35 protein-coding genes, 1 tRNA gene and 1 pseudogene (1 of these 37 running past the window's edge) are annotated in these 41,795 nt (G+C 62.5%); 24 read left to right on the top strand and 13 right to left on the bottom strand.

Going from position 1 to position 41,795, the window contains the following annotated elements:
• The 4 genes and pseudogenes from C8K18_RS29840 to eutC form a co-directional block, all read left to right on the top strand.
• Nucleotides 1-216: pseudogene (locus C8K18_RS29840) on the top strand (hypothetical protein); the annotation flags it as partial.
• A gap of 558 nt (nt 217-774) precedes the next feature.
• Nucleotides 775-2,178: an ethanolamine permease gene (gene eat, locus C8K18_RS29835; protein WP_029971158.1), complete on the top strand. Its 1,404-nt coding sequence runs from the start codon at nt 775-777 to the stop codon at nt 2,176-2,178.
• Between the two features lie 56 nt (nt 2,179-2,234).
• The gene (locus tag C8K18_RS29830; RefSeq protein ID WP_107709106.1) at nt 2,235-3,629 is read left to right on the top strand and encodes an ethanolamine ammonia-lyase subunit EutB; all 1,395 of its coding nucleotides are present in this window, start codon (nt 2,235-2,237) and stop codon (nt 3,627-3,629) included.
• Nucleotides 3,626-4,441, top strand: coding sequence for an ethanolamine ammonia-lyase subunit EutC (gene eutC, locus C8K18_RS29825; protein WP_006050577.1), 816 nt, complete (start codon nt 3,626-3,628; stop codon nt 4,439-4,441). The genes C8K18_RS29830 and eutC overlap by 4 nt, the downstream gene beginning before the upstream one ends.
• Before the next feature lie 8 nt (nt 4,442-4,449).
• Here eutC and C8K18_RS29820 read toward each other — a convergent pair whose 3' ends face one another.
• On the bottom strand, nt 4,450-4,845 hold the full coding sequence (locus C8K18_RS29820; RefSeq protein WP_029971155.1) for a DUF779 domain-containing protein: 396 nt from the start codon (nt 4,843-4,845) through the stop codon (nt 4,450-4,452).
• 73 nt (nt 4,846-4,918) lie between these two features.
• Nucleotides 4,919-6,439, bottom strand: coding sequence for an aldehyde dehydrogenase (gene adh / locus C8K18_RS29815; RefSeq protein ID WP_053857327.1), 1,521 nt, complete (start codon nt 6,437-6,439; stop codon nt 4,919-4,921).
• 345 nt (nt 6,440-6,784) lie between these two features.
• On the opposite strand from adh, the gene C8K18_RS29810 reads away from it, so the two are divergent.
• Nucleotides 6,785-7,849 (top strand): helix-turn-helix domain-containing protein, encoded by a 1,065-nt coding sequence (locus C8K18_RS29810; protein ID WP_107709108.1) that lies wholly within the window; start codon nt 6,785-6,787, stop codon nt 7,847-7,849.
• Between the two features lie 48 nt (nt 7,850-7,897).
• Here C8K18_RS29810 and C8K18_RS29805 read toward each other — a convergent pair whose 3' ends face one another.
• Nucleotides 7,898-10,009, bottom strand: a complete 2,112-nt coding sequence (locus C8K18_RS29805) for a heavy metal translocating P-type ATPase (protein ID WP_258196156.1) — start codon at nt 10,007-10,009, stop codon at nt 7,898-7,900.
• On the opposite strand from C8K18_RS29805, the gene C8K18_RS33900 reads away from it, so the two are divergent.
• The 7 genes from C8K18_RS33900 to C8K18_RS29775 all read left to right on the top strand — a co-directional run bounded on the left by C8K18_RS33900 (nt 10,004) and on the right by C8K18_RS29775 (nt 15,753).
• Entirely contained in the window at nt 10,004-10,270 is a 267-nt protein-coding gene (locus tag C8K18_RS33900; protein WP_258196157.1) for a hypothetical protein, read from the top strand. The genes C8K18_RS29805 and C8K18_RS33900 overlap by 6 nt on opposite strands.
• A 48-nt stretch (nt 10,271-10,318) precedes the next feature.
• Entirely contained in the window at nt 10,319-10,750 is a 432-nt protein-coding gene (gene cadR / locus C8K18_RS29800; protein WP_029971152.1) for a Cd(II)/Pb(II)-responsive transcriptional regulator, read from the top strand.
• A 44-nt stretch (nt 10,751-10,794) separates the two neighbouring features.
• Nucleotides 10,795-10,995, top strand: a complete 201-nt coding sequence (locus C8K18_RS29795; RefSeq protein ID WP_006050570.1) for a hypothetical protein — start codon at nt 10,795-10,797, stop codon at nt 10,993-10,995.
• Nucleotides 10,996-11,030: 35 nt separating this feature from the next.
• Nucleotides 11,031-12,434: an ATP-dependent RNA helicase DbpA gene (gene dbpA, locus C8K18_RS29790; RefSeq protein WP_107709112.1), complete on the top strand. Its 1,404-nt coding sequence runs from the start codon at nt 11,031-11,033 to the stop codon at nt 12,432-12,434.
• Nucleotides 12,435-12,677: 243 nt separating this feature from the next.
• Nucleotides 12,678-13,832 (top strand): pyridoxal phosphate-dependent aminotransferase, encoded by a 1,155-nt coding sequence (locus C8K18_RS29785; protein ID WP_107709114.1) that lies wholly within the window; start codon nt 12,678-12,680, stop codon nt 13,830-13,832.
• Nucleotides 13,833-13,962: 130 nt separating this feature from the next.
• Nucleotides 13,963-14,757: an ABC transporter substrate-binding protein gene (locus C8K18_RS29780; RefSeq protein WP_053857332.1), complete on the top strand. Its 795-nt coding sequence runs from the start codon at nt 13,963-13,965 to the stop codon at nt 14,755-14,757.
• 150 nt (nt 14,758-14,907) lie between these two features.
• On the top strand, nt 14,908-15,753 hold the full coding sequence (locus C8K18_RS29775) for an AraC family transcriptional regulator (RefSeq protein ID WP_107709116.1): 846 nt from the start codon (nt 14,908-14,910) through the stop codon (nt 15,751-15,753).
• Nucleotides 15,754-15,781: 28 nt separating this feature from the next.
• Here C8K18_RS29775 and C8K18_RS29770 read toward each other — a convergent pair whose 3' ends face one another.
• The 5 genes from C8K18_RS29770 to C8K18_RS29750 form a co-directional block, all read right to left on the bottom strand.
• Nucleotides 15,782-16,369 carry a LysE family translocator gene (locus C8K18_RS29770; protein ID WP_006050565.1) on the bottom strand — a complete coding sequence of 196 codons (588 nt, stop codon included), beginning with the start codon at nt 16,367-16,369 and terminating at the stop codon, nt 15,782-15,784.
• Between the two features lie 90 nt (nt 16,370-16,459).
• A complete protein-coding gene (locus C8K18_RS29765; RefSeq protein ID WP_107709340.1) occupies nt 16,460-17,530 on the bottom strand; it encodes an MBL fold metallo-hydrolase in 1,071 nt (356 codons plus the stop codon).
• Between the two features lie 78 nt (nt 17,531-17,608).
• Nucleotides 17,609-18,262: a peroxiredoxin gene (locus C8K18_RS29760; protein WP_006050563.1), complete on the bottom strand. Its 654-nt coding sequence runs from the start codon at nt 18,260-18,262 to the stop codon at nt 17,609-17,611.
• Nucleotides 18,263-18,548: 286 nt separating this feature from the next.
• Nucleotides 18,549-19,235 (bottom strand): Fe2+-dependent dioxygenase, encoded by a 687-nt coding sequence (locus C8K18_RS29755; RefSeq protein WP_006050561.1) that lies wholly within the window; start codon nt 19,233-19,235, stop codon nt 18,549-18,551.
• Between the two features lie 54 nt (nt 19,236-19,289).
• Nucleotides 19,290-21,515: a TonB-dependent siderophore receptor gene (locus tag C8K18_RS29750; protein ID WP_029971145.1), complete on the bottom strand. Its 2,226-nt coding sequence runs from the start codon at nt 21,513-21,515 to the stop codon at nt 19,290-19,292.
• Nucleotides 21,516-21,920: 405 nt separating this feature from the next.
• Between C8K18_RS29750 and C8K18_RS29745 the strand changes: the two genes are divergently transcribed.
• The gene (locus tag C8K18_RS29745) at nt 21,921-22,406 is read left to right on the top strand and encodes a hypothetical protein (protein WP_132384593.1); all 486 of its coding nucleotides are present in this window, start codon (nt 21,921-21,923) and stop codon (nt 22,404-22,406) included.
• Between the two features lie 72 nt (nt 22,407-22,478).
• Here C8K18_RS29745 and C8K18_RS29740 read toward each other — a convergent pair.
• A tRNA-Lys gene (locus C8K18_RS29740) sits at nt 22,479-22,554 on the bottom strand.
• Nucleotides 22,555-22,757: 203 nt separating this feature from the next.
• On the opposite strand from C8K18_RS29740, the gene C8K18_RS29735 reads away from it, so the two are divergent.
• Together C8K18_RS29735 and C8K18_RS29730 are read left to right on the top strand one after the other, a co-directional pair.
• Nucleotides 22,758-23,162 (top strand): PaaI family thioesterase, encoded by a 405-nt coding sequence (locus C8K18_RS29735; protein ID WP_029969424.1) that lies wholly within the window; start codon nt 22,758-22,760, stop codon nt 23,160-23,162.
• 42 nt (nt 23,163-23,204) lie between these two features.
• Nucleotides 23,205-24,068 (top strand): patatin-like phospholipase family protein, encoded by an 864-nt coding sequence (locus C8K18_RS29730; RefSeq protein WP_107709121.1) that lies wholly within the window; start codon nt 23,205-23,207, stop codon nt 24,066-24,068.
• Nucleotides 24,069-24,098: 30 nt separating this feature from the next.
• Here C8K18_RS29730 and C8K18_RS29725 read toward each other — a convergent pair whose 3' ends face one another.
• Nucleotides 24,099-25,112, bottom strand: a complete 1,014-nt coding sequence (locus tag C8K18_RS29725) for a D-2-hydroxyacid dehydrogenase family protein (RefSeq protein WP_044021454.1) — start codon at nt 25,110-25,112, stop codon at nt 24,099-24,101.
• 374 nt (nt 25,113-25,486) lie between these two features.
• Here C8K18_RS29725 and C8K18_RS29720 point away from each other — a divergent pair, with 374 nt between their 5' ends.
• Nucleotides 25,487-27,355, top strand: a complete 1,869-nt coding sequence (locus tag C8K18_RS29720) for a phosphoenolpyruvate carboxykinase (GTP) (protein ID WP_107709122.1) — start codon at nt 25,487-25,489, stop codon at nt 27,353-27,355.
• Between the two features lie 343 nt (nt 27,356-27,698).
• On the top strand, nt 27,699-28,799 hold the full coding sequence (locus tag C8K18_RS29715) for a LysR family transcriptional regulator (protein WP_006050554.1): 1,101 nt from the start codon (nt 27,699-27,701) through the stop codon (nt 28,797-28,799).
• A gap of 147 nt (nt 28,800-28,946) precedes the next feature.
• Here the strand turns inward: C8K18_RS29715 and C8K18_RS29710 are convergent, their stop codons facing one another.
• From C8K18_RS29710 to dprA, 3 genes are all read right to left on the bottom strand, one after another.
• Nucleotides 28,947-31,619, bottom strand: coding sequence for a DNA topoisomerase III (locus C8K18_RS29710; RefSeq protein WP_029969429.1), 2,673 nt, complete (start codon nt 31,617-31,619; stop codon nt 28,947-28,949).
• Between the two features lie 298 nt (nt 31,620-31,917).
• The gene (locus C8K18_RS29705; protein WP_006050552.1) at nt 31,918-32,295 is read right to left on the bottom strand and encodes a thioredoxin family protein; all 378 of its coding nucleotides are present in this window, start codon (nt 32,293-32,295) and stop codon (nt 31,918-31,920) included.
• A 99-nt stretch (nt 32,296-32,394) separates the two neighbouring features.
• On the bottom strand, nt 32,395-33,693 hold the full coding sequence (dprA, locus tag C8K18_RS29700; protein WP_107709342.1) for a DNA-processing protein DprA: 1,299 nt from the start codon (nt 33,691-33,693) through the stop codon (nt 32,395-32,397).
• A 245-nt stretch (nt 33,694-33,938) separates the two neighbouring features.
• On the opposite strand from dprA, the gene def reads away from it, so the two are divergent.
• The 7 genes from def to C8K18_RS29665 all read left to right on the top strand — a co-directional run.
• A complete protein-coding gene (gene def / locus C8K18_RS29695; protein ID WP_006050550.1) occupies nt 33,939-34,442 on the top strand; it encodes a peptide deformylase in 504 nt (167 codons plus the stop codon).
• 37 nt (nt 34,443-34,479) lie between these two features.
• Nucleotides 34,480-35,466 (top strand): methionyl-tRNA formyltransferase, encoded by a 987-nt coding sequence (gene fmt, locus C8K18_RS29690; protein WP_107709124.1) that lies wholly within the window; start codon nt 34,480-34,482, stop codon nt 35,464-35,466.
• 113 nt (nt 35,467-35,579) lie between these two features.
• Nucleotides 35,580-36,221 (top strand): LysE family translocator, encoded by a 642-nt coding sequence (locus C8K18_RS29685; protein ID WP_053857366.1) that lies wholly within the window; start codon nt 35,580-35,582, stop codon nt 36,219-36,221.
• Between the two features lie 114 nt (nt 36,222-36,335).
• On the top strand, nt 36,336-37,193 hold the full coding sequence (gene htpX, locus C8K18_RS29680; protein WP_006050547.1) for a zinc metalloprotease HtpX: 858 nt from the start codon (nt 36,336-36,338) through the stop codon (nt 37,191-37,193).
• 179 nt (nt 37,194-37,372) lie between these two features.
• Complete coding sequence (gene rsmB / locus C8K18_RS29675; protein ID WP_107709126.1) at nt 37,373-38,812, top strand: 16S rRNA (cytosine(967)-C(5))-methyltransferase RsmB; 1,440 nt, start codon at nt 37,373-37,375, stop codon at nt 38,810-38,812.
• On the top strand, nt 38,809-39,408 hold the full coding sequence (locus tag C8K18_RS29670) for a DUF4390 domain-containing protein (protein WP_006050545.1): 600 nt from the start codon (nt 38,809-38,811) through the stop codon (nt 39,406-39,408). Before rsmB ends, C8K18_RS29670 begins: the two co-directional genes overlap by 4 nt.
• Nucleotides 39,398-41,795 carry the 5' portion of a PAS domain-containing sensor histidine kinase gene (locus C8K18_RS29665; protein ID WP_107709128.1) on the top strand. Its footprint extends 17 nt past the window's final position, so 2,398 of the gene's 2,415 nt are visible here — the first part of the coding sequence; its start codon is at nt 39,398-39,400; its stop codon lies beyond the right edge, outside the window. Before C8K18_RS29670 ends, C8K18_RS29665 begins: the two co-directional genes overlap by 11 nt.

The raw sequence follows: 41,795 nt of genomic DNA, 5'->3' as shown, positions 1-41,795 counted from the left end.
ATGTGGGCCTTCGGTGGGCTGGGTATCCTGGCAATCCTTGGCGCGATTGCCTACCGGATGTCACGCAAATTCATGGGCTTTGTTGGCCTCGCCGAGGGCATTTTCCAAGCGTTTGGCTGGAAGAACGTTAGGGACATTGATCTGCCAGCGATCACCAAAAAGAGCAAAACATCAGGTGAACCGGGTGCGCTTGGGGTTCTCTATTTTAGATATTGATGGTGCGAGACATCGCTGGCGGGTCAAATGGCGGCTTTAATAGACGAATGTGGCCCAGCAGTGACTCCCCGCCACACCTGACCTCACCCAACTTATCAACAACCCCCTCTGCACAACCGCTGTAAAAACCTGCTGACATCCTGTGGGACAAACCTTGATAAAAACCACAGCCGCCGAAACGCACCAAGACTTTTCCCCAACTCAACCGCACTATCCACGCTTACTCCGCAAGCTTATCGCCCGCGCAACCTCTTGATCCCAAACGAAGGTTCGCACTTATCCACAATCGCCAACGCCGCTTGTTAACTATTACTACGTGTACATATACAAAGACTATAAAAACCAGAAGAACGACAGCCACCCTCGCCAGCCGGATACACACCCTAGCCAAAACGAGTGCCCCCCGAATTAAGCACTCCCCCCACAAACCACCCCCCAACTTTGCCGAATTTCGATAACACCTCGAATATTGGCTCACTACCATCGGCGAAAGCCTGCCCGCCCACGCACCGCAAAACCTTGCGGCGCCGAGCAAGCGGCAAACTCCGGGAGCGTCCGATGAAATCAGAGTCAACCAGTCAGCACGTCGGCAAAGTCACGCATCACGAGTTGAAGCAGACGCTCGGCACGTGGCAACTTTGGGGAATCGCGGTCGGCCTCGTGATTTCCGGTGAATACTTCGGCTGGAGTTACGGCTGGGCAAGCGCGGGCACGCTCGGCTTCGTGGTCACCGCGGTCTTTATCGCCGCGATGTACACCACGTTCATCTTCAGCTTCACCGAACTCACCACGTCGATCCCGCATGCCGGCGGTCCGTTCGCTTACGCGCGTCACGCATTCGGCCCGACGGGCGGCTATCTCGCGGGCGCTGCGACGCTCGTCGAATTCGTCTTTGCACCGCCGGCCATTGCGCTCGCCATCGGCGCCTATCTGCACGTGCAGTTCCCAGGTCTCGAACCGAAGCACGCGGCAATGGGCGCGTACCTCGTCTTCATGGCCTTGAACATCGTCGGTGTGCAGATCGCTGCGGCATTCGAATTGTGCGTGACGTTGCTCGCGATTTTCGAATTGCTCGTCTTCATGGGCGTCGTGTCGCCGGGCTTTCAATGGTCGAACTTTACGAAGGGCGGCTGGGCCGGCGCGGACACGTTCAGCATGGGCTCATTCAACGGCATGTTCGCAGCGATCCCGTTCGCGATCTGGTTCTTCCTCGCGATCGAAGGCGTCGCGATGGCCGCGGAAGAAGCGAAAAACCCGAAGCGCTCGATTCCGATCGCCTACGTCGCGGGCATCCTCACGCTCGTGGTGCTCGCCATCGGCGTGATGGTGTTTGCGGGCGCGGCCGGCGACTGGACCAAGCTGTCGAATATCAACGACCCGCTGCCGCAAGCGATGAAGTACATCGTCGGCGAACATAGCGGCTGGATGCATATGCTCGTGTGGCTCGGACTGTTCGGGCTCGTCGCGTCGTTTCACGGCATCATCCTCGGCTATTCGCGGCAGATCTTCGCGCTGGCTCGCGCTGGCTATTTGCCGGAGTGGCTCTCGAGTGTGCATCCGCGCTTCAAGACGCCGCATCGCGCGATTCTCGCCGGCGGTGTGATCGGCATCGCCGCGATCTATAGCGACGAACTGATTCAGTTCGGCGGCCAGACGCTCACGGCGAACATCGTGACGATGTCCGTGTTTGGCGCTATCGTGATGTATATCATCAGCATGTTGTCGCTGTTCAAGCTGCGCCGCACCGAGCCGAATATGGAGCGTCCGTTTCGCGCGCCGCTTTTTCCGTTCTTTCCGGCGTTCGCGCTGGTGGCCGCGGTAATCTGTCTGGCGACCATGGTGTACTTTAACTTTCTGGTGGCAGTGGTGTTCGCCATCTTCCTCGCACTCGGCTATGTCTATTTCCTCATGACGCGCCATCAACGCGAGGCCGCACCGGCCGACGCATTGCTCGAAGAATGACGGCCAAAGCCGCTGCGCCCGCAGCGGCGTTTGAGTCGTAAGCTGGAGTCGTAAAGATGAGCTATACGGAGACAATCGGCAGCCGCACGTATCGGTTTGCCGATCTGAAGACACTCATGGCGAAGGCGAGCCCGCAACGTTCCGGCGATCAACTCGCGGGCGTCGCGGCAGCAAGCGAAGAGGAGCGCGTCGCCGCAAAAATGGCGTTGGCGCAAGTACCGTTGCGCACGTTCCTGAACGAAGCGCTGATCCCGTACGAAAGCGACGAAGTCACGCGTCTCGTGATCGACGATCATTCGCCGCAGGCATTCGCCGAGATTTCACATCTTACGGTAGGCGACTTTCGCAATTGGCTGCTGAGCACGTCGACCGATGCGGACGCGCTCACACGTATCGCGGCGGGCCTCACGCCGGAAATGGTGGCGGCCGTTTCGAAGCTGATGCGCAATCAGGATCTGATCGCAGCGGCGCGCAAGCGTCCGGTGATCACGCGCTTTCGCAACACGGTGGGTTTGCCGGGCCACATGTCGGTGCGCCTGCAACCAAATCATCCGACAGATGACGTCAAAGGCATTGCAGCCTCGATGCTCGATGGCCTGATGTACGGTTGCGGCGATGCGATGATCGGCATCAATCCGGCCAGCGACAACCTCGCCGCGATCACGCGACTGCTTCTGATGATCGACGACTTCCGTCAACGCTATCAGGTGCCCACGCAATCCTGTGTGCTGACGCACGTCACCAACACGATTGCCGCGATCGAAAAAGGCGCACCCGTCGACCTCGTGTTTCAATCGATTGCGGGCACCGAAAAAGCCAACGCCGGCTTCGGCATTTCGCTCGCGCTACTGCAAGAAGCGTATGAAGCGGGACTGTCGCTCAAACGCGGCACGGTCGGCAGCAATCTGATGTACTTCGAAACGGGGCAGGGCAGCGCATTGTCGGCGGACGCGCATTTCGGCGTCGATCAACAAACTTGCGAAGTGCGCGCGTATGCGGTCGCGCGCAAGTTCAATCCGTTTCTCGTCAATACCGTGGTCGGCTTTATCGGCCCCGAGTATCTGTACGACGGCAAGCAGATCACGCGCGCCGGCCTTGAAGATCATTTCTGCGGCAAGCTGCTCGGCGTGCCGATGGGTTGCGACATCTGCTACACGAATCACGCGGAAGCCGATCAGGACGACATGGATAACCTGCTCACACTGCTTGGCGTGGCGGGCATCAATTTCATCATGGGCATTCCGGGCGCGGACGACGTCATGCTCAATTATCAAAGCACGTCCTTCCACGACGCACTTTATGTGCGCGACGTACTCGGCTTGCGTCGCGCGCCGGAATTCGAGGAATGGCTGGAGTCGATGCAGATTACCGACGCGCGCGGCGCATTGTTGAGCGCGTCGACACATCAACCGCTGCTCGAGGGCGCGCGCGACTGGATGGGCATCGCATGAGCGACTTTGTCGAAAAGAACTCGTGGAATGCGCTGCGTCAGTTCACCAATGCGCGCATTGCGTTGGGTCGCGCGGGCAACAGCGTGCCCACTGAGCCTTTACTTGCGTTCAATCTCTCGCATGCGCAAGCGCGGGACGCGGTGCATCATCCGTTGGACACCGAAGCATTGCATCAGCAGTTGCATGTGCTGAACTTCAAGACGCTGGACGTGCATAGCGCTGCGCCCGATCGCGAGCACTACTTGCGCCGCCCCGATCTTGGCCGGCGCTTGTCGGAAGAGAGCCGCGTCGCGCTCGCGCAATTGGCGGACGAAGCGCCGGACGTCGTGTTCGTGATCGGCGACGGTTTGTCGGCGTTCGCTGCATCGAAGCAAGCAGTGCCGCTATTGCAAGCCGTCGCTCCGCAACTCGCGGACTGGAAGATCGCGCCTGTCGTCGTCGCACGGCAGGCACGCGTTGCACTCGGCGACGAGATCGGCGAGTTGCTGCATGCGAAGATCGTCGTGATGCTGATCGGCGAGCGGCCTGGACTTAGTTCGCCCGATAGCCTCGGCATCTACCTCACGTACGCGCCGAAAGTGGGTTGCAGCGACGCGCAGCGCAATTGCATTTCGAACGTGCGTCCCGAAGGACTCGACTATCCGTTGGCCGCGCACAAGCTGCATTATCTGCTGACGCATGCGCGGCGCCTCGGCCTCACCGGCGTTGGTTTGAAAGACGACAGCGACGCGCTGCTCGCCGCTGCGCCGATAGCGCCCGCAATCGGCGGCGAAGCGAATGCAAAACCAGACTCAAACTCCGACGTAAAGTAAAAGCACCTTCACGCATCGGCGCGTTGCACAGGATGCACTGCGAGCCACGCATTCTCATCGTCGTCGAAGAGTCGCGAGCGCGTGAGAAAGCGCAGACCGCTCGGCCGCTCGAGAGAGAACATACCGCCGTTGCCTGGCACGACGTCGATAATCAACTGCGTGTGCTGCCAGTACTCGAATTGCGATTCGCTCATGTAGAACGGCACGCCCGCAAGCGTGCCGAGTTTCACGTCGGAAGAACCGACCATGAATTCGCTTTGCGGAAACATCATCGGCGCGCTGCCGTCGCAGCATCCGCCGGATTGATGGAACAGTACATCGCCATGTTCCGCGCGCAATTTGTCGATCAGCTCTTTTGCGGCGGGCGTTGCGATCACGCGAGCCACTTCTTTTTCGTCGGCCATCAATAGGTCCTCGCAGAAATAAAGCGAGCCGCGCAAAGCGGCCCGCTTCAATAGGATCGCTACGGTTGAATGCTTAGAAGAAGCCGAGCGGTTTCTCGCTATAGCTGACGAGCAGGTTCTTCGTCTGCTGATAATGGTCGAGCATCATCTTGTGGTTCTCGCGGCCAATGCCCGATTGCTTGTAGCCGCCAAACGCCGCGTGAGCGGGATATGCGTGATAGCAATTGGTCCACACGCGGCCCGCCTGAATTTGCCGGCCAAAGCGATAGGCGCGCGTGCCGTCGCGTGTCCATACGCCGGCGCCGAGACCGTAAAGCGTGTCGTTGGCGATTTCGAGTGCTTCTTCTTCGGTCTTGAACGTCGTGACCGAAACCACCGGCCCGAAGATCTCTTCCTGGAAGATGCGCATTTTGTTATTGCCGCGAAACACGGTCGGCTTCACGTAATAGCCTTTGCTCAATTCACCGCTCAATGTATTGCGTTCGCCGCCGATCAGACACTCGGCGCCTTCCTGCTTGCCGAGATCGACATACGACAGGATCTTCTCCAATTGTTCCTGCGAAGCCTGCGCACCGATCATCGTTTTCGTATCCAGCGGATGACCCTGCGTGATCGCCGCGACGCGCTTCAACGCACGTTCCATAAAGCGGTCATAGATCTTTTCATCGATCAACACGCGCGACGGACACGTGCACACCTCGCCCTGATTCAGCGCGAACATCGCGAAGCCTTCGAGTGCTTTGTCGAAATAGCTGTCGTCCTGATTCATCACGTCGGCGAAGAAAATATTCGGGCTCTTGCCGCCGAGTTCCAGCGTGACCGGAATGATGTTCTGGCTCGCGTACTGCATGATCAGACGGCCTGTCGTCGTCTCGCCGGTAAACGCGATCTTCGCGATGCGCTTGCTCGACGCTAGCGGTTTGCCGGCTTCGAGACCGAAACCGTTCACCACATTCAGCACGCCTGCGGGCAGCAAGTCCTGAATCAGTTCAGCGAGTACGAGAATGGACGCGGGCGTCTGCTCCGCCGGTTTGAGCACGACGCAATTGCCGGCGGCGAGTGCGGGCGCGAGCTTCCACACGGCCATCAGAATGGGGAAATTCCACGGAATGATCTGACCGACTACGCCGAGCGGCTCATGAAAATGATAGGCCACCGTGTCGTCGTCGATCTCGGAGATCGAACCTTCCTGCGCACGCACGGCGCCGGCGAAATAGCGGAAATGATCGATGGCAAGCGGAATATCGGCGGCCATCGTTTCGCGCAGCGGCTTGCCGTTGTCGATCGTTTCAGCCACTGCAAGGCGCTGCAGGTTCGCTTCCATACGATCGGCAATGCGGTTCAGAATGTTCGCGCGATCCGTCGTCGACGTCTTGCCCCACGCAGCTTTGGCTCGGTGCGCGGCATCGAGCGCCAACTCGACATCCGCTTCGCGCGAGCGCGGAATGGAGGTGAACGGTTCGCCCGTAATCGGCGACACATTGTCGAAGTACTCGCCACCCACGGGCTTCACCCATTCGCCGCCGATAAAGTTCGCATACTGCTTTTTGAACGGGAATTCGGTCGTCAGAAACTGCATCTCCGCGTGATTCATCTGTGTGCTCCTCACATGTTTGAATGGGCTATAGTCGGCGCGATGTCGCGACCGGTTTGCAATCCGTTGAAGCGGGCGCGTGACCCATAGAGCCAGAACCATGCCAATGCACCTGGCTGGTGAGGCGTGCACGCACGGCAAGCACGCGCGCACCGCAGCCTGTGTTTCAAGGTCGAATCGGCGGCCGGTGCGCGCGTCGTTTGTGAGCAGTGCAGTTGTTGCTGTTCATCAATTGAACAGCGCGCTGACACGGGTTGGAGCAATCGGCGTGTTGAATGGGCGCTCGCAATCGGCATGGGACTTGCCTTGTTTTTTCTCTTCGATACTCCATCGCGCGGATTGGCCATGACGATCGAAACCCTCAGCGACAGCGCGACCACCTCGGCCATCTGTGCGGCTTCGACGCTTGCGCCGCAGCCGAGCTTTCGCGTACAGACCCGCGTCGCTCACGACGCCGACGAGCAGGCGCGCAATCTTCACGGCTGGCATCAGACCTACGACCAATTGACCGCGGGCAGCTTTGTCGGCGGTCTCACGGAGTTGTGCCTCGACCATATGCAGGTGTTCGTCGAAACGACGAGCCACACGCTGCGGCAGACCTGCGAGGTTCAGAAAGACGCGTACTGGTTCGGCATTCCGACATGCCGCGCCGGATCGGGCCGCATCGACGCGCAGATCATTACCGGCGATGCACTCGCGTTTCGTCCGGGTGGCGTCGAATTCGAATTGCTGACGTCGGCGGGCTACGAGATTTTCGGTGTAGTCGTGAAGGGCGAAGTGTTGCGCCGCTATGCAGCGCAAGTGGAGCGCGTCGGGCTGGCCGAGCAGTGGGCAGACACTGAGGTCGTGAAGATCGGCATGGCGCGCAAAGAGCGTTTATGTGCATCGTTGCGCGAGTTGCTTCAGCAGAGCGCCGCAAGTGCCGCGCCGTTGTCGTCGTCTGCGCGCGAGAACTTGCAGGCCGCCGTGCTTGCTTCCCTGTTCGACGTGGGCGCGTTGCCCGCGTGCTCCGAACCGATTGCGATGCCGGCGCGTGCACGTCGTCAGTCGATCGTATCGGAGGCGCGCGATTATGTGCTCGCGAATCGCGATCGCGCGGTCAGCGTGCCGGAGTTGTGCGAGCGTCTGCATGTGAGCCGGCGCACATTGCAATACTGCTTTCAGGACGTGCTCGGCATGGCGCCCGCTACTTATGTGCGGGCAATCCGATTGAACGGCGCGCGGCGCGATCTGTGCAACGCATCGCGCGATTCGCGCTCGGTGCAAGATGTGGCGGCGGCCTGGGGTTTCTGGCACATGAGCCAGTTCGCAACCGATTATCGCAAGCTCTTCGGCATGCGGCCTTCGGATACGTTGAAGGCCGCAATCGGCACGCATTCCGCAACGAATACCCGCTCGTTCGCGCACTAGCGGCTTTGAATGTGCATCGCTGTGCAGCGCATTGCATTGGATGACTAACTATTTGCGCAGCAGCCGCAAACCGTTCGCGACCACGAGCAGGCTCGCGCCGACATCGGCGAACACGGCCATCCACATGGTGCCGAGACCCATCACGGTCAACACGAGAAAGACGCCCTTGATGCCGAGCGCGAGCGCAATGTTTTGCACCAGCACCGAATGCGTCGCTTTCGACAGGTGGATGAACAGCGGGATCTTGCGCAAGTCGTCGTCCATCAACGCGACGTCGGCGGTTTCGATCGCGGTGCCCGTGCCCATCGCGCCCATCGCAAAGCCGATGTCGGCACGGGCCAGCGCGGGCGCGTCGTTGATGCCGTCGCCGACCATGCCGACGGTCGCGCCCTCGGCCGACCACTGCGCGACCGCGTCGACTTTGTCTTGCGGCAAAAGATTACCGCGCGCTTCGTCGATGCCAACCTGTTGCGCGATGGCCGCCGCCGTGTGCGGGTTGTCGCCGGTGAGCATTGCGGTGCGCACGCCCGCGCGATGCAACTCGGCGATAGCCATGCGGCTCGTCTCTTTCACGGTATCGGCGACGGCGAATAGCGCAATCACGCGTTGCGCGTCGCTCAGCAGCACGACGGTCTTTCCTTGACGCTCGAGCGCGTCGAGCCGCGCTTCGAGGGACGGTGAACAACGCCCGAGTTCTTCCGCGAGCCGATGATTGCCGAGCCAGTACGTCGCGCCGTTAATCTCGCCGCGCACGCCGCGTCCGGCGAGTGCTTCGAATGAATCGACCAGGAGACTCGTCACGCCGTCTTTTTGCGCCGCGCTTGCAATCGCCATCGAAACGGGATGGTCCGAGCGCGCCGCAAGACTCGCGGCGAGCGTACGGCAACGCGCCGCGTCGGCATCCGCATCCGCGAGCATTTCGGCGAGCATCGCGAAATCGGTTTGTACAGGTTTGCCGTGCGTGATCGTGCCGGTTTTATCGAGCGCGAGACGGCTCAGCTTGCGACCCTGTTCAAGGTACACGCCGCCCTTGATGAGTATCCCTTTACGCGCAGCCGCCGCGAGCCCGCTGACGATCGTCACCGGCGTCGAAATCACGAGCGCGCACGGGCACGCAATCACGAGCATCACGAGCGCCTTGTAGATCCACGCGTGCCACATGCCGCCGAAAAAGAGCGGCGGCACGAGCGCCACCGCCAACGCGACGGCGAACACGAGCGGCGTATAGACGCGCGCGAACTGATCGACGAAACGTTGCGTGGGCGCTTTGGTGCCTTGCGCCTCTTCGACTGCATGGATGATGCGCGCGAGCGTCGTGTTGCTCGCCGCCGCCGTCACGCGATAGTCGAACGAACCGGCCTGGTTGATGGTGCCCGCGAACACGGCGTCGCCCACGGTTTTGTCGACTGGCAGGCTTTCTCCTGTGATCGGCGCCTGATCGACGCTGGAGCGTCCCGCGATGATTTCTCCATCGAGCGCGATCCGCTCGCCCGGCTTCACGCGGACCAGCGCGCCCGGCGCGATTGCCTTGAGATCGGTGAGCCGCCAGTCGCCGTCGGGCTGCTGCACGCTCGCCTGTTCGGGCGTCAGTTGCATCAGTCCCTGAATCGCATTGCGGGCGCGGTCGAGCGACTTCGCCTCGATCAGTTCGGCGACGGTGAAAAGCACCATCACCATCGCCGCTTCCGGCCATTGCCCGAGGATCAGCGCGCCCGTCACGGCAATGCTCATCAACGCGTTGATGTTGAGGTTGCCGTGACGAATCGCGAGCCAGCCCTTGCGGTAGGTCGTGAGCCCGCAGGAGACGATCGCGAGGATCGCGAGACTCGCTGCCATCCAAACCGGCGCACCGAGCCAGCCAGCGGCCTCTGAAGCGACCGCAGCGACGCCTGCGAAGGCGAGCGGCCACCATGACACGCGCTTTCGCTGATCTTGCGCAGCGTTCCGCGTCGTTGCCGATGCATTCGGCGCGTCGGCATCCGCGAGTTCCGGCGTGAAGTCCAGCGAACGCAGCGCGTCGAGAATGGAGTCCAGCGCATTCGGTGCATGCACAACGGTCAGCACGCGCTGCATCAGATTGAACTGCATGCTGCGCACGTCCGCCATGCGGCTGAATTTTTTGCGGATCAACGCTTCTTCGGTCGGACAATCCATTTGCATGATGCGGATCGCCGTGCGCACATCGCCGCCTTGCACTCGTTCGGATTGCGGCAAATCTGCGGCTGGCAATGGCAAGGAAGCATCGGCGGCAGCAGAACAGCAGCCTCCGCCCGCATGGTCATGTGCGTGCTTTTCGTGCCGATGCCCATGCTCATGTTCATGCCCTTGCTCACAGGAGCTTGCTTCCGCTTCTTCCAGACGGTCGTCTTTCGCGTCGTGCGCGTGCTGCATGGTGGCTTCCTCGTTCGATTTGTGGTCTAGTAAACACCTTGAAGCCACTACAAGGTCAAGGCCGGTATCGGAGGGCCCATGAAAATCGGCGAATTGGCGAAAATCGCCCATTGCACGACCGAAACCATCCGCTTTTACGAGAAAGAAGGGCTGCTGCCCGAAGCGGAGCGCACTGAGGCCAATTACCGCAGCTATACGGCGAAGCACGTCGAGCGGCTGCGCTTCATCCGCAATTGCCGCGCGCTCGACATGACGCACGACGAAATTCGCGCGCTGCTGCGTCTGACCGACGCGCCGGCCAACGGCTGCGGCGGCATCAATAATCTGATCGACGAGCATATTGCGCACGTCGATACGCGTATCGACGAACTGCAACAGCTCAAGGCGCAATTGCACGTGCTGCGCGAGCAATGCCACGGCGAACAGGCGGTCGAAGACTGCGGCATCGTGCAGGGTCTCAGCGAAATGGACGTCAGCGCGCCGCGCACACGGCACACGCATCTCGGTTGATGCGGCCAGTCGAATCAACAATCGAATCCAGTCGGAGAAGCAACGTGTTTACATGTAGAAACCAGTCCTGCGGCGCGCAGTGGGAGCAGTCGGACGTCATCATCAAAAACGAAGGGCAAGGGCTTCTGTTCCGCTGCCCGCTGTGTGGCGCGCGCAATTACGTCGAGCGTTTCGAAGGCGACGACGGCGCGGTGCTGTACGAGCAGATGGACGGCCGTCCGTCGCCCGGACCCATCGCCGAATAGTCCCTAGCCTTTAGCCGATCACGAGCCAACCATTTATGAACAGTCCCACTACGGCCGGCGCGCCGTTCAGCCAACTGCCGCTGCCGGCCGCCACGCTCGCGAATCTCACGCAACTCGGCTATGTCGAGATGACGCCGATTCAGGCCGCGAGTTTGCCTATCGCACTCGCCGGCCACGATCTCATCGCGCAGGCAAAAACCGGCAGCGGCAAGACCGCGGCGTTTTCTCTCGCGCTGCTCGCGCGTCTCGACACACGCAACTTCGCCGTGCAGGCGATGGTGCTGTGTCCCACGCGCGAACTCGCCGATCAGGTCACGCAGGAAATCCGCCGGCTCGCGCGCGCCGAAGAAAACGTCAAGGTGCTGACCTTGTGCGGCGGCACGCCGATGCGTCCGCAAACCGCGAGTCTCGAACACGGCGCGCATATCGTGGTCGGCACGCCGGGCCGCATCATGGATCACCTCGAGCGCGGCAGTTTGCCGCTGCAATCGCTCAATACGCTCGTGCTCGATGAAGCCGACCGCATGCTCGACATGGGTTTCTTCGACGACATCGCGACGGTGGTCAGGCAATGCCCGAAGGAACGGCAAACGCTGCTTTTCTCGGCGACGTATCCCGAGGGCATCGTCAAGCTGAGTCAGCAATTTCTCCGGAATCCGAAGGAAGTGAAGCTGGCCGAGCGGCACGACAATACGAAGATCCGCCAACGCTTCTATGAAGTGACCGAAGACGAGCGTCTGCATGCCGTCGGTCTGTTGCTCAACCACTATCGTCCGGTCAGCACGCTCGCGTTTTGCAACACCAAGCAGCAATGCCGCGATTTGCTCGACGTGCTGCGCGCGCAGGGTTTTCATGCGCTTGCGCTGCACGGCGAGCTCGATCAGCGCGAGCGCGATCAGGTGCTGATCCAGTTCGCGAATCGCAGTTGCTCGGTGCTGGTCGCCACCGACGTCGCCGCCCGCGGCCTCGACATCGCGCAACTCGAGGCGGTAATCAACGTCGACGTGACGCCTGATCCCGAAGTGCATGTGCACCGTATCGGCCGCACCGGTCGCGCCGATCAGGAAGGCTGGGCATTGAGCCTCGCGAGCATGAATGAAATGGGGCGCGTCGGCGGTCTGGAGCAGGCGCACAAGCGCGACGTCGAATGGCACAAGCTGTCCGAGCTCACGCCAAAGAGTAATGAGCCGCTGTTGCCGCCCATGGAAACACTGCAGATTCTCGGCGGCCGCAAGGAAAAAATCCGTCCCGGCGACGTGCTCGGCGCGCTCACCGGCGACGCCGGTTTCGCCGGCTCGCAGATCGGCAAGATCAACGTGACGGAGATGTCGACCTATGTGGCCGTCGAGCGCAGCATTGCGCGCGAAGCGGTGCGCAAGCTCAGTGCGGGCAAGGTGAAGGGCAAGAAGGTCAAGGTCCGGCTGATGGAAGACGCCTGATCTCGTGGCGTGGGCGGCGGCGCGCGTGCGAAAAGCGGCGCGTGCTGTTTTCCAGGCCGCGTCGCCGTCACGATTGCGCCTGCGTTTAAGCCATGAAATAAACGCATGCGCCGCATGACAAAGTTTCGATTGTGATGGTTCTTTGGCTGATGCCTAATCATTCAACCGGCGCTCGAGCGCAATGGACGGCTGCATACTTCGCCGCCGTCAGTCCGCCGCCGGATGAAGATAGGGAGAAGCCATATGCAGAGCGCCATGCAAGCCCGCTCGAAATTGCCTGATGTCGGCACGACGATTTTTACCGTGATCGGCCAACTGGCCGCGCAACACGATGCGCTGAATCTGTCGCAAGGCGCGCCGAATTTCGCGCCGGACGCGAAGCTCATCGACGGTGTGGCGAACGCAATGCGCGCGGGTCACAACCAGTACGCACCCATGTCCGGCATCGCGGCGTTGCGCGAAGCGCTCGCCGACAAAGTAGAGACGCTATACGGCGTGCGCTATGACCCCGCGAGCGAAGTAACGGTGATCGCGAGCGCCAGCGAGGGCCTTTATTCGACGATCAGCGCATTGGTGCATCCGGGCGATGAAGTGATTTACTTCGAGCCTTCGTTCGACAGCTATGGACCGATCGTCCGGCTGCAAGGCGCGACACCCGTGCCGATCAAATTGTCGCTCGCCGATTTCCGCGTGAACTGGGACGAGGTCGCCGCCGCGATCACGCCGAAGACGCGCATGATCATCATCAACACGCCGCACAATCCGACCGCGACCGTGTTCGACGAAGCCGACATCACGCGCCTGAAGGCGCTCACGCGAAACACCGACATCGTGATTCTCGCCGACGAGGTCTACGAGCATGTCGTGTTCGACGGCGCGAAACATCAGAGCATGGCGTGCCACAGCGAGCTCGCCGAGCGTAGCGTGATTGTGTCGTCGTTCGGCAAGTCGTATCACGTGACGGGTTGGCGCGTCGGCTATTGCCTCGCGCCCGCCGAGTTGATGAACGAGATCCGCAAGGTGCATCAGTTCATGGTGTTTTCCGCCGATACACCGATGCAGTACGCGTTCGTCGATGCATTGGCGAATCGCGAAAGCTATCTCGGCTTGTCTGCGTTCTATCAGCAAAAACGCGATCTGCTTGCACACGGGCTTCGCGAATCACGCTTTGAGTTGCTGCCGAGTGCAGGCAGCTTTTTCATGCTCGCGCGCTTTCGCGGCTTCTCCGATGAAACGGACAGCGACTTCGTGTTGCGCCTGATTCGCGATGCGCGCGTCGCGACGATTCCGCTCTCGGCGTTCTACAGCGACGGTACGGATTCCGGCCTGATTCGCCTGAGTTTTTCGAAAGACGACGCGACGCTGATCGAAGGCGCGCGCCGTTTGTGCGAGATCTGAAACTGCGTGCGCGTGAGCGCGGCGCTGTCATTTTTGAACGCAGTATGATCGTCGCGCCATTGCATATTCACACGCTACGCATTCGTACTACAACGCGTACTACAACGAAACCGAAGGAAAGGGACCTGCTATGAAACTGCTCAAGTCTTTGTTGGCGCTCGCTTGCGCGTTCGCATCGGTGGCGGCATCGTCCGCTGCCGTTGCCGCCGACACATCGACGCTGCGTTTCGGGCTCGAAGCGCAGTATCCGCCGTTCGAATCGAAGGGACCGGGCGGCGAGCTGCAAGGTCTCGACATCGACGTCGGCAATGCAGTGTGCGCCGCCGCGAAGATGACCTGCAAATGGGTGGAGACATCGTTCGACGGTTTGATTCCGGCGCTGCAAGGCCGCAAATTCGACGCGATCAACTCGGCGATGAATGCGACCGAACAGCGTCGCCAGGCGATCGACTTCACGACGGTCGTCTATCGCGTGCCGACGCAGTTGATCGCAAAGCGCGACAGCGGTCTGCTGCCGACTGCCGAAGCATTGAAGGGCAAACGCGTGGGCGTGTTGCAGGCGTCAATTCAGGAGACGTTTGCGAAGACGCATTGGGAACCCGCGGGCGTCACCGTCGTGCCGTATCAGGATCAGAATCAGGTGTACACGGACCTGGTCGCGGGGCGTGTCGATGCAACGCTCGTGCTCGCGCCCGCGGGACAAACCGGTTTTCTGTCGAAGCCGAACGGCAAGGACTACGCATTCGTCGGACAACCGGTGCGCGACGACAAGATTCTCGGCAGCGGTATCGCCTATGGCATCCGCAAGGGCGATACGGCATTGCGCGAGCGCTTGAACGCGGCGATTGCGAAGGTGCAGGCGGACGGCACCGTGAAGACGCTCGCAGCGAAATACCTCGGCAATATCGACGTTTCCGCGAAGTAACCGCTTGCGGTGCGCAACATCCGCAGCGCACGCATAAGCCCGCTTGTTGGCCGCGCGTTTGACGGCTACGATAAGTGGCCTCGCCGAACTTGCGGCTTTTGACAGCCGCGCATTTCCGCGAGGCCCACGTACACCGGAGGAGGCGCGCGAATGAGCGGAACGACAGCGGCGGCAATTCATGCGAAGCGCGCAAGGGAGCCGCAATTCTGGCGTAGCGAGGCGTTGCCGTTCATCGAGGCGCGCTCCATCGAAGACGGCCGCGAAATCTGCTACGCGAAGCACTCTCACGAAACCTTCTCCATCGGCGCGGTCACTGGCGGACGCAGCGTGTACGTGAACCGCCACGCGCGCGAATGGACCGGCGCGGGCGCGGTTGTTCTGATGAATCCCGACGACGTTCATGCATGCAATCCCATCGCCGACGAGCGCTGGTCGTATCGCATGCTTCACGTCGACGTCGCGTGGCTCACATCGTTGCAACACGAACTCGGCTTCAGCGAGAACCACGCGTTTCGCGCGTTCTCGCAGACCATGACGACAGACGCCGAACTCTTCGACGGCCTCAATCGGCTGCATGGAATTCTGGTCGACAACGATGCGGATTTGCTGCGCAAACAAAGCGCCGCCGTGGCATTTTTCACTGAGGTGCAGCAGCGCCTGAACCCCGCGCCGCTTTCACACGACGACGCCAGCCGTCAACTCGCGCGAGCGGCCGAATTCATCGCCGACAATTGCACGCACCCGCTGAAGCTCGAGGACATATGCGAGGCCGCGGGCCTGTCCGCGTCGCATCTGATTCGCGCATTTAAGGAGCGCTACGGCATGACGCCGCACGCGTATCTGATCAATCGGCGCATTCAGTACAGCCGCGCTCAACTGAGGCGCGGCCGATTGATCGCCGACGTCGCGCTCGACGCCGGCTTCGCCGATCAGGCGCATTTGCAGCGCACGTTCAAGCGGCTCGTCGCCGCGACGCCGGGGCAATATCGCAGTTGACTGCGGGGTTGCCGCAGTTTTCGGCGCCTCACGTCACAAGCAAATACAGCGCGCTCGCCGCAAGCAACGCCGCCATGATCCGATTGAACAACCTAACGCGCTGCGGCGCCTGCAAGTACTTGCGCAGAAACGTCCCGGCGTAGGCCCAGCTTGCAATCGACACATAGCAGATCACAAAGTAGATCACAGTGAATTGCCAGACGAGTTTGCCGTCGCCATCGGCGGCATACGCGCCCATGCCAGCCAGCGACGCGAGCCATGCTTTCGGGTTGAGCCATTGCATCGCCGCGCCATAGGCGAACGACGGGCCGCGCGATGGTTTATCGGCGCCGAGTTGGCCGTCATCGACGGCGAGCTTGTAGGCCATGACCAGCAGAAACGCGACGCCGGCCCATTTGACGATGCTCACGAGTGCGGGGACATGCACAAGCAGTTCATGCAGTCCGAGGCCGATCAGCAGAAGCAGCACGGTAAAACCGACGGTCGCGCCGCTCACATGCCGCATGCTCGCGGCGAAGCCATGCTGTGCGCCGGCGCTCAGCGCGACGACGTTGACGGGACCTGGCGAAATCGACGAAGCCAGCGCGAACGCGGCCATGGAAAGCAAAGCGGACATCGGTGCCTCGATACGTGAATGCGCGGGATTGACGCGGTTCAACGGTATCGGCGGCTGAGCAGAGTGTATTGAAGGAAATTGCTATATGCGCTACATGCCTGCATTTTCGACGACGCGGCCTTCCGCGCGCCAGCGCAGCATGCCGCCCGCAAGGTTCGCGACTTCGTCGAAGCCTGCCTGGTGCAGGATCACCGTCGCTTGTGCGGAGCGGCCGCCGGCACGGCACACGGTCACGATCGGCTGCTCTTTCGTGAGCTCGGCGGCGCGCGTGGCAAGCTCGCCGAGCGAGATGAGCCGCGCTGCCGGAATGCGGCCGAGCGGGCCGTTGAACTCGTCCGGCTCACGCACGTCGACTATCTGCACGGAACGCAGATTGTCTTCGAGCCATTGCGGGCCGATTTCCCAGATGCCCGCGAACGTGTAGACGAGCGGCGCCCAATCCGGTTCGGCCGCCTGCGTGGGATCGCTCGCCGCAACGCCGCACTTGAGATTCGCGGGCACCGCAATGTCGATCTGCTTCGGATGCGGCAGCCGCAGATTCGTCACATAGCCGACGAAGTCGTCTTCGCACAGTTCGCCGCCGAGGCGCGGATTGAAGCGCCGCTCTTCGCCGACGCTCGTCACCGTCAAGCCGCGATAATCGTGTGCCGGATAAAGCAGGCAGCTTTCGGGCCGGCTGAAAATCTCGCCGTGGATCGCGCGGAACATCGCGCGTGCGTCGCCCTTCTGAAAGTCGGTGCGGCCCGTGCCGCGGATCAGCAGGCAGTCGCCGGTGAACATCATCGTGCCGTCGTCGAGCGCGAGGCTGATGCAGCCGTTCGTGTGGCCTGGCGTCGCGCGCACTTCGAGCCAGCGCGTGCCGAACTCGCATCGGTCGCCGTGGTTCAGATAGCGGTCCGCACCTTCCGCGCCGCTTGCCGCCGCTATGGCGATCGCGCTGCCGGTGCGGCGTTTGAGCATCCAGGCGCCCGTCACATGATCGGCGTGGACGTGCGTGTCGATTGTATAGAGGAGGCGCAGCCCGAGTTCCTGGATCAGCGCCGTATCCCGTCGCACCTGCTCGAATACCGGATCGATCAGAATGGCCTCTCGTGTCGTGCTATCGGCGAGAAGATACGTGTACGTGGACGATTGCGGGTCGATTAGTTGGCGGAAAATCAGCAAGGTTGTTTTCTCCGTGGCGCGCATCGTCGAGACAACCGGGCGCGTGGCGGCGCCCGGTTTTACTGCGCCGCAATCTCACCGTGGCTGTGCAACGTACCGCAGATACGGCTTCAAGGTCTTGAAGCCCTCAGGGTATTTCTTCGCCGCATCATCGTTCGAGACGGATGTCGGAATGATGACATCATCCCCCGGTTTCCAGTTCACGGGTGTGGCCACCGTATGCTTCGCGTTCAACTGCAACGAGTCGAGCAGACGCAGCACTTCGTCGAAATTGCGCCCGGAACTCATCGGATACACGAGCATGGCTTTGACCTTCTTGTCCGGGCCGATGATGAACACCGAACGCACCGTCGCGTTGTCCGCCGCGGTGCGCGTGCCGCCGCCCGCATTCGGGTGAATCATGTCGTAGAGCTTCGCGACGTTCAGATCCGCGTCGCCGATGAGCGGATAGTTGACCGCGTGGCCCTGCGTCTCTTCAATGTCCTTCACCCACCTCTCGTGATCGCTGACGGGGTCCACACTCAGGCCGATAATCTTCGTGTTGCGCTTTTCGAATTCGGGCTTGAGGCCGGCCATGTAGCCGAGCTCGGTCGTGCAGACGGGCGTGAAATCCTTCGGATGCGAAAACAGGATCACCCAATGGTCGCCGATCCATTCGTGGAAACGGATTGTGCCTTCGGTGGTTTCCGCGGTGAAATCGGGCGCTTCTTCTCCAAGTCGAATCGACATCGTCATCCTCCATGAGAATGCGCCGGGGAGCTGCACCGGTTCTCGGAGCGGCAATCCCCGGGCTGCCTGAATCTTCGATCAGGCGATTGCTTGACTCACGATCAGCCTCCAGCCACCTGGACTGTGATTGTGCGGGAGGACCTTGCGCACGCGTGAAGGCGGAGTGCTCGCCGGATTGCTGTGGTGCGCAAACATACGGATGCGCCACGCGTCGCGCTTAAAGCGTAGGACAAAAATGCGCATCGCTCTAGCCAGCTTGCAGGGCAAATCCGCCGCTATTGCCGATTTACGTTTCGCTCCACATGCGCAGGAGGTTGTGATAACAGCCGACTAGCGTGCGGCGCGCGGCATCGTCCGCGTTCGAGGCGTTCAAACGCTGGATCGCGCCGTCGATGTCGAACAGCATCGCGCGCTGCGTGTCGTCGCGCACGAGGCTCTGTACCCAGAAGAAGCTCGATACGCGCGCGCCGCGCGTCACGGGCCGCACCTGGTGCAGACTCGTGCCGGGATAAAGGATCGCATGGCCCGCGGGCAGCTTCACTTCCTGCACGCCGAAGGTGTCTTCGATCAGCAGTTCGCCGCCGTCGTACTCGTCGGGCGGCGTGAGGAACAGCGTGACCGATAGATCGGTGCGCACGCGTACGCCGCTGCCGGGCACGAGGCGAATCGCGCCGTCGACATGGCTGCCGAAATGCATGCCGCCTTCGTAGCGGTTAAAGAGCGGCGGATAAACCTTGTTCGGCAGCGCGGCGCTGATGAAAAGCGGATGCCGTTCGAGCGCCGCGATGATTCTGTCGCCCATTTCGAGCGCGATGGATGAGCCTTCCGCGATCTGCTGGTTGCGCTTGACGGGCGCGCCCTGATAGCCCGCGGTCGCGCGGCCGTCGACCCATGCGTCCGTGGCCGCTTCGAGTTGCGCACGCATCGCGGCGGTGTCGGCGGGACTGAATACATCGGGGATCGAGACAATCATCGTTGGACTTTCCTGCGAAACCGCGCGTTGTGCTGCTGATCGCCGCCTCGGCGATCAGAAGAACCGATAGTTTAGCGTCGCGAGGAACGTGCGGCCGTTGCCCGGCACCGCGCGTCCGCCGTCCGATGGAATCAGCGCGTCGTAGTAGTTCTTGTCCGTCAGGTTGAGCACGTTGAACTGGACGTCGTACTTTTTCGCGTGATACGCGGCCATCGCGTCCCAGCGCGTATAGCCGCCGACCTTCACGAAGTTGTTGTTCGCGGCGTAGCGCGACGACGTGTAGATCGGCCCGCCGCCGATTTCCCAGTGCGGCGTGAATGCGTAGGTCGTCCACAGCGTCAGCATGTTGCGCGGCGTGTTCGCGGGCGTCTTGCCGGCGGTGCCGTCGAGCGCCTTCAGAATCGTCGCGTCCATGTACGTGTAGCCGCCGAACACTTGCCACTTGTTCGTGATGTGGCCGGCCACGCCGAGCTGGTAGCCGCGCACGCGCACGTCGCCGTCGAGCGTGTAGCTGCCGTCCGAGTTCAACGTCCGCGCGTTCGTCTTTTCGATGTTGAAGAGCGATTGCGTGACCGACAGACCGCCGCCGAGCAGGTCCCACTTCGCGCCGACTTCATACGACTTGTTATGCTCCGGCGGCAGATTCTGCTGCTGGTTCGTGAGCGTCAGCGCTTCGAGCGACGGATTGAACGACGTGCCGTACGACACGTAGTAGGACTGCCAGTCGGTCGGCTGCCAGATCACGCCGCCGCGCACGCTCGTGAAGTAGTTCGTCTGCGTCGCATACGAAGGCACATTGATCGAGTTGTGAATCGACGCTTCGTAGCGGTCCCAGCGCAGGCCGCCCACGACCTTCCAGTGTTCGCCGATCGACACCGTATCGTTCGCATAAATGCCGACGCCGTTCGCGCTCGACTCCGCGAGATTCGTCGCAACGGTTTTCGCATTCGACGGACGCTTCGTGTACGACGGATCGACGAGCGGCACGATGGCGATCGTATTCGACGGCAAGCCCGGCGTCGTCGTCGTGAAGCTCTGGTTGCTGTACGTCTCGTGGCTCAGATCGACGCCCGCAACCACTTCATGCTTGATGAAGCCGGTGTTGAATTTTGCCTCGACGTCCGTCGAGTTGTAGACCGAGTGGTCATTGATGTTGCGGTCCTTGCCTTGCAGCTTCACGAACAGTTTCGACGGATCGATGCTCGTGAAATTGCCGTTGGTCAGCGCCGTCGATGTCGGCAGCGGACCCGTGAGCACCGAAGCCGCATTCGTCGCGCGGGCTTCCGTGCTGTAGTGGCTGAACTGCGTCTGATTGCGCACCTTCAGGTTGTCGTTGAAGCGGTGTTCGATGCGTGCGTTGAGCGTTTGCACGTCCTGCATCGTGCGGTCGTCGGTGAAGCCGTAGAACGTGCCGCGATTGACCGGCGCTGGGTGCCCATTAAGCGCCGGAATGCCGTAGTCGGGCTGATCGCGGTTGTGCTGGATCAGCGCGGACAGCGTGATTTCGGTCGGCGTGCCGATGCCGAATTTGACTTCGGGCGCGACGCCGTAATCCTTGCTCTTCATCACGTCGCGCGACGAACCCAGGTCCTGGCCGAACGCGTTGATGCGGAACGCGGACGTCGACGTGATCGGCGTATTCAGGTCGACGGTCGTGCGATAGCGGTCGTGCGTGCCCGCTTGCACGGACACGTCCGCGCGCGGCTTAAGCGTGGGCTGCTTGCTGACCTGATTGATGACGCCGCCCGTCGAGCCGCGTCCGAAGTACAGCGACGACGGGCCGTACAGCACGTCGATCGATTCGAGGTTGAAGGTGTCGCGATAGTACTGGCCGCGATCGCGGAAACCGTCGAGATAGATGTCGGTGCGCGCCGAGAAGCCGCGCAGGTTGATGTTGTTGCCGATCTGTCCGCCTTCCGCGGCGCCGATGGTGATGCCCGGCACATTGCGCAGAGCGTCGGTAAACGAGCTGGCGGCTTGCGATTGCAGCACCGACTTCGGCACCACGACGGCGGCTTGCGGAATGTCGCGCAGCGCGGTCGGCACTTTTGCGCCGACGCTCGAGACGTCAGCCGCGAATTCCGCGGACGGGCCGCTTTGACCGGTCACCTTGACGGCGGGCAGCGTGGCGCTGTCGGCGGTCTGGGTGGGCGTGGAAGTCGAAGTCGAACTGGATGACGCGGGCTGGGCGCCGGTCGCGGGCGTTGTCGTCGTTTGAGCGTAAAGCGGCGTCGCGAACGCGACCAGAACGGCCGCCGCGAGAGGCGTGTTTCGGAACATCTCAATACCCTGTCGTTGTCGCTATTGTTCTGATTCGACGGACGCCAGCGCCCGTTGCAGCACCGACAGCCGGACTGTCTGCGTCAAAGGGCTGGACCCATCGTCTTGTTCTCAAATGAGAATCAGTATCATTACACGGATGATAATAGTTCGCAATAATTCGTTACGCATCGGTAACACGGCGGCGCGGGGAACGTGCGGGGGTTTGGCGGGATGTGGGAATGACGGCGCATGACGCGCTCAACCTTGGGCGCCGCCGGAGAATGGTGAAAAGATCCACCGTCTTACGATTTGCCTACTATATTTCGTCATATTCAAGACAGATTCGTGACATGCCGTAAACAAGGCTTGATGCACTGGATCCGCCGCAAGGCGGCACAGAGGATTGCCCGCCCGGAGGTCGTGATGAAAGCGAAGAGTCGGCGAATTGGGCGGTTGGCCCGCGTGGCTGCATGGGGTACGGTGGCGTTCCTGGCGGTTCCGGGAGTGGCATCCGCAGCGAATGGCGGCACGATACATTTCTCCGGCGCGCTCGTCGGTCCGCAGTTCAATATCACGACCGTGCGACAAACACCTGCGCCGCGGTCGGATACGCTCTGGACTGGACACGACGGGTCCGCGGTCACTGTGACGTTCGCGGCGCCACCCGGCGGCGCGCCAAGCGCTGATGTGACGTTGCGGATCAACGACGGTGCAGCGTCACGCATCGGCGCAGCCACGCTGGATACCGTCGCGACGTCTTTCATCGACGGCACTGGCCGTACGGCCCGGCCAGGAGCGGACGGTCAGTATCACGTGGGCGGCGCGGGTGGCGTACTGTCGCTCGGCGCGAAAAGCGGCAATGTGCCTTCGGCGAACAAACCGGTGACGGTCGTGGTCAGCTACGACTGACGGGTTTGCTTGGGACGCAGATCCAATGCAAAAAGGGTTACAAGCGATCGCTTGTAACCCTTCGAAATTCTTTGGTGGGGCGTGAGTGACTCGAACACTCGACCTACGGATTAAGAGTCCGCTGCTCTACCAACTGAGCTAACGCCCCAACAGAAGCGAAATTATGCAGGATGTTTTTGGGCTTGCCAAGCCCCCTTAGCAGATTTCTTAAAAAAACCGTCCCCCGTTCGAGTCATCCCTCAACGAAAGCGCTGCCTCCGAAAAGGCGCTGCGTCGGGCATCCCGGTATCATGTCGCGGACTCGCGGACACTTGCCGCTCACGCTCCGCGCGGCCTTCGACGGGAATCGCCATGGACGACAAAGAGACTATCGAGCTGCTCGACCGCATCCTCGCGCCGTGGGTCCGCGAACTGGCGCTCACGCCCGTCAAAGCCGATGCGGAAGGCGCCACGCTGCGCCTGCCTTTCGCCGGCGCGCTGCGTCATTCAGGCGGCGTGATTTGCGGCCAGGTGTTCATGGCCGCCGCCGATACCGCGATGATCGTGGCGATTTCGGCGGCGCTAGGCGGCTTTAAGCCGATGACCACCGTGTCGCTCAACATCAGCTTCATGCGCGCCGTGCGCAAGGGCGACGTGCTCGTCACCGCGCGCGTGCTGCGCCTCGGTCGCAACCTCGTTTTCGGCGAAGTCGAGCTGTTCGACGAGACCGGCAACATGGCCGTCCACGCGACCACGACGTACGCGCTGCTCGAATAAGCAAAGCGGCGCGCATCATAAGACAAGGCACCAGGAAATAAGATGTTCGATCAGGTCGTATTCGCCGGCGGCGGCAATCGCTGCTGGTGGCAGGCGGGTTTCTGGGACGTCGTGCAACCGGAACTGCGCATCCGTCCACGCGTCATCACGGGCATTTCGGCGGGCGCGGCCACCGCTTGCATGCTCTACACGCGCGATTCCGAGTGGGTCATGCGCTATTACGAAGACGCGCTGCGCCACAATTCGCGCAACGCCTATTGGGGCAACCTGCTGCGCGGTCAGTCGGTGTTTCCGCATTACCGCATCTATCGTCAGGCATTGCTCGACATCTACGGTGAGAAGTTTTCGTCGCTTGCCGATGCGCCCGAGATTCGCATCGGCGTTTCACATTTGCCGCGCTGGCTTGGCGCGCGCAGCGCAGTCGCCGCCGGACTCATCGCGTACAACATCGAAAAATATGTGCGCAAGACCTTGCACCCGACGCTTGGTCAGACGCTCGGTTTTCATCCGGAATTCGTGCGTGCGCAGGATTGTGCGACCGTCGAAGATCTCGCCGATCTGATTCTGCAATCGTCGAGCACGCCGCCTTTCACGCCGGTCTTGCGGCGCAACGGCCGCCCGGTGCTCGACGGCGGCATGGTCGACAACGTGCCGGTCGGCGCGCTTGACGCCGATGCGCCCGGCAACGTGCTCGTCATGGTGACGCGCCTTTATCCGCGGCCGCAGATGTTCGTGGTGCCGCACGGCGTGCAGCAGCGCCTGTATGTGCAGCCGTCGCGCAAAGTGCCGATCTCGAGCTGGGACTACACGAGCCCCTCGCAGATGGTGCATGCGTACAACCTCGGCCGCGCGGACGGCGAGACCTTCCTCGAACGCATGCCCGACCTGCTGGAGTTTGCCGCCTGACGCAGGACGCCTGACGCCCGCGGCTATCGCTTAGCGCCGACGTCCACCCTGCAACGCTTCGGGATTCGCCACGCTGGCCGTGTCGCCGGCATCGAAAGCCAGAATGTTTTTGAACGCCGCGCTGAAGTACAACTCGTAGCTCTCGCGCTCGACATAGCCGATGTGCGGCGTGCAAATCACATTCTCCATACGCAGCAGGCTGTAGCCCTGGAGGATCGGCTCGCTTTCATACACGTCGATCGCGACCATCCCCGGGCGATTGTGCGACAGCGCGCCGAGGAGCGCGTTGTCGTCGAGCAGCTCGGCGCGGCTCGTGTTCACGAGCAGTGCGGTCGGCTTCATGCGCATCAGATCTTCCTGCTTGACGATGCCGCGCGTGTCGTCGTGCAGCCGCAAATGCAGCGACAGCACATCGCTCTGCTCGAACAAGGCTTCGCGGCTCTCGGCCACGCCATAACCGTCTTCGCGAGCGGCTTCGCGTGAATGCTCGCGGCCCCAGATCAGCACATTCATGCCGAAGGCCTTGCCGTAACCGGCGACAAGCCGCCCGATCTTGCCATAGCCCCAGATACCCAGCGTCTGACCGCGCAACACCTGACCCAAACCGAAGTTTGGCGGCAGCGCCGAAGTCTTGAGCCCCGACTGCTGCCAGGCGCCCTGCTTCAGGTTCGCTACGTATTGCGGAATGCGCCGCTGCGCCGCCATGATGAGAGCCCACGTCAGCTCGGCCGGCGCGATCGGTGAGCCGCTGCCTTCGAGCACGGCGATGCCGCGCTCGGTACAGGCCGGGAGATCGATGTGGCTGGACACTTTGCCCGTCTGGCTGATCATGCGCAAACGCGGCAGTTTGTCGAGAAGTTGCGAGCTGATGCGGGTACGTTCCCGAATCAGGACTAGCGCGTCGACTTCCGAAAGACGGCTCGCGAGTTGCCCGAGTCCGCGGACGGTGTTGTTGAAAACTTTGACTTCGTGATCGGCGAGCAATTGAAAGCAGTCGAGCTTGCGAACGGCGTCCTGATAGTCGTCGAGGATGGCAATCTTCATGGTATGTGTCTTGCGGCGCACCATGGCGGTGCGGAACGGAGTGTTATGCTGACTGTCCCATCATGTGACCCAAGTCACATGCCGGTTTAGCTGAATGCCTTACCGTAGCAACTACCGCGTAGAACGATAGCGCTACAGCAAGGCCAATTGACATCGTTTTTAACAGTTTGTTGAGTGTACAGGCAAGCCGCTTTACAGACGGTTGCAGACGCCCGTCCCATGCGCCCTGGCCCAACAAGCTGCGTTGAAGCCCGTGATGACCTGTGCAGTTGCGCGTCGGTTTGTAGAAACTGGCGCAACGAACAAAATGCCTCTCGCATGCAGCGTCGCCGGGCTTGTACCGTTTTCCAATCCCTACAAACGGAGACAAGTCGATGAATCTTCCATCATTCGAGGCACAGCCCGCAGTGAAGGCGGCAGTAGAAGCGCCAGCGTGGGTGAAACATCGGAAACTGATCGACTGGGTCCAGCGCGTTGCCGCTATGACCCGTCCGGACAACATCGTGTGGTGCGACGGTTCGCAGGAAGAGTACGACCGCCTGTGCGCGCAGATGGTCGAAGCCGGCACACTCAGGAAGCTCAATCCGGCGAAACGTCCGAACTCGTATCTCGCATGGTCCGATCCTTCCGACGTCGCGCGCGTCGAGGACCGCACTTTCATTTGCGCGCAACGTCGTGAGGACGCCGGTCCGACCAACAACTGGGTCGCGCCGGACGAAATGCGCACGACACTCGACGGCCTCTTCGAAGGATCGATGCGCGGCCGCACCATGTACGTGGTGCCGTTCTCGATGGGCCCGCTCGGCTCGCCGATCGCGCATATCGGCGTCGAACTGAGCGACAGCCCGTACGTGGTCACCAACATGCGCATCATGACGCGCATGGGCCGCAAGGTGTACGACGTGCTCGGCGAAGATGGCGAGTTCGTGCCGTGCGTGCACTCGGTCGGCGCGCCGCTCGAAGCGGGCGCCAAAGACGTGCCGTGGCCGTGCAATCCGACCAAGTACATCGTTCATTTCCCGGAGACGCGCGAAATCTGGAGCTATGGCTCGGGCTATGGCGGCAACGCGTTGCTCGGCAAGAAATGCTTTGCGCTGCGCATTGCATCGACGATGGGCCGCGACGAAGGCTGGCTTGCCGAGCACATGCTGATTCTCGGCGTGACTTCGCCCGAAGGACGCAAGCACCATGTGGCGGCCGCGTTTCCGTCGGCGTGCGGCAAGACGAACTTCGCGATGCTGATTCCGCCCGAAGGGCTGAACGGCTGGAAAATCTCGACCATCGGCGACGACATCGCGTGGATCAAACCAGGCAAGGACGGCCGCCTGTACGCGATCAACCCCGAGGCCGGCTACTTCGGCGTCGCGCCCGGCACGAGCGAAAAAACCAACTTCAACGCAATGGCCACGCTGAAGGAAAACGTGATCTTCACGAACGTCGCGCTGACCGACGACGGCGACGTCTGGTGGGAAGGCATGACCGACGAACCGCCCGCGCACCTGATCGACTGGCAAGGCAAGGACTGGACGCCCGCGAGCGCGAAGGAAAGCGGTCGCAAGGCGGCGCATCCGAATGCACGCTTCACGGCGCCGGCGTCGCAATGTCCGTCCATCGACGCCGATTGGGAAAACCCGGCGGGTGTGCCGATCGACGCGTTTATCTTCGGCGGCCGCCGCTCGACGACCGTGCCGCTCGTCACCGAGGCCCGCAACTGGGTCGAGGGCGTCTACATGGCCGCGACCATGGGTTCGGAGACGACCGCCGCCGCGGCGGGCCAGCAAGGCGTCGTACGGCGCGACCCGTTCGCGATGCTGCCGTTCTGCGGCTACAACATGAGCGACTACTTCGGCCATTGGCTGAAGACGGGCGAGCGGTTGCAGCAACTGAACGCGAAGCTGCCGAAAATCTTCTGCGTCAACTGGTTCCGCAAGGGCGCGGACGGCAAGTTCGTGTGGCCGGGCTTCGGCGAAAATATGCGTGTGCTCGGCTGGATGGTTGGCCGCATCGAGGGCACGGCGCAGGGCGAGGAGCACGCGTTCGGCGTGTCGCCGCATTACGAGGACATCGACTGGAGCGGTCTGGACTTCAGCCGCGAGCAGTTCGAGCAGGTCATTTCCGTCGACGACGCAGCCTGGCGCGCCGAACTCGCGTTGCATACGGAGCTCTTTGACACGCTGCAGCACGGCCTTCCGCCCGCGCTGGCGAAAGCCAAGACGCAGTTGGAGAGCAAGCTCGCAGCTTGACGACGTGAGCGTTCGCTAACTCGCAGAAGCCGCCTTCGGGCGGCTTTTTTCATTTTCAGCGCCGCCAAGCCGGGCGCGAGCCGCGTTCAGCGCTCGACACAGTGATCTTTCATCTGTTCGAAAGCCGCGCGTGGGCAAGCTGCGCCGCAGCACATTGTTTCTAATGACGGAACAATCGCCCCCGATGCCCCACATTCGGGCATACAGTCGCACGAAAATTGACGAAATTTCCGCTTTTGCGGGCAACTTCTGCACGATTGCGCGAGTCGTAGGAGAATCCCTAATTCGCTTCCACTGGTTATCACCAATTGTCAGGGAGCCGTAACACGGCAGGAGTTGTGATATGGATCATTTGCAGTCGATGCGAGTTTTCGTCAAAGTGGCGGATCTCGGCAGTTTTGCCCGCGCTGCGAGCGCGATGGATATTTCCAACGCAGTTGCCACCCGTCACGTTGCCGACCTCGAAGGGCGTCTTGGCACGCGGCTGCTCAACCGTACGACCCGCAGTCTGTCCCTGACCGAATCGGGTCAGGTTTATCTGGAACGCGCGCGCCAGATTCTCGACGAGCTTGAAGACGTCGAGCAGATGGTGGTCGCGCGAAATCACGAGCCGGTCGGCACGTTGCGCATCGTCGCGCCGGTCGTGTTCGGCTTGCACAATCTCGCTCCGGTGCTGCAAACGTACGCGGAGCGCTATCCGAAGGTCATTCCCGACGTCACGCTCGTCGATCGTCAGGTCGATCTGGTTGAAGAAGGTTTCGACGTGGGCGTGGTGATCGCGCGGCAGATGCGCAGCGCGAGCATCGTCACGCGGCGTCTGACCACGGGCTGCATGACCGTGTGTGCCACTCCGGCGTATCTGGAGAAGCACGGCACGCCCACGCGTCCCGAGCATCTGCTCGAGCATCCGTGTTTGAGCCTGCCCTCCGAGTATTGGGGCGACGAGCGGGTGTTTACCGGTCCCGAAGGCGAAGTGCGCGTGCGTCCGTCGAATGTGATCGTCGCGAACAACACGGAGATGCTGCGTCAGTTCGCGCTGCTCGGCATGGGCATCGCGATTCTGCCGAGCTATCTGATCGGGCGCGACATGACGCGCGGCAGGCTGGTGCGCCTCCTTGGTGATTACCGTTTGCCGCAAGTCGAGATCAACATCGCCTATCCGAGCCGTCGTCATTTGCCGGCCAAGGTGCGCACGTTCATCGATCATCTGGTCGAGCATTTCAGCCAGACGCCGAATAGCCTGCTCGGCGAGCAATGGATCAAGGACGGCGTTGGACGCCCGGCGTCGGCGTCGTTTGAACCGGCGGATGCGTCGATGCCGCCGGAAGCATTCGACGGCGCCGAGCCGCTGTCGCGTCTGCTGGACAGCGAGTTATCGCCGGTGCCGAAGACGTTGGCGAAGCCCGGAAGTCGTACGCGGCCGGCGGCGTTGACGCCGCTGTAGAGGCGGTTCAGGCGCCGATGTAGGATGTCGGCGCGTCGAGCGCGGCTGCTGAACGCATAAAAAAAGCGCGGTCACCTTGCAGGTGATCGCGCTTTTTGTCATCGGCTTCGATATGCACCGCAGGCGCCCATCGCGCCTACCGAAGAATCACGAGCCGGTCTTGCGAGCTACAGTCTTCCTGGCCGGCGCCTTCTTCGCCGCTGCAGTTTTAGCCGCGGGCGCTTTCTTCGCCGCAGCCTTTTTCGCCGCCGGCGCTGCCTTCACCGCGACCGCCGCATCGCCGTCATCCGACTCGAACTCCGAACCGCCTGCCTTCGCAGCCGATTTCGCCGCCGCCGTCTTCGCTGCGGTCTTGGCCGACGGCTCCTTCTTCTCGAACTCGAAGCCGATCTTGCCGTCGTTCTGCTTGACGAGGAACGCCTTGAAGTTACGGCCCGTGCGCGACGACTTGAAGTTCGTCAGCAGATCCGTGCGTCCTTCTTCAAGCAGCTTAGCCATTTGCTCACGCGCGATCTCCTGCTGCAAGATCACTTTGCCCGAGCGGAAGTCGCAAGTCTTCGGGTTCGCAACCGAGTTCTCGCAGACATAGCTCATGCCGTGCTCGAACACGCGGCCCTTGCACTTCGGGCACGCGCCGACCGGTTCCTGATCGGAGAAGTCGGGCGGTTCGCCGTCTTCGCCGCCCGCGTCCTGGCCGAAGTCGAACTCGAGCTTGTAGTTCTTGATCTCGTCGTCGAGCGACAGCTTGAGAATCGCCGAAAACGGACGGCCCATCTTGCTGCGAAAACCGGAGAGCGGCCCGATGGTCTTGTTCTTCAGCAGTTCTTCGACTTCCTCGATCTCGAACTGGCGGCCGCCCGGAATCTTCGAAATGGAGAACTCACACTTCGAACACGCGAAGCGGCGATAGTTTTCCTTCACCTGGCCGCCGCAATTCGGACACGGCGTCTGCAACGTCGCGTAATCGCCCGGGATCGTGTCGGAATCGTATTCCTTCGCGCGCTTGACGATGGTCTGCGTCATGCGGGCGATTTCCTGCATGAACGCGTCGCGCGGCAGGTTGCCGCGTTCCATTTGCGACAGCTTGTATTCCCATTCGCCCGTCAGTTCGGGCGCGGTCAATTCCTTCACGCCGAGCCCGCGCAGGAGCGTCATCAACTGGAATGCCTTGGCGGTCGGAATCAGATCGCGGCCTTCGCGGACCAGATACTTTTCGCCCAGCAACCCTTCGATGATGGCGGCGCGCGTGGCCGGCGTACCGAGCCCCTTCGCGGCCATCGCCTCACGCAGTTCATCGTCTTCGACGAGCTTGCCCGCGCCTTCCATCGCCGACAACAACGTGGCTTCGTTGTAGCGTGCCGGCGGTTTGGTGACGAGCTGCTGCGCGGCGATCTTGTCGGTCTTGACCTTCTCGTCCTTCTGCACCGGCACGAGGTTGGCATCTTCACCGCTGATTTCGCGGCCGTAGATTTGCAACCAGCCCGGCTCCACCAGAACCTTGCCTTCGGTCTTGAAGTGATGACCGACGACTTCGGTGATACGCGTGGTCACGCGGTATTCGGCAGCCGGGAAAAACACCGACAGAAAACGCTTCACCACGAGGTCGTAAAGCTTCTGTTCCGGCTCGGACAGGTTCTTCGGCGCCTGCAGCGTCGGGATGATTGCGAAGTGGTCGCTGATCTTCGAGTTATCGAAGATGCGCTTGTTCGGCTTCACCCAGCCCTTGTCGAGCACTTGCTTGGCAAACGGCAAGTAGTTGTTGCTCTCCTTGAGCATGCCGAGCGTCTGCTTGACCGTGTCCATATAGTCTTCGGGCAGCGCGCGCGCGTCAGTCCGCGGATAGGTCAGCACCTTGTGCTTTTCGTACAGCGCCTGAGCGAGACCCAGCGTGTTCTTCGCCGAGAAGCCGAAGCGGCCGTTGGCCTCGCGCTGCAAGCTCGTCAAGTCGAACAGTGCCGGCGACAGTTGCGTGGACGGCTTCGACTCTTCCCTGACGACACCGATCTGACCGCGGCAAGCGGCGACGATCGTCTCCGCCGCGGGCAACGCCCACAGACGCGAGTCGCGCTTCTCCGGGTCGAACTCGTCGCGCTTGAACTTCGGATCGAACCAGCGGCCCTCGTAGAAGCCGGCCGCGCAAACAAACTCGGCCTTCACTTCCCAATAGTCGCGCGGCACGAAGCGGCGAATCTTTTCCTCGCGCTCGACGACAATGGAGAGCGTCGGCGTCTGCACGCGTCCGACCGTGGTCAGGAAGAAGCCGCCGCCCTTGCTGTTGAACGCGGTCATCGCGCGTGTGCCGTTGATGCCGACGAGCCAGTCCGCTTCCGAGCGGCAACGAGCGGCGTCGGCAAGCGGTTGCATCTCTTCGTCGCTGCGCAGACGCGCGAAGCCGTCGCGGATCGCGGCGGGCGTCATCGATTGCAGCCACAGGCGCTGCACCGGCTGCTTCGCTTTCGCGTGCTGCGCGATGAGGCGGAAAATCAGCTCGCCCTCGCGCCCCGCGTCGCATGCGTTGATGAGGCGGTCGATGTCTTTGCGCTTGAGCAGTTTGGTCAGCACCTTCAGGCGCGACTCGCTCTTCGCGATCGGATTCAGATCGAAATGCGGCGGAATGACGGGCAGATTGGCGAAGCTCCACTTGCCGCGTTTCACTTCGTATTCTTCGGGCGCGGCGATTTCCAGCAGATGGCCCACTGCCGATGAGAGAACGTACTCGTCGCTCTCGTAGTACTCGTCATGCTTGGTAAAACCGCCCAAAGCGCGCGCGATGTCGTTCGCGACGGAAGGCTTTTCGGCGATGATCAGTGCTTTAGACATGACTCGATGTGAGGTTGGTATATCCGGGTTGGTGGCCTTGAGCGCGCCCAGTTGGCGCGACCCTCGTTTGCGACCTTGCTACCCATTAACGACCGCTTTATAGCACACGGCGCGAAAGCGGCGTGTCAACTGCCATAAAAGCGGGCATAAAAGCGGCCCTAAAAGCGCGCCATCATAATTGCGCGTCCGGCGCTCGGACAAGCTGCGGCAAACGCGCTGTGCGCCGCTCGCAACCGCCGTGCCGCCGAGGCCGTCGCGATCCGCTCGGCGCTGTCGACGAAGCCGTGAATCTCGGCGCTCAGGCAGCCGCCAGCGCGGGCCGCAATTTGGGCGCGCCGACGACGCCCGGCAGCGCGGTCAAGTCCGAGAGCATCCGCTCGACAATCCCTGCTTGCGGCAAAACGGTGCCGAAAAAACGTGTCGTTACCGAGTCTTCGATCAGGATGGTCGGAAAATTCTCGACGTCGAGATCGTCGAATCGATCCGCATGCGTTTCGATGTCGATCCATGCGAAGCAGATTTGCGGATGCCGCTCGGCCAGCTTGTCGAACGCCTCGCGATACTCGCGGCAGGTTCCGCACCATTCCGCGCACAGGCAGGCCACGAACAGCGTGTCGGGCTCATTGACGCGCTCGGCGATCCGGTCGTGGTCGGTGTCGAGATTCAGCGCGGGCATGGTGGTTCCTCTAGTGCTTGGTCGAATGCTTTGGCGGATGCTTTGGCGCGAATGTAGCATGGCCGATCCCGGAGAGTGGTCAAGGGGCGTCAACATGCGTTAGCCGTGGCTTGCCCGCGTGTAGCGCCCGCCGGGCAGCGCGCTGACGTGGCCGGCGAGTTCCAGTTGCAGCAGCGTCGTCTGCAGGACCGCGTATTCCATCTCGGTGCGCGTGGCGAGAATTTCAAGGCTGGTCGGCGCGTGGCCCAGCGCCGCCAGAAGTTTTTGCGCGTCGGGGTGGGGTACATCGCGTACGTTCGGGGCACGTGCTTCGGCGGCTATGGGTTGCGGCTCGGCGTTTGCCTGCGCCTTCGCCTGGGACTGCGCGTATTTCGCCGGCTCGTCGCGCTGCGCCGAATGTCGCGCCGGCGCCGTGCAGTCCGCCGCCGTTGCGTCGTCGTCGAACGTACGCGTCGACGCCCGCTGTCCGCGAACGCCTGCGCCAACGCCCACAGCCGCAGTCTTCGCAAACCCCAGTTCCTCCAGCACTTCCTCAGGCGTCTCGACCAGCTTCGCGCCCTGCTTGATCATCCGATGACATCCACGCGACAACGGCGCGTGGATCGAGCCCGGCAACGCAAAGATGTCGCGGCCCATCTCGTTGGCGAGCCGCGCGGTGATCAGCGAGCCCGAGCGCATGGCCGCCTCGACGACCAGCACGCCGCTGACGAGTCCGGCGATCAACCGGTTACGCTGCGGAAAGTTGGCCGCGCGCGCCGGCGTGCCGAGCGGCCACTCCGACAGAATCGCGCCTTGCAGCGCGATTTGCCGCGCAAGCGCGTGGTGCGCGGCCGGATAAACGAGATCCGCGCCGGTGCCGATCACCGCAACCGTGCTGCCGATGCCCGCGAGCCCGCCGCGATGCGCCGCGCCGTCGATGCCCCTCGCGAGCCCCGACACAACCGTCACGCCCGCCGCCGAAATCGTCCGCGCGAAGCGTTCGGCGTCTTCCTCACCTTGCGGCGTCGCGCTGCGGCTGCCCACCAGCGCGACCGCGCGCGTGTGCAACAGCTCGAGCCGCCCCTTTATATATAGCAGCGGCGGCGGATCGGGCATGGTCAGCAGCGCCGGTGGATAGGCCGGATCGTCGAGCGTGACGACCTGGTTACCGGGCAACTCGCGCCATGCGATCACCGCTTCCAGTTGGACGTCGAAGTCCGGGCCGGTCGGCGCCAGCGCCGCGCGCGCCGCGGCGTCGCCGGCAATCGCGGCGAGCGTCTCATGCTCCTGCCGAAGAATCGCCTCGGGCAGCCCGAAAGCGCCCAGCAGCAGGCGCAGCGCCGTGGGTTTGAGCCCCGGCGCGAGAGAGAGCCGCAGCCACGCGGCGAGTTCAAGATCCGTTGAAGGCAAGGTGTGCATTGCGGGTCGATCCTCGTGCAGCGCCAGCGGGCAGGCGGGCGCCATGCTAAAATTTTCATCATCCGAAATAACTGCAGCGCCGCGCCCCACCCGCGCGGGCTCGTCGTCTAGCGCGTGTGGCGCGTTGAATCGAACCGGTTCGACACCATCTATCGTGTGCGCATTGCGACGTGCCGACAACCTGGCCGAATGGCCAACGCGGGCCTTCTCATGGTCAGCGGCGTCTGAAAATCACTCTCGAAATCATGGCTTTACTGAACATCCTCAATTACCCGGACAAACGGCTGCACAAGGTTGCAAAGCCGGTGGAAGAGGTCAACGACCGTATCCGCCGCCTCGTCGCGGATATGGCGGAAACCATGTACGCCGCGCCGGGCGTGGGCCTCGCGGCCACCCAGGTCGACGTGCATGAGCGCGTGATCGTGATCGACGTCTCGGACGCGCACGATCAACTGCTCGCGTTCATCAACCCGGAAATCGTCTGGTCGAGCAACGAGAAGAAGCTGTCGGAAGAGGGCTGTCTGTCCGTGCCGGGCATTTACGACAACGTCGAGCGCGCGGAGAAAGTGCGCGTGCGGGCGCTCAACGAAAAAGGCGAAACCTTCGAGATGGACTGCGAGGGACTGCTTGCCGTGTGCATCCAGCACGAGATGGATCACCTGATGGGCCACGTGTTCGTCGAATATCTGTCGCCGCTCAAGCAAACGCGCATCAAGAGCAAGATGAAGAAGCTCGCCCACGCGATGTAATGCGCGCCCATTCCGCTACCTGCTTGCCGTCCCGCTCATGAGTCATTCGTTGCGCGTTGTCTTTGCCGGCACGCCGGAATTCGCTTCGGCTGCGCTGGCGGCCATCCACGGCGCCGGTTTTGCGGTGCCGCTCGTGCTCACGCAGCCGGACCGGCCGGCGGGGCGCGGCATGAAATTGCAGGCGAGTCCCGTCAAGCGCTACGCCGTGGAGCATGGGATCGCGGTCGCACAGCCGCCTTCGTTGCGCCGCGCAGGCAAGTATCCGGCTGAGGCGGCGGCGGCCATCGAGCAGTTGCGCGCCACGCCGCACGACGTGATGGTCGTGGCCGCGTACGGCCTGATCCTGCCGCAGGAAGTGCTCGACATCGCGCCGCACGGCTGCATCAATATTCACGCATCGCTGCTGCCGCGCTGGCGCGGCGCGGCGCCGATTCATCGCGCGATCGAGGCGGGCGACGCCGAAACCGGCATCACGCTGATGCAGATGGACGCCGGCCTTGACACGGGCGCGATGATTTCCGAAATCCGCACGCCCATTTCCGCCGACGACACCACCGCCACCTTGCACGACCGCCTCGCGCAAGCCGGCGCGAAGCTGATCGTCGAAGCGCTCGTCGAACTCGAACGCAGCGGCAAGCTGGCCGCGACGCCGCAACCCGCCGACGGCGTCACCTACGCCGAAAAGATCGGCAAGCACGAGGCCGCGCTCGACTGGCGCCGGCCGGCCGCGGTGCTCGCGCGCCAGGTGCGCGCGTTCGACCCGTTCCCTGGCGGCGTGGCCACGCTCGAGGACGGAACCGCGATCAAGATCTGGGCGGCCGCCGCCCAAGACAGCACAAACAACGCGGCGCCCGGCACGATCACCGGTGTTTCGCCGGAAGGCGTCGTCGTGGCCTGCGGCGAAGACGCGTTGCGTCTCACGCAACTGCAAAAACCCGGCGGCAAGCGGCTCCCGGTGCGCGAATTCCTGGCTGGCTTCGGACTCGCCGCAGGTCAGCGCTTCCACATTCCCGACGCAAACTAGCACGGCCTCGCGGCGCTTGCCCATCGTCCATTCGGCCGATGGCGAGCGGCCCCGTCGCGCGTCCGCCACGCGTTAGAATCCGTCATGCAAAGGCCCAGCTTTCGAGGATTCCCATGTTCGGCATCACCCATTTCGAGTTTTTCGTCGTCGCCGTTTTTCTGCTGAACGTTACGCCCGGGCCGGATACGGCTTATATCGTCGGGCGCAGCGTCGCACAGGGGCGCGGGGCGGGGCTCATGTCCGCGCTGGGCATTTCGGCGGGCTGCTGCGTGCACTCGCTCGCGTGCGCGTTCGGCCTGACGGCGCTGCTCGCGGCGTCGGCCACTGCGTTCACCGTCATCAAGTTCGTCGGCGCGATTTATCTGATCTATCTCGGCGTACGCCTTATTTTTGCGAAGCCAGCCGCCGACGAGGCCCGCGGCCACGCACGCGGGGCCGGTGCGCCGAAGTCGTTGCGCCAGCTTTTCCTGCAAGGCTTCTGGACCAACGTGCTGAACCCGAAGGTGGTGCTTTTCTTCGTTTCGTTCTTCCCCCAGTTCGTTACGGCGGGCACCGATCAGAAGGCGCTCGCCTTTCTGACGCTCGGCGCGGTGTTCGTGGTGATGAGCATGCTGTGGAACAGCTTTGTCGCGTGGATCGCCGGCAGCGTCACGCAGCGCTTCTCCGGCAAGCCGTCGGTGAAGAAGTGGCTGGACCGCGGTGTCGGCAGCGCGTTTGTCGGCCTGGGCATCAAGCTCGCCACTGCATCGAGATGATTGAATTTTTCGCGCGCGTCCATATCTAACATTTCGCTTACAGTCAGGCATAATCAGGCGCCGCGATGATGCGGCACGGATATGAACCCCGCGTTAGGGCAAGGAGTTGCAGACATGTTCAATTGGGTCAAAACCGCGATGTTGATGGCCGCGATCACGGCCCTTTTCATCGTGATCGGCGGAATGATAGGCGGGTCGCGCGGCATGACGATCGCGCTCGTCATTGCGCTCGGTATGAATTTTTTCTCGTACTGGTTCTCGGACAAGATGGTGCTGCGCATGTACAACGCGCAGGAAGTCGACGAAACCAGTGCGCCGCAGTTTTATCGCATGGTGCGTGAGCTCTCCACGCGTGCCGGCTTGCCGATGCCGCGCGTCTATCTGATCAACGAAGATGCGCCGAACGCGTTCGCTACGGGCCGCAATCCGGAGCACGCGGCGGTTGCCGCGACCACCGGCATTCTGCGCGTGCTGTCCGAGCGCGAAATGCGCGGCGTGATGGCGCACGAACTCGCGCACGTCAAGCATCGCGACATTCTGATCTCGACGATCTCGGCCACCATGGCCGGCGCGATCTCGGCGATCGCGAACTTCGCGATGTTCTTCGGCGGCCGCGACGAAAACGGGCGTACCACGAACCCGATCGCCGGCATCGCGGTCGCGCTGCTCGCGCCTATCGCCGGTGCGCTGATCCAGATGGCGATTTCGCGCGCGCGTGAATTCGAGGCCGACCGCGGCGGCGCGCAGATTTCCGGCGACCCGCAGGCGCTGGCGTCGGCGCTCGACAAGATTCATCGTTATGCGAGCGGCATTCCGTTTCCCACAGCCGAACAGCATCCGGCCACCGCGCAGATGATGATCATGAACCCGCTCGCGGGCGGGAGCATCGCGAATCTGTTTTCGACGCACCCGGCAACGGAAGAGCGCATTGCCCGCCTGATGGAAATGGCCCGCACAGGGCGCTTCGAATAAGCGCGTAGCGCGCGGCATGACGAAAGGCGAGTCTTCGGGCTCGCCTTTTTATTTGCTGGCCGCGGTGATCGACGCGGCCGCGCGCACTGCACACGCCCGCTCGCGGTCCACACGCCGCGCCACGCTACAATGTCTGCTCATTGTGCCGCGCCTACCGCGCGGCCTGCCTTTGTTCTTCCATGATCCCAAAGCCTTCTTCGCGTTCTGCTTCTTCGTCGGCGCGTCCGCGCGAATCCCGCTTGTCCGTGCTGCATCTCGCGCCGGAATCGCTCGGCTTCGCGCTCGATTGCGCCGCGCAGGCCGTCGGCGCCGTGCGCCTCGGCGCGGCTTTGCCGGCCGCGCTGCAAACTGTTTTCGTAGCCGCGCCCGAGGGCAGTGCCGCTGCCGCGCGCGGCGCGGTGCAGGACATCGCGTATCGCACGATGCGGCGTCTCGGGACGGCTGAGTGGCTGATCGCGAAGCTCGTCAAGAAAGCGCCGCCGCCGCATGTCGGTCACGTACTGGCCTGCGCGCTCGCGCTCTTGATCGACGACGAAGCGAGCGCCGCCTATACGCCGTTCACCGTGGTCGACCAGGCGGTCGGGGCGATCTCGGCTCGCCGTGAATTCGCTTTCGCGAAGGGGCTCGTCAACGCCGTGCTGCGCAACTTCCTACGCGAACGCGACGCGCTGCTGACAGGAGCGCAAGCCGACGAAGTCGCGCGCTGGAATTACCCGACATGGTGGATCGACGCCGTGAGACGCGCATGGCCCGAAGCATGGCAAGACGTGCTCGCGGCCGGCAATACGCAAGGCCCGTTGACGCTGCGCGTGAACGCGCGTCATTCGACGGTCGAAGCGTACCTGCAAGTGCTCGAGGACCATCACATCAGCGCGAGCAAGGTTGGCGACTACGCGGTGATGCTCGCCACGCCGATGCCGGTCGATCGCATTCCTGGCTTTAACGAGGGCGTCGTGTCCGTGCAGGACGCGGGCGCGCAGCTCGCCGCGCAACTGCTCGGCGTGCGCGACGGCATGCGCGTGCTCGACGCGTGCGCGGCGCCTGGCGGCAAGACCGGGCATCTGCTCGAACTCGCGAACCTGCAGTTGGTGGCGCTCGAAAGCGACGTGTCGCGCGCGCGGCGGATCGGCGAAAACCTGCAGCGGCTCAAGCTCGAAGCGGAGGTGCGAATCGGCGACGCCGGCGCGCCGTCCAAATGGCACGACGACATCGACCAGCCGTTCGACCGCATTCTCGCCGACGTGCCGTGTTCGGCGTCGGGCATCGTGCGGCGTCATCCGGACATTCGCTGGTTGCGCCGCGCGTCCGATATTCCCGCTCTCGTCGACGAACAGCGGCGGATCCTCGGCGCGCTCTGGCCGCTCGTGAAACCTGGCGGCGAATTGCTTTACGTTACGTGCTCGATCTTTCCCGAAGAAGGCGAGTTGCAGGCGCAGTGGTTTGGAAACAAATATCAGGATGCGGTACGATTGGACGCGCCGGGGCAACTTCTACCTTCAGTCGCCCGCGCGCCCGCCGACACATCGGCCGGTTCCCATGCCGGAGAATTCGCTGACATCAGCGCCGGCGCGAACTCAGACCACGACGGATTTTTCTACGCGCGCTTTCAGAAACGGTGACCATCAAACGCTTCTTCCCGCTTCGGCTCGCTGCCGTGCTCTGGGTCGCGCTGGCCGTCTGGCTTGCGGCACCCGGCGCCGCGCACGCCGACTCGATCGCCGTGCAGCGCGCTTCGCTGCAAGCGGACAACACCGGTTGGAGCCTCGACGCGCGCTTCGACTTCGATTTGAACAGCAATCTCGAAGACGCGGTCAATAAGGGCATTCCGCTTTACTTCACGACCGACTTCGAACTGAGCCGGCCGCGCTGGTACTGGTTCGACGAACAGCCGGTCAACGTGTCGCAGAGTCTGCGTCTGTCGTTCCAGCCGCTCACGCGCGAATATCGCGTGTCGAGTGTGTCGTCCGGCGGCTTGCAGCTTGGCTTTTCCACGCTGAAAGACGCGCTCGCGGTCATCAAGCATGTGTCGTCGTGGCATGTGATCGAGCGCAACGACGTGCATGCCGGCGAAACGTACAACGCGTCGGTGCGCATGCAGCTCGACATCGCGTTGATGCCCAAGCCGTTTCAGATCGACGCGGTGAATAACCGCGACTGGAACCTCGCTTCCGAATGGAAGCGCTTTACTTTCACGGTGACCGAACGTGCTAAATAAAGTGCGCTCCGCCACCAGTGTCAGCAGTATCGTCGTGCGCGTGCTGGTCTCCACGGTCGCCGTGACGGCCGTGCTGCTGCTCGTGCTGCTCGCCGCGGCAAGCGCGAATACCGAATTCTTCGACCGCTATTACCAGTGGCTGTATGCCGCGAATCTGGTGGTCGCGATGATCTTTCTGCTGGTGGTGGCGACGCTCGTCATCATCATCATCGTGCGATTGCGAAAGGGTAAGTTCGGCACGCGGCTGCTTGCGAAGCTGGCGTTTTTCATGGCGCTCGTCGGCGTGGTGCCGGGCGGCATCATCTATGTGGTCTCGTATCAGTTCGTGTCGCGCAGCATCGAGTCGTGGTTCGACGTGAATGTCGAAACCGCGCTGACGTCGGGCCTGAATCTCGGGCGCGGCATGCTCGACGCGTCGCTGTCCGATCTGCAAACCAAGGGCCGCCTGATGTCGGAGCAGCTCGCGAGCGCGGACGCCGCCGGCACGACGCTCACGTTGCTGCGTCTGCGCGATCAGTTCGGCGTGCAGGAGGCGACCATCGTCGAACCGACGCGCAGCATGTCCGGCGCGACGCCCGACATGCATGTGGTCGCGCAGGCATCGAGTAATTACGCGTCGCTCGTGCCGAACGATCTGCCCACGCCGCTGATGGTCGACGCGGCGCGCGGGCGCGGCTACGCGGCGATTGAAGGCGAGGTCGACGGCGATCCTCGCGCGCACGGCAGCAAGGGCGCGCTGCGGCTGCGCGTCGTGCAGCGCATTCCCGATTCGAACGCGTCGCTGCTGCAGCCCACCGAGCGCTTCCTGCAACTCACGCAGCCGGTGTCGCAATCGCTTGCTCGCAATGCCGACGCCGTGCAGCGCGCGTACCGCGAGTATCAGGAGAAAGCGCTCGGACGTACGGGATTGCGCAAGATGTACATCGGCACGTTGACGCTCGCGCTGTTCCTCGCGACCTTCATCGCGATGATGCTCGCGCTCGCGCTCGGCAACCAGCTCGCGCGGCCGCTGTTTCTGCTTGCCCAAGGCACGAAGGAAATCACCGAGGGCGATTACACGCCGAAGCGCGAAATCAAGTCGCGCGACGAACTCGGCTTTCTCACGCAGTCGTTCAATGCGATGACGCGGCAGTTGTCCGAGGCGCGCGCCGCGGTTGAGAACAACCGCATCGCGCTCGAGCATTCGAAGGCGTATCTGGAAAGCATTCTCGCGAACCTGACGGCCGGCGTGTTCGTGTTCGACCGGCAGTTCCGCCTCACTACCGCGAATCGCGGCGCCGAGCGCATCTTCCGTCAGCAGTTCCAGGAAGTGCTCGGCTCGGCGCTCGAACAGATCGGCGTGCTAAGCGAATTCGGCGGCATGGTGCGCAAGGCGTTTGCCGATCGCGAGGCGGCAAGCGGCGACGGTCACGACGACGGCGGTCACTGGCAGCAACAGTTTTCGGTTCAGGTGGCGGGCGAATCCGAGCCGCTCACGCTGCTCGTGCGCGGCGCGCGCCTTGTGTCCGCAACCGATCGCGACGCGCAGGACATGCAGACGTCGGGCTACGTGGTCGTGTTCGACGACATCTCGGACGTGATCTCCGCGCAGCGTTCCATTGCGTGGGGCGAAGTGGCGCGGCGGCTCGCGCATGAGATCAAGAATCCGCTCACGCCGATCCAGCTTTCGGCCGAGCGTTTGCAGATGAAGCTAGCGGACAAGCTGACGCCGTCCGACGCCGATGTGTTGAAGCGCGGCGCGACCACCATCGTGAACCAGGTCGCGGCGATGAAGCAGATGGTCGACAACTTCCGCGACTACGCGCGCACGCCGCCCGCTGTGCTCGCGCATCTGCAATTGAACGAACTCGTGAGCGAAGTGCTGACGCTGTACGGTATCGAAGAAGGCAAAGGCGCGATTCAGGTCGAGCTCTCCGAACTGCCCGCGATTCGCGGCGACGCCACGCAATTGCGTCAGGTGATCCACAACCTGCTGCAGAATGCACAGGACGCGGTGGCCGACATCGAGCGCCCGCGTGTGCTGCTCGAGACGAGGACAGTAGAATACGGAGACCCCGATGCGCAGGGCAAGGCGCGCATCGCGGTGCGGCTGACAGTGTCGGATAACGGACCGGGTTTCCCCACTCGCATTCTCACGCGTGCATTCGAACCTTACGTGACGACCAAGGCCAAGGGCACGGGCCTGGGTCTTGCGATGGTCAAGAAGATCGTCGACGAACATGGCGCGCGGATCGACATTCGCAATCGCATGAAAGCGGGCGATGTGATCGAAGGCGCGCAGATTTCGATTCTCTTCCTTCAACTGGCAGACGACGCCGCGGCTCCCGAAGCGGGACCGCGTCCTGCGCACGGCGGTACGTCGCAGGGAAAGACAAAAGCAACAGTGC

It is taken from the genome of Paraburkholderia sp. GV068, assembly GCF_003058125.1.
Classification (GTDB): Bacteria; Pseudomonadota; Gammaproteobacteria; order Burkholderiales; family Burkholderiaceae; genus Paraburkholderia; species Paraburkholderia graminis.
The sequence above is the reverse complement of the archived record's forward strand: the minus strand, read 5'-3'. Positions and strand labels throughout refer to the sequence as shown.

What these genes read in the sequence shown, in the direction of transcription:
- eat (WP_029971158.1), top strand. Translation starts at nt 775, where the DNA reads ATGAAATCAGAGTCAACCAGTCAGCACGTCGGCAAAGTCACGCATCAC.
- C8K18_RS29830 (WP_107709106.1), top strand. Translation starts at nt 2,235, where the DNA reads ATGAGCTATACGGAGACAATCGGCAGCCGCACGTATCGGTTTGCCGAT.
- eutC (WP_006050577.1), top strand. Translation starts at nt 3,626, where the DNA reads ATGAGCGACTTTGTCGAAAAGAACTCGTGGAATGCGCTGCGTCAGTTC.
- C8K18_RS29820 (WP_029971155.1), bottom strand. Translation starts at nt 4,845, where the DNA reads ATGGCCGACGAAAAAGAAGTGGCTCGCGTGATCGCAACGCCCGCCGCA.
- adh (WP_053857327.1), bottom strand. Translation starts at nt 6,439, where the DNA reads ATGAATCACGCGGAGATGCAGTTTCTGACGACCGAATTCCCGTTCAAA.
- C8K18_RS29810 (WP_107709108.1), top strand. Translation starts at nt 6,785, where the DNA reads ATGACGATCGAAACCCTCAGCGACAGCGCGACCACCTCGGCCATCTGT.
- C8K18_RS29805 (WP_258196156.1), bottom strand. Translation starts at nt 10,009, where the DNA reads ATGCAAATGGATTGTCCGACCGAAGAAGCGTTGATCCGCAAAAAATTC.
- cadR (WP_029971152.1), top strand. Translation starts at nt 10,319, where the DNA reads ATGAAAATCGGCGAATTGGCGAAAATCGCCCATTGCACGACCGAAACC.
- dbpA (WP_107709112.1), top strand. Translation starts at nt 11,031, where the DNA reads ATGAACAGTCCCACTACGGCCGGCGCGCCGTTCAGCCAACTGCCGCTG.
- C8K18_RS29785 (WP_107709114.1), top strand. Translation starts at nt 12,678, where the DNA reads ATGCAGAGCGCCATGCAAGCCCGCTCGAAATTGCCTGATGTCGGCACG.
- C8K18_RS29780 (WP_053857332.1), top strand. Translation starts at nt 13,963, where the DNA reads ATGAAACTGCTCAAGTCTTTGTTGGCGCTCGCTTGCGCGTTCGCATCG.
- C8K18_RS29775 (WP_107709116.1), top strand. Translation starts at nt 14,908, where the DNA reads ATGAGCGGAACGACAGCGGCGGCAATTCATGCGAAGCGCGCAAGGGAG.
- C8K18_RS29770 (WP_006050565.1), bottom strand. Translation starts at nt 16,369, where the DNA reads ATGTCCGCTTTGCTTTCCATGGCCGCGTTCGCGCTGGCTTCGTCGATT.
- C8K18_RS29760 (WP_006050563.1), bottom strand. Translation starts at nt 18,262, where the DNA reads ATGTCGATTCGACTTGGAGAAGAAGCGCCCGATTTCACCGCGGAAACC.
- C8K18_RS29755 (WP_006050561.1), bottom strand. Translation starts at nt 19,235, where the DNA reads ATGATTGTCTCGATCCCCGATGTATTCAGTCCCGCCGACACCGCCGCG.
- C8K18_RS29750 (WP_029971145.1), bottom strand. Translation starts at nt 21,515, where the DNA reads ATGTTCCGAAACACGCCTCTCGCGGCGGCCGTTCTGGTCGCGTTCGCG.
- C8K18_RS29745 (WP_132384593.1), top strand. Translation starts at nt 21,921, where the DNA reads ATGAAAGCGAAGAGTCGGCGAATTGGGCGGTTGGCCCGCGTGGCTGCA.
- C8K18_RS29735 (WP_029969424.1), top strand. Translation starts at nt 22,758, where the DNA reads ATGGACGACAAAGAGACTATCGAGCTGCTCGACCGCATCCTCGCGCCG.
- C8K18_RS29730 (WP_107709121.1), top strand. Translation starts at nt 23,205, where the DNA reads ATGTTCGATCAGGTCGTATTCGCCGGCGGCGGCAATCGCTGCTGGTGG.
- C8K18_RS29725 (WP_044021454.1), bottom strand. Translation starts at nt 25,112, where the DNA reads ATGAAGATTGCCATCCTCGACGACTATCAGGACGCCGTTCGCAAGCTC.
- C8K18_RS29720 (WP_107709122.1), top strand. Translation starts at nt 25,487, where the DNA reads ATGAATCTTCCATCATTCGAGGCACAGCCCGCAGTGAAGGCGGCAGTA.
- C8K18_RS29715 (WP_006050554.1), top strand. Translation starts at nt 27,699, where the DNA reads ATGGATCATTTGCAGTCGATGCGAGTTTTCGTCAAAGTGGCGGATCTC.
- C8K18_RS29710 (WP_029969429.1), bottom strand. Translation starts at nt 31,619, where the DNA reads ATGTCTAAAGCACTGATCATCGCCGAAAAGCCTTCCGTCGCGAACGAC.
- C8K18_RS29705 (WP_006050552.1), bottom strand. Translation starts at nt 32,295, where the DNA reads ATGCCCGCGCTGAATCTCGACACCGACCACGACCGGATCGCCGAGCGC.
- dprA (WP_107709342.1), bottom strand. Translation starts at nt 33,693, where the DNA reads ATGCACACCTTGCCTTCAACGGATCTTGAACTCGCCGCGTGGCTGCGG.
- def (WP_006050550.1), top strand. Translation starts at nt 33,939, where the DNA reads ATGGCTTTACTGAACATCCTCAATTACCCGGACAAACGGCTGCACAAG.
- fmt (WP_107709124.1), top strand. Translation starts at nt 34,480, where the DNA reads ATGAGTCATTCGTTGCGCGTTGTCTTTGCCGGCACGCCGGAATTCGCT.
- C8K18_RS29685 (WP_053857366.1), top strand. Translation starts at nt 35,580, where the DNA reads ATGTTCGGCATCACCCATTTCGAGTTTTTCGTCGTCGCCGTTTTTCTG.
- htpX (WP_006050547.1), top strand. Translation starts at nt 36,336, where the DNA reads ATGTTCAATTGGGTCAAAACCGCGATGTTGATGGCCGCGATCACGGCC.
- rsmB (WP_107709126.1), top strand. Translation starts at nt 37,373, where the DNA reads ATGATCCCAAAGCCTTCTTCGCGTTCTGCTTCTTCGTCGGCGCGTCCG.